This is a genomic window from Aminobacter sp. J44 (assembly GCF_007829415.1).
Taxonomy (GTDB): Bacteria; Pseudomonadota; Alphaproteobacteria; order Rhizobiales; family Rhizobiaceae; genus Aerobium.
Window position 1 is genome coordinate 57,672 of the sequence record NZ_VLJG01000009.1, and the last position, 49,300, is coordinate 106,971.

A 49,300-nucleotide genomic window follows, 5' to 3' on the forward strand; every position below is an offset into this window, starting at 1 on the left:
CGAGAAGCGGATTGCGGACGCGCTTGCCACCGTGCGGCTCAGCGAGGTTGCTGACCGCCGCGTGGCCACCTATTCGCGCGGCATGCGCCAGCGTTTGGGCATCGCCGAACTGATCATGCGCGAATGCAAGGTCGCAATCCTCGACGAGCCGACCTCGGGCCTCGACCCGCAGTCGACCCATGACCTCCTGAACCTCATCCAGGAGTTGTCGCAGGGCGGCATGACGATCCTTCTGTCCTCGCACATGCTGGACGTGGTGCAGTCAATCTGCACGCGGGTCGCGCTGTTCCATCGCGGCCGCATCGGCTTCTTCGGCACGATCGAGGAACTTGCGGCGCGGATCGGCCGCGGCTCCTTCGTCATCGACGTCGAGGCGGATGGGGCCGACCTGCAGAACGTCGGCGCGCAGATCTCCGGGGTATCCTCCGTGCAGCGGCAGCCCGACGGACGCTGGCAGGTCGAGGCGGCACACGACGTGCGCCCGGACCTCGCCCGCCTGATCGTTTCGGCGGGCGGATCGCTGAAGAACCTCGACCTCAGGAGGGCGCGCCTCGACGAGGCCTACGACCAGTATTTCAGGGAGCTTGCACATGCCGCGTGAAGGTTCACCGTTCAAGGGCGTCGGCATCGTCGCCCTCAAGGAGGCGGCCGACCACATGTCGAGCGCCCGCATGCATCTGGTGATGCTGCTGGTGTTGTTGACGGCAATCGCCGCCGCCTGGGGTGCCATCGACCGTATCCGCGACACGACGGCGGAAGACGCCTATCTGTTCCTCAAGCTGTTCACGGTCGCGCGCGAGCCGCTACCGTCGTTCGCTGCCTTCCTCGGCTTCCTGCTGCCGCTGGTGGCGATCAGCCTCGGCTTCGACGCAGTCAATGGCGAGTTCAACCGGCGCACCATGAGCCGGCTGCTCGCACAGCCGGTCTATCGCGATGCGATCCTGTTCGGCAAATTCCTTGGCGGGCTTCTCGTCATCGCGATCGCGCTGCTGACCTTGTGGCTGCTCACGGTCGGGCTTGGCATCCTGACGCTCGGCCTCCCGCCCTCGGGGGCAGACATTGTCCGCAGCGTGTTCTGGCTGATTGCGACGTTGTTCTATGCGGGCGTGTGGCTGGCGCTGGCGATCTCGTTCTCGACGGTCATCCGCACGCCGGCGACCTCGGCCCTCGCAGCGCTCAGCGTCTGGCTGATCCTGACCTTCTTCTGGGGCATGATCGCGCCGCTGCTGGCGAGCCTCCAGCCGGTTGATTCGTTCGATCCAGTCAGCATCGTCAATCAGTACGAGCTGCAGCAGTCGATCGCTCGGTTCTCACCGCAGACACTCTACAGCGAGATCACCGGACTGCTGCTGAACCCGTCGGCGCGCTCGGTTGGCCCGCTCTTCATGCACCAGCTGCAGGGCGCCGTCATTGGCGCGCCGTTGCCGACGATGGAGAGCGTCATGATCGTCTGGCCGCAGATCTCCTGCATGGTCGCCGCCATGCTGGTGCTGTTCACGCTGGCCTATGTCGTGTTCCAGCGCCAGGAGGTGAGGGCATAGCTCGCCTAGCGGGACAGGCGGCCTTCGTCGTCAATGACGGTAAGCCGTGCTGGGGCGCCCGCGCCCCAGCGCCACACCACGAGGTTGAGGTCCTCCGGCGTCGCGCCCTTCGCGAAACTGCGTACCAGCAGCCCGTGATAGCCGGCCTCGACAAGTTCGCGCGCAAACGCCTGCGTGCGCGCCTCTCCCCTAATCCGCATCTGGTCGCGCCAGGTCGTATCGGCGAGACCCACGGCATCCATGCCGAAAACATCAAGTGCGTCGTCGTCGCGGCTGTCGAAGACGTTGCCGATGTCGGCGTCGTAGGAGACGAGCGTTGTCGGTTGCAGGCTGCCGGCCTGGTTGGCCTCGCGCAGCGCGGTCATGATGCTCAGCGAGAGGTAGAGGGCGGGCGTGCCCTTGCGGTTGAAGCGTCCGCCATACAGTTCAGCGCCTCGGCCGGACAGCGGCTCGCGCGCGTAGACGGGATTGATCGCCCGGTAGAGGGTGCCTTGATAACGCAAGGGGCGGCTCAGGCGTGAACGCCGGCGTCGACGGCGTCGATATAGTCGAGCACCTCGTTGGCACGTCCCTCGCGCACCAACTGCATTGCCGTGAGGCCGGAGAAGCCGGGCAGGGGCTCGGAGCGGTACCACGCATAGGCCATCAGGGCCGATCCGAAGCGCGGCTCGACCTTGTTGATGATCTCGGTCACCTCGCGCAGGCGCCGCTGGGTCTTGTCCGAGCGCAGCCGGTCCTTGCGCTGGATGGCGTCCTTGCCGAGGCCCGCGCTGCGGGCGATCTCCTCGCTGGTCGTGCGCAGCACTTCCGCGATCTTGCGCGGCGAAAAGATGCCGTCATCTGCGTATTGTGCCAGGCCCATGGGATCACCTCATGAAAAATGCCGCTGTTTCTGACGAAATATAGCGTCAGAAACAGCGGCATTCAAGGAATGAGCTGAGCGGAGGTCGTGGCACCGCGTCGTCGTCAGATCCGCAGACCCGTCGCGGCGTCAAAAATGTGCGCCATGCCGGGTTGGACGGCGAGCGGCAGCACGTCGCCGTCCCTCACGCGGACGCTTCCTGGCAGGCGCGCGATCAGCGGCTCTGACCTGCCGTTGCTCGCCAGCGGATAGCCATGGGCCAGCGTATCGGCGCCCAGCGTTTCGACCGCCGTCACCTTGAGTTCGAGGTCGGCGGCGGTGGCATCGTTCACCAGCGTCATGTGCTCGGGGCGGATGCCGAGCAGCACGTCTCGGCCGGGAGCGGGCAGTGCGGTTTCCTTCGGGTTCACCGTGCCGCCGGCGGCCAGCGCCAGACCGTTTTCGGTACCTTTGGCGGGCAGAAGGTTCATGGCCGGCGAGCCGATGAAGCCGGCGACGAAAATGCTCGCAGGGCGCTCGTAAACCGCAAGCGGCGTGTCGATCTGCTCGGCGCGGCCCTGGTTCATCACCACCAGCGCATCGGCGAGCGTCATGGCCTCGACCTGGTCGTGGGTCACGTACACGCTGGTGACGCCCAGCGACTTTTGCAGGTTCTTGATCTCGATGCGCATCTGCCCGCGCAGCTTTGCGTCGAGGTTCGACAGCGGCTCGTCGAACAAAAACGCCTTGGGGCTGCGCACGATGGCGCGGCCCATCGCAACACGTTGGCGCTGGCCGCCCGAGAGCTCGCGCGGCTTGCGCTCGAGGAAATCAGCAAGGCCGAGTGTCGCTGCTGCCTCGCGCACGCGCCGGTCTATTTCGGCCTTGTCCATGCCGCGGTTGCGCAGGCCGTAGGCCATGTTGTCGTATACCTTCATGTGCGGATAGAGCGCGTAGTTCTGGAACACCATCGCGATGTCGCGCTCTGCTGGGCCTCGGGCATTCACGACTTCGCCGCCGATCGAGACGGTGCCCTCGGTGATTTCCTCCAACCCCGCGATCATGCGAAGCAGGGTGGACTTGCCGCAGCCTGAGGGGCCGACGAGGACGCACATCGCGCCATCTGGGATCGAGATCGACACGCCTTTCACAGCCTCGACGCGGCCGGCATAGACCTTGCGGACATCCTTCAGTTCAACTGTTGCCATAAGCTGCGTTTCTCACTTCTCGGTTTCGACCAGGCCCTTCACGAACCAGCGCTGCATCAGCACCACCACCAGGATCGGCGGCAGGATCGCGAGCACGCAGGTGACCATGACGAGGTGCCACTGGGTGTCTGCATCGGCAAAGGAGATCATCTTCCTGAGCGCGATGACGATGGTGTTCATGTCGTTGCGGTTGGTGACCAGCAGGGGCCACAGGTACTGCGTCCAGCCGTAGATGAAGAGGATCACGAACAAAGCCGCAATATTGGTCTTCGACAGCGGGAGCAGGATGTCCTTGAAGAACCGCCATGGTCCGGCACCGTCCACACGCGCGGCCTCGACCAGTTCGCCGGGGATGGTGAGAAAGAACTGCCGGAACAGGAGCGTGGCCGTCGCCGACGCCATCAGCGGCAGGGTCAGCCCCGTATAGGTGTCGATCAGGCCGAGATCGACCATCACCTTGTAGGTCGGCAGGATGCGCACTTCCACCGGCAGCATCAGGGTCACGAAGATCACCCAGAAGAAGAACATCCGGAGTGGGAAGCGGAAGAAGACGATCGCGAAGGCGGACAGGATCGAGATGATGATCTTGCCGATTGCGATCGCCAGCGCCACCACCGTCGTGTTGAAGAGCAGGGTGCTGACGTCGACGCCGCCGATGCGGCCAATGCCGCCAAACAGCGCCGTCGTGTAGTTTTCCCAGAACCGTCCGCCCGGCAGCAGCGGCAGCGGGGGGCGCAGGATCGTCTGCAACGAGTGGGTCGAGGCGACGAAGGTGTAGTAGATCGGGAAGGCGACGATCAGCAGGCCGATGATCAGGATCGCATGCGCGGTATAGCGCGAGCCGCGGCTGATGCCGAGCATCCCACCCTGTTCCTTGCGCCCGAGCGCGGCGGCGCGGGTGGCCGGTTGTGCGAGATCAGCCATAGTGCACCTTCCTTTCCACGTAGCGGAACTGGAAAGCGGTCAGCAGGATCACGATGATCATCAGGATGACCGACTGAGCGGCGGAGTCGCCGAAGTTCAGGTTCACGAAGCCATCGTTGTAGACCTTGTAGACCAGCGTTTCGGTCGCCTTGCCGGGGCCGCCACCGGTGACAGCATGGATGATGCCGAAGGTGTCGAAGAAGGCGTAGGTCGTGTTGATGACGAGCAGGAAGAACGTGGTTGGCGCCAGCAGCGGGAAGATGATCGTCCAAAAACGCTTGGTCTCTCCCGCGCCATCGATGGCGGCTGCTTCGATCAGCGTCTTAGGGATGGCCTGCAGCCCGGCGACGAAGAACAGGAAGTTGTAGCTGATCTGCTTCCATGCCGCTGCCGCGATGACCAAAGCCATCGCCTGGGGACCATTCAGCAATGGATCCCATTGAATACCGGCGGAGCGCAGCATGTAGGCAAAGGTGCCCATGGTCGGGTTGAACATGAACAGCCACAACATGCCCGCGATTGCCGGAGCAACCGCATAGGGCCAGATCATCAGCGTGCGGTAGAAGCCGCGGCCTCGAATGATCTTGTCGGCCATGACGGCGAGCAGCAGCGCGATGACCATGGCGATGAAGGCCACGGAGACCGAAAAGATTGCGGTGGTCTGGACGCTGTCGATGTAGCTCGGCTGGCTCAGCACCCGGCGGAAATTCGCAAAGCCGACAAAGGTGCTCTTGAGACCGAACGGGTCTTCTCGCAGCACCGACTGGTAAAGCGCCTGGCTTGCGGGCCAGTAGAAGAACACAATGGTGATAGCGAGCTGCGGCAGGAGCAGCAGGTAGGGCAGCACCTTGTTAGGAAAGACGACGCGTGGGGACAAGGGGTCTCCTCAAGCTGGCGTGGACAGCATCGGACACCCGCGCACGCGGCGCGGGTGTCCATTAATCAGCAAAGCTGGCTTTAGTTGCCGAGGGCCTGCTGAATTGCCGCGTTGCCGCGCTCGACGGCCTTGTCGAGAGCCTGCTGGGCAGTCTGCTCGCCGGCGAGCATCTTCTCGAACTCTTCGTTCTGGATGTCGCGGACTTGCGGCAGGTTGACGAGGCGCACGCCCTTCGAGTTCGGGGTCGGCTCCTTGCCCATCATCTGCTGGATCGGGATCTCACGGCCCGGGTTCTTCTCGTAGAAGCCGGAAGCCTTGGTGGCCTCGTAAGCTGCCAGCGTCACGGGCAGGTAGCCAGATACTTCGTGCAGGCGCTGCTGGATTTCCGTCTGCGACAGGAAGTTGAAGAAGGCTGCGACTGCCTTGTACTCTTCGTCGCTTTTGTTGCCGAACACCCAGAGGCTGGCGCCGCCCGGGATCGTGTTCTGCGGAGCGCCATCGAGATCCGGATAGTATGGCAGCTGGCCGAGGCCGTAGTTCATGCCCGACTTGATCACGTCGCCGAGACCGCCCGAGGACTCGGTCATGATCGCGCATTCGCCCGACAGGAACAGCTGCTTGGCCTCGGACGTGCGGCCGCCATAGCGGAACGTGTCATCCTTGGCGAGGTCGGCAATGTTCTGGAAGTGACGGACGAACGGCTCGGTATTGACGGTGAGCTCGACGTCGGTTGCGCCAAGGCCGTTTTCATGCGTCGCGTACTGGAGGTTGTTCCAGGCAGCGAAGTTCTCGAGACCGATCCAGGTCAGCCAGGTCGAGGTCAGGCCACACTGAGCCGCGCCGCTCGACTTGATCTTCTTGGCTGCCTCGAAGACTTCCGGCCAGGTCTTTGGCGGGTTTTCCGCGTCGAGGCCGGCCTTCTGGAAGATGTCCTTGTTGTAGTACAGAATCGGCGAGGAGGAGTTGTACGGGAACGACAGCATCGTTCCGTCGGGCTTCGAGTAGTAGGCAACGATGCCGGGCAGGTACTGGCTCTTGTCGAACTGCGAACCGCCCATCGAGATGACGTCGGCGACCGGCTTCACGGCGCCCTCGGCGGCCATCATCACGCCGGTACCGACGTCGAACACCTGGATGATGTGCGGAGCCTGGCCGGCGCGGAATGCGGCGATGCCTGCGTTGAGGGTCTCGGGATAGGTGCCCTTGAAGACGGGCGTCACCTTGTATTCGCTCTGGCTCTCGTTGAATTCCTTCGAAAGCGTCTCGACGACCTCATTGTTGGCACCGGTCATCGCATGCCACCACGAAATCTCGGTGACTGCGAAAGCAGTCGACGTCGAGAGAATGGTGAAAGTTGCGGCGATGCCCGCCGCGAAGCCCTGAATTTTCATATTTGTCTCGCTCCCAATTAGTTGGCGAAGGCCGGGCCGCAGCTATGCTTTGGCGATGCTTCGGCGCCGGTTCCGCAGACGGTAGTATTGTCTCTATGTGACAGTTTCACAACCGTTTTGATTTTCTTTGTGCTGTTTCACTTTTAGGGCAGTGCGAAGCAAAAGCGAAACCAAGCGAAACAAAGACTTGCGCGCCCCCGAGGCGCCGCTCAGGCTGTGTAAGCGCAGCCTGCGTCAGGGCCAAAGGTGGGAAAAGCCTATGAGCGAAAGCTTGTAATGTTGCCGCTTGCAGGGGACGCGAATCCCCTTCCGTCAGCTTTCGGCGACAGCCTTGCCGTCGACCACCTTGATCTGCCGCTTGCACGCTGCAGCGATCTTTTCGTCGTGGGTGGAGATGAGAAAGGTCGTCTTCTCAGTCTCGTTGATCTCGCGGATCAGCTCCATGACTTGCCCTGCAGACTCGCGGTCGAGGTTGCCGGTCGGCTCGTCGGCGAGCACCAGCTCCGGCTGGTTCATCAGCGCCCGCGCTATTGCCACGCGCTGCTTTTGTCCGCCCGAGAGTTGCGTCGCGCGAAAGTGGATGCGGTTGCCCAGCCCCACTCGGCGCAACAGATCCTCGCCGCGCTCGCGTGCCTCGCGCGTCTCCCGTCCCTTATTGACGGCAGTAGGGAAGACCACGTTCTCGAGCGCCGTGAAATCGGGCAGCAGATGATGAAACTGGAAGACGAAGCCGATGTGGCGGTTGCGGAATTCGGTCAGCGCCGCATCGCTCGCGCTCGTCATGTCCTCCCCGAGCATCGTGTGGCTTCCGGATGTTGGGCGCATCAGTGTGCCGAGGATGGTGAGCAGCGTGCTTTTGCCGGAACCCGAAGGCCCAAGCAATGCCGCGAGATCGCCTTCAACAAGCGTCAGGTCGAGCCCACGCAAAACGCGTGTTGCCGTCTCGCCTTCGCCGAAGGTTTTAACCAGATCGCGGACCTCGACCAGCGCCGTCATTGGCCGATTACCTCGACCGGATCCACCCTGGCGGCGGCTCGCGCGGGCAGGATCGATGCGACCATGGCGCCGAGGACGGTCAGGAGAACGGCCACAAGGTAGTCGCCCTGGCGCACGTCGATCGGCAAGGAGCCGGATGTCGCCTGTTCCGGGACCGGAAACGGCGACATGACGAGGTAACCCAGCCCTGCGCCGAGCACGCCGCCGATCAGGCCGACGAGGATGCCCTGGATCACAAAAACGACGACAACGAAGACGCGGCTTGCACCAAACGCGCGCATGATGCCGATCTCCGGGCGGCGGCGATAGGTGGACAGCAGCAGCGCGCTCGCCACTCCAATGACGATAGTGACCAGCGAGAAGGCCTTGATCAGGTCGCCGGAGTTTTTCTGGGCGCGAAGGCCATCAAGGAGCTGCGCGTTGTTTTCGGTCCAGGGCGTTGCCTTGAGTCCCGTCATTGCGGCAATGCGCTGGGCGTAGCTTTCGGCTGCATTGAGGTCGTCGAGCTTGATCTCGATGCGGCTGACGCCCTGGTCAAGGTCGAACAATGAGCGCGCCGCCGCGAGGCTGACGAAGGCAGTGCGCGAGTCGAGGGTCTCGACGCCAACGGAGAAGATGCCGGCGATGATCAGCGCGCGCTCGACATTGCGATCTGATTGCAGGTTGATGACCTGGCCGACGCGCAGGCCAAGGTCAGAAGCGAGCGTTGCACCGATGATGATGCTCGAATTGGTCGTCCGGGCCGAGCCGGCAATGAGATGGCCGTCGATGTCGGAGATGGCCGAAACCTTGTCGGCCTCGACGCCCTTGACGTAGACCGGCGCGCGCGACTGACCCCGCAGAATGAAGCCGTTCCCGACGATCTGCTGCGAGGTCGCACGGATGCCGTCCATCGCCTCGAGCATAGGCAGGAAAGCATCGGCCGTGCGCAGCACTTCGCGCTGTCCGACTGCCTTTTGGTAGACGGTTGCTGCTGTATCGGGCCTTGCCGAAATCAGGGTCGCATCGCGGCTTGGCGCCTCGATGGTGACATGTGAGATGTCGCCGACGGTTCGGTCAACGAGGAACATGCCGAGGCCGCCGATCAGGGCGCTGATGAACACGAAGACGAACACGCCGATGGCAACGCCCAGCACCAGAAGTCCCGTCTGCAGCTTGCTGGAGCCGAGATAGCGCAGGGCGAATTTCAGCGCATAGAGCATGTCTAGCCCGCCGCGACCTTCGCGCCAGGCTTCACCGAGCCGGGGTCGAGGATCACTACATCTCCTTCGGTAAGACCTTCGGTGACAATGACACGCTCGGCCGGCCAGTCGGCAAATTTGACCTCGCGCTTCGACGCGACGCCATCGCTGATGACAAGAACGTGGCTCTGGGTACCTTCGGTGATGATCGCTTTGCGCGGCAGCGACAGGGCGCTGTCGAATTCCCTGACAATCACGTTGGCGTTAACCGTAAGGCCGATTGGCAGCGATCCGTCGCTGTCGAGTGAGATCTTGACCTTGCGTCCGCCTGTCGACGGATCGACCTTGGGCGCCGCGAAGGTGATGGTGCCCTCCTGAGCGACGCTCGCGCCCACTGGTTGCAGCAGCGCCTTCAGCCCCTCGCGGATGTGGGAGGAATAAAGTTCGTCGATGTCGGCCTCCACCACCAGTTCGCTGGTGTCGGCGATGACGAACAGCTCACTCTGCGTGTCGACGAGCTGGCCGAGGTCCACGCCTCGGGTGAGGATCACACCGGAGATCGGCGCGCGGATCAGGTATTGCGAAGCCTGTTCCCTGATCTGCTCGAGCACCGCCGCGAGGCGCTGCGTCTCCTTGACGGCGCTAGCCAGCGAAAGCTCGGCATCTTCCAGCGCAGAGCGGGGGCTGTTTACTCCGAGCGCCTTGGCGCGTGCGACTGTCACTTCGGCCTGGCGCTCCTTGCTGCGCTGGCCTTCGAGGGCGGCGGTAGCCTCATCGACCTGCGCCTTGACGAGGGCGGTGTCCAGCGTAACGAGCAGGTCACCCGCCTTCACCCTGTCGCCTTCATCGGCATGCAGCTCTATTGCCTTGGCTGAAACCGCCGCGCGGACCGTCACGCTATGCCGGGCCGCAACGCGGCCGTTGACCGCCAGCACCTGCGAAACGGGTCCGGCGCTAACTGTTTCGGTTGCAACGGCGATGGGCTTTTCCTCCCACGGTCGGGCATAGCCCGCCCAGGCTGCGGCAACTGCAAGGACAGCAACAACAAGAACCCAACGCTTTCTCAAATCGTGCCGCCTCGAACCCGCCAGCTGATGCTCATTGAAAATCCCGCCCCGATGGCGCGATCAACCCGCCAGCCGTCGTTCAGGTTCCCGGCAATATAATGACGCGGAAGGGCCCGACAATCCGCCGGGATTGCATTTCATCCATGCGGGAACCGTGCTCTCAGAGGGGGCCAAGGATGAATTGCGGGGGCGTTAGGAGCCGCGTGCCATGTCCAGTGCGAAAGCATTGAGCTTTTCTGCTCGGGCGCTTGAATCGGATTCGGTGTAGCAGCGAAGTTCGGGTGCATTTCCCGACGGACGAAAGTGAATGATGTCGCCGCTGGCGAAGGTCATGCGGACGCCATCAGTTTGATCGACGCTGAGGAGGTCTCCGCAGTGGCTGTACAACCGCTTGAAGAGCGGGCTCCTCTGCGGATCTGCCGCGTTAATAGCTAATTGCTTCACAATTTCCAGACTGTTCTCATTGGAAAAATCCCGCAGCCGGTCGCTGTATGTAAAGCGTTGGGGAAGCTCAGCGCACAGTTCTGATACTGTTCGTCCTCTTAATGTGGTCAGGACACTAAGAAGCGGCAGCATTGCATCGCGGGTCAACAGCGCCGTAAGGACCCGGCCATTTCGCTCGATCGTGCTGCCGAGGACGAAACCGCCGTTGGCCTCGTAGCCGCAGACGATGCCGCTGCGCCTCTCCCGCTCTGCAAGCATGGCGGAGATGAGGTAGGGGGAGCCGATCCGGGTTCGTATGATGCGTGAGAAACGGCTGCTGCGCTCAAGCGCGGTGCTGCTGCTGATGGGGGTCACAACGCACTCTGCGCCGAGTTCCCGCGCGCATAATAGGCCAATAGTGTCTCCGCGCAGCCACTCCCCGGTCTGATCCGCGAGCATCGGCCGGTCGGAGTCACCGTCGGTCGAGACAATCGCGTCCAGCCTGTGTTCCTTCACCCATGCTTTTGCCTGTAGGCGAAGGTCCGGAGGTATTGCCTCAGTATCGACAGGCACGAAGCTTTCGCTGCGTCCCAACGGAACGACCACGGCGCCCAGTTCACGAAGTGTCCGTATGAGCATATCCCGCCCGACGGCCGAATGCTGCCAAACGCCGATCTTCAGGCCTTGGAGCGTGGAAGAACCGAAGAAATCGAGATATCGGCTGACATACAGATCTGCGATAAGGTCTGCCTCGGGATGTCGAGCAACCGCCTCCAGCGTTTCGCCAGCGGTGAAGCGGAAACGCTCCACGGGCACCGGCTGGCGCAGGATCGCTGCTTCGTCATCCTTGAGGATTTCGCGGCTGGAACGGTGGAACTTGATGCCGTTTCGCTCCGCCGGGATGTGACTGCCCGTCACCATGATAGCGGGAATGCCTCGTGCGAAAGCGTAGTAAGCAAGGGCGGGCGTAGGGATCAAGCCGCAGAAGACAGGCTGACCGCCAGCGTCCCGAATTGCTCTCGCACAGGCCTGCAGCAGCCTCGGCGTGCTCTCCCTCAGGTCGCCAGCGACAGCTACAGGGCCGGAATGAAACTCGCCCTCTTGCCGGAGAAACTCAAGGAAGCCTGTCACAGCACCCCAAACGATGCTGTTCGTCAGGCTCGTCGCCAGCCCACGCAGCCCGCTGGTCCCAAATGCGGCCCCACTTCCTGCGATAAGTTCATCGACGGTCAGCAATGTCCCCTCCACAGCGCGACGGTAGGATTGTGAGCGGGGCCAGTCAATCATATGACAGAGGCCTCATCGGGAGGAACGGGATCAGGCAATGCCTGGTCTGTTTTCGCATGGATTGCTGCGAGTACGGGGCTCTGCGAAGGCCGCGGACTTCTGCGTCGGTGAGTAAGCAGAAGAATGGGCTGTGAAGTTGCAGCCTCCTACTTCCCTCAGTCTGTTCGCTACCTCCAAAGAACAGGTTTAGCTCGCCTGGGCTAGGCGCCTAAGTTCAGCGATCAGGTGATCGCGATGCCCAACCCTCAGACTCTTGCAATGACAGCCAGCGCGCAGGCAGATGCGATGACCATCCCCGCCCCGCCGTTGTCGAAGCGGCCGCGTCGTGCAGGACCATTCGGAAGGAGCCATGGGCGCACCATGGGCGAGGCAAGGACCGACAGGAAGCCCTTCCCGCTTCCATTGTTCCTGCTGCTGTTTTCCCTGCAGATCCCCTGGATCATACCGCTAGGGCCGGTGCGCCTGACCCCATATCGCATCGTACTTCTGCTGCTGGTACCCTTGTTGCTCTACCGTTGGTGGTCCGGCGGCGCCGGGCGGAAGCGGATGACGGATATTGCGCTGCTTCTCCTTTGCATCTGGGCCGGCGTGGCGATGGTGGCCGTGCACGGCGTAGATTTCTCGGTCGAACCGGTCGGCATTTTTTTCATCGAAACGATGGGCGGCTTCCTTGTCGCGCGTTGCTATATCCGCGATGAGGACACCTTCTACCGGACGGTCCGGATGCTCTTCATCATCACCGTCATTCTGCTGCCTTTTGCGCTCATCGAGTCGGTCACGGGACGCAACCTGATCATGCAGGCCTTTCGGATGGTTCTGCCGACCTATGGTGATGCAGGCATGCCGCTGCGCTGGGGGCTGAACCGCGCGCAAGTCAATCTTCTTCATCCGATTCATTTTGGCCTGACCATCGGCTGCACCCTCACGCTGACGTGGCTGGTCCTCGGGTATGGGAAGCCACTTTTCAACCGCCTCATGAAGGCAGGGCTTGTCTTCTTCACGTCATTCCTCTCGCTGTCGTCAGGTCCGCTGACGTCCGTCGTCGCACAGATCGGCTTGATGGTATGGAACCGGGTTTTCGCGCGAGTCCCGATGAAGTGGGGACTGATGGCTGCGGGTGGCGTGACGCTCTTCATTCTCACGGAGCTGTTCGCGAACAGGTCGCTAGCCGTCATTCTGATTTCGCTGTTCGCGTTTGATGAGCACTCCGCGTACATCAGGACGCTCACATGGCAGTACGGGACCGAGTCGATCCTCAACCATCCCTTATGGGGAACGGGGTTGGGCATGTGGGAGAAGCCGGACTGGCTTACCGAAAGCATCGACATGTACTGGATCATCAATGCCGTTCGGCACGGCATTCTGGGAGGTGTTCTCACCTTCGCGGCGTTCATTCCTGCTCTGTATCAGATCGGTCGAAAACCGCTTTCCGATGAGAAGCTGAAGGCCTATCGAGCCGCCTATATGTACACCATGGCCAGCTTTTTCATCGCGGGATGGGCCGTCCACTATTGGGAATCGACGTATATCCTGTTCGTTTTTCTCCTAGGCAGCGGATTCTGGATCCTGGATTGCGAGGAACCACCTGCGGTGGACAAGCGGAGGGCGCGCAACAGGCCTCGACGCCCTTCAAGAAGTACCACGAACAGCTAGATGCCGCTCCAGCGCGAACAGCGCGTCGTGGATGAGGATCGCCATCACGGCGACGACCAGAGCCCCCTGGAGGACGAAGGCGAGGTTGTTGGACTGAAGCCCGGCGATAATGACTTCGCCGAGGGTCGGCGCGGCGACCGTCGAGCCGATCGTCGCGGTTGACAGGCTGATGACGGCGGCAACGCGAACGCCGGCTAGGATCAATGGCAGACAGAGTGGGAGCTCGACCGAAAAGAGGCGCTGCCAGCCCGTCATACCGACGCCCCTGGCCGCTTCCTGCACGTCGCGGGGGAGATTGGTGAGACCCGTTAGCGTGTTTTCGAAGATTGGCAGCATCGCATAGAGGAAAAGGGCGAGGAAGGTCGGCACCACGCCAAAGCCGGTCGCGGGTACGGCCAGCGCCAGCACCGCCACGGGCGGAAAGGTCTGGCCGATGTTGACGACGCTGCGGGCGAAGGGCAGCAGCTCGGTGCCGAACCTGCGGGTGACAAGAATGGCCAAAGCGATAGCCAGAACGCCGGCAGCAACCGTCGCGACAAAAACGAGCGCCAAATGCTGCGCCGCCAGCATGAGCAGGCTGGCGCGGTCGTAGATCGCGGGAGCGGTGCCCTGCGCCAGGCCGGAAAAGAGCGGAGCGAACGAACGGGGCGTCACCAGAAATGCGGCCAGAAGCCAAAAGGCGAGGGCGCGGAGCAGCGTCGGCAGCCACTTCATCCCGGTCCCGCCCCGTTCCGTGTCAGTGCCTCGAGGGTGATGCGCCCGAGCAGGTCGCCGTTCCCGTCAGCGACGGGAAGGCTGGAAGCCCCATGCCACAGCATCTCGGCAAGGGCGTCACGCAGCGACAAATCGCTGCAAACGGCCGGGCCCTCCGCAGGGCCGGCTTCCATGATGTCGGCGACGCGGCTGAAGGAGAGCAGCCGGAACGGCCGCTCGGCCTTGCCGACAAGGGATTCGACGAAAGCGCTCGCAGGATACCGCAGAACTTCCGCGGGATCGGCGTACTGGATCAGCTTGCCCGCATCCATGACTGCGATGCGGTTGCCCAGCGCAAGTGCCTCCTCCATGTCGTGCGTCACCATGACAATCGTGGTGCCGAGCCGCTTCTGGATCGCCAGAAGGTCTTCCCGCGCCTTATTGCGGATGATCGGGTCGAGGGCGCCGAAGGGCTCGTCCATCAGGAGAATGTTGGGTTGCGCGGCAAGAGCGCGGCCGACACCCACGCGCTGCTGCTGGCCGCCTGACAGCTCGTGCGGATAGCGCGGGCCGTAGACTTCGGGCTCAAGCTGAAACAGCAACAGCAGTTCATCGACGCGTGCCTTGATGCGTCGACGGTCCCAGCCGAGCAGACGGGGCACCGTGGCGATATTTTCCGCGACCGTGCGGTGAGGAAACAGGCCATGCTGTTGGATCACGTAGCCCATCGAGCGGCGCAGCTCCGGCCCCGGTACGTTTCTGTTGTCGACGCCATCGATGCGGATCGTGCCGCGATCGAGCTCGACCAGCCGGTTGATCATACGAAGGAGCGTCGTCTTGCCCGAGCCCGACATGCCGACGATGGTCACGAACTCGTGGGCGTTGATCGTCATGGTGATGTCGTCGACGGCGGTAAGGCCGTTGAAGCTTTTGCCGACGCCCTCGATCTCGATCATCGCGCGCTGCCCCCTGATGGTGGCGGTGAGGCAAGCTCGATCAGCACGTCGAGAATGACGGCCGCGGAGAAGGCCAACAACACCGTCGGCAGTGCGCCGAGCAGGACGAGATCAGCCGCCATCTGGCCGAGGCCCTGGAAGACGAAAACGCCGAAGCCGCCGCCGCCAATCAGCGCGGCGATGGTGACGAGGCCGATGTTCTGGACGAGGACAATGCGCACCCCGGTCAGGATCGTTGGCAACGCGAGCGGGAACTCGATCTTCATCAGCCGCTGCAGCGATGTCATGCCCGTGCCGCGAGCGGCCTCGCGGACGTCTGGTGCTACACCCGCGAGACCGGCGATCGTGTTCGCGACCACCGGAAGCAGCGAATAGAGGTAGAGCGCAAGGAAGGCAGGGGCGGCGCCGATGCCGCGAATGCCGAGGGCGCTGGCGCCAGGAACGTTCGCTGCCACCCAGCCGAGCGGGGCAATCAGCAGAGCAAACATTGCCATCGAGGGGATGGTCTGGATCGTGTTGAGGACGTTGAGCACAGCGCCGCGCAATGACGGCGCGCGATGGCAAAAGATGCCAATCGGCACCCCGGTAAGGATTGCCGCGGCCACTGAGCCGACTGCCAGCAGAAGATGGCTTCGCCCTTCGTTCCAGAAGCTCGCAGCGCGGTTGGCGTACTCCTTCATCAGGGAGAGATCATCCCAAAGACCGATCGTCAGCCCCCCGCCGAGCAAAAGGTAGAAGCCTGCGAGAAGCAGCAATCGGATGAGCGGACCGGCCGCGAGACGGGAGAGAGCGTCCGTCACCAGAAGGCCGAACGCAAAGACAAGCAGCCAAAAGCCGGAGGCGGGTGAAACTCGCGCGAGGCGGTCGCCTTCGGGCGTAAGGTGGGTGCCGCTGAGGCCGATCAGCACGAACAGGAACGCCAAAATGCCGGCGCCTATTGCCAGACGGGGGAGCGGGTGGCTTCTGACGAGGCTGAGGGCCGCGACTACGGCGATGACGAGCGTGGCCACGATCGCAAGCGAATGGGGCACGGCGTTCCAGAGCGCTACCGCGTCGCCAGGTACGATGCGGTTGGCGCGAAACGTCGCGAACGGCAGGAAGACCAGCGCAACGAGCGCCAGCCCTGCAACGAGAAGACCGGGTTTGTCGATGTGCAGGGCTGGTTGCTTGGTGGCACTTGCGGCAGTGGTCGCCACCGCGGCGCCTATTTCAGGAGGTCGTTCGTCTTGAGGAAGTCTTCCGCGACTGCGTTCGCGGCTTCACCGCCCACCTGCACGCGGCCGTTGAGTTCCTGCAGGGTTTCGAGGTCGAGCCTTTCGAACACAGGCTTCAGTAGTTCCTCGATCTGCGGGTACTCCTTCAGAACATCCTCGCGCACAATCGGAGCTGGCTGGTAGACCGGCTGCACGTTCTTGTCGTCCTCGAGCACCACGAGCCCGGACGAGGCGATGCCGCCATCCGTGCCATAGACCATGGCCGCATTCGCGCCGCTGGTCTGGTTCGCCGCGGCGGCAATGGTAGCTGCCGTGTCGCCGCCGGATAGGGTGATCAGCTGGCCGGACTTCAGTTCAAAACCATAGGTGCTCTGGAAGGCGGGCAGCGCGGCAGCCGAGTTCACGAATTCGGAAGAGGCCGCGAGCACGACCTTGCCGCCGTCGCTGACAAATTTTCCGAAGTCTGACAGCGTCTTGAGGTGGTTTTCCTGGGCGAGTTCCTGCCTGACCGCGATGCCCCAGGTGTTGTTGGCGGGCGAGGCTGTCAACCAGACGATCTGGTTTGCCTCGTAGTCCAGCTTGCGCGCTTCCTCGTAGGCTTTCTGAGCGTCCTTCCAGATCGGCTCGTCTGCCTTATCGAAGAAGTAGGCGGCATTGCCAGTATATTCAGGGTAGATGTGGATCTCTCCGGCGATGATCGCGTTCCTCACGACCGGAGTTGCGCCGAGCTGGATCCGGTCGGTTGTAGAAATGCCACCATGCTCGAGGACCAACCGGATGATGTTGCCGAGGACGCCGCCCTCCGTGTCGATCTTGGAACTGACGACCACCTGCGCCTGCGCCGGCGTCAACGAAACGAACAGCGCAAGCGCCGCCCCTGCAAAGGATTTCACTGCCAGCATGGACCCTCTCCCAACGGACACATTTTGGAGCGCAACGCACGAGCGAGCATCTGGTTGCATTCCGCATGGAGATTGGTGCTAAGAACCGCCCACGACAAAGATTCGGACCCCCACCGTGAACCCTCCCGTACATCGCCAGTCCAACAACCGCGCCGGCATGCTCTACATGACGGCGGCCTGCCTGATCTTCGCGATCCAGGACGGCATCTCTCGCCATCTGGCGGAAGACATCAGCGTCTACATGATCGTCATGGTGCGCTTCTGGGTCTATGCGGCACTGGCGCTGATCTGGGCGGCGCGCAGGCCGGGAGGCTTCCGTACCGCGGTGGCGAGCGCGTATCCGGTGATGCAGATCCTGCGCGCAGTGTTCATGATTGCCGAGATCGTCGTGATCATGTTCTCGTTCGTGAAGCTGGGGCTGATCGCCACCCACGCTGTGTTCGTGAGCTACCCGCTGATCATCGCCGCGCTTTCGGTGCCCATCCTCGGCGAGAAAGTCGGCTGGCGCCGCTGGCTGGCGATCTTCGTCGGCTTCATCGGCGTCCTGGTGATCATCAATCCGAATGAGGCGGTACTTAGCCTGTGGACCCTCGTGCCGCTCGCAGCCGCCACCCTGTTCGCCATCTACAGCGTGTTGACGCGCTATGTGGCCGCGGGTGACAGCGCTGCGGTAAGCTTCTTCTGGACCGGCGTGTTCGGCGCCGTGATCATCACACCAATCGCTGCACTACACTGGGAGCCCATTGCGGTGCGTGAGGCAGGGTGGCTGGCGCTTCTCTGCGTGCTGGCGATGGTCGGTCACTGGATGCTGATCAAGGCCTACGACGCAGCGGACGCTTCGAGCGTTCAGCCATTCGCCTACCTCCAGTTCCCGTTCGTTTCGATTGTCGGCCTTGTGGTGTTCGGAGAGGCGCTCGCCACCAACGTTATCATCGGAGCGCTGATAGTGGTCGGCGCAGGTCTGTTCACCTTCTGGCGCGAGCGCGTGCGGCGGCGCGCTGCGCTGGCGCAACAGGCACAGGAGCATAACGCCGGCTAAACTAGCCAGCGTCCTTTTCTTCCGTTTGAATATCGGGCTCGAGAACGCCGTAATCCCCCGACTTGGCTCCTGGCTTGGCCGGGAGTTTGCCCTCCGCGGCAAGACCGCGGCGCAGAAGTTCGCGCACCGCCGCTGCTCTGCTCGGCATGCGTCGTTCAAAACGCCAGTCTTCAAGCGCCGCCAGTTCTTCGGCAGTCAGCATGATCTGAAGGCGTTCCTGGCGTTAAATTTCAGCCAACGAATCCCCCTGAACGGGATGAGTAAGTGATGCTAATTGCACAAAGTTAGGAACCGCCGGAACCAGCGTCAAGTATAGCTTGGTCTAAAGGCCTGCAATGGACGCAAGAGGGCCAGATAAAGCAGTTGGTGCATATTGCTAACTTATTGAAAATAAATAACAAATATCAGATATTACCCTTGCATTTCCGGTCAGTCCCAGTCATGCTTCGGTCATGCACAGAAAGGAGCCGTCAATGATGAAAAGGCTCGACATGCCTGAACTCAACGCCGATCTTGCGGAACTGGTTCGGCAAGCGATGGCGACCAATCGGGTCGTGAACGTCCCCGTCGTTGCGGAACAGCTCAGGCGCAAGCATGAGCATCTAAATATCGCGCTTGAAGATCTCGAAGAGCTCGTCCTGCAGTCGGCCAGCCAGCTGCCATACCCGATCGAGTTCGACACCAACGGCGACGACGCAAAGCTATAGATAGCCGGATCTGTAAAGCTGAATGCAATTGGATGGCGCTCAATCGAGCGCCATCGTTCGTCTTGAGGGCGCGATCAGTGATTGTCGCGCGGCAAGCCCTTGGTCTGGGCAATCTGCTGGTAGTCGACGGCCGGCTTGAGCACGCCTCCGTTGCCGAGCTGGTCGACCATCGAGCGCTGGATCTCCTGCCACGGCGTCTGGTGAGCGGGGTACTTGTAGCCGCCATTGGCGGTGAGGTCGGCACGCCGACGTTCCAGCTCTTCCTCAGGCACCAGCATGTTTGCTTCGCCCTTGCGCAGGTCGATGCGGACGCGGTCGCCCGTGCGCAGGATGGCAAGCCCACCGCCCGCGGCCGCTTCCGGCGACGCGTTGAGGATCGAGGGCGAGCCTGACGTGCCCGACTGGCGCCCGTCGCCGATGCAGGCGAGCGAGTGGATGCCCTTCTTGATGAGGTAGCTCGGCGGACGCATGTTCACGACCTCCGCCGCACCCGGATAGCCGATCGGCCCGGTGCCGCGCATGAAGAGCAGGCAGTGCTCGTCGATTTCGAGTGACGGATCGTCGATGCGGGCGTGGTAGTCCTCTGGCCCGTCGAAAACCACCGCACGGCCTTCGAAGGCATCGGGGTCGTCCGGGTTCGACAGGTAACGCTCGCGGAACTCCTTGCTGATCACGCTCGTCTTCATGATGGCGTTGTCGAACAGGTTGCCTCTCAAGACGAGGAAGCCTGCCTGCTCAACCAGTGGGTTGTCGAAGCTGCGGATGACATTCGGGTTTTCGCTCACGGCATTGCGGCAGTTCTCGCCAATGGTCTTGCCGTTCACCGTCAACGCATCCTCGTGGATGAGGTTGTGGCGGATCAGTTCACCGATCACCGCCGGCACGCCGCCGGCGCGGTAGTAGTCCTCGGCAAGATATTCGCCGGCCGGCTGCAGGTTGACGAGGAGCGGCACGTCGTGGCCGATCGTTTGCCAGTCCTGCAGCGGCAGGTCGACGCCCATGTGGCGCGCAATCGCGCCAATATGGATCGGTGCGTTGGTGGAGCCGCCGATTGCCGAGTTGACGACGATTGCGTTCTCGAAAGCCTTGCGGGTCAAGATGTCGGACGGCTTCAGGTCCTCATGCACCATCTGGACCATGCGCTTGCCCGTGCGCCAGGCCATCTCAGCACGGTCGCGGTGCGGGGCGGGGATCGCGGCCGAGCCTGGGAGCTGCATGCCAAGCGCTTCGGCCAGCGAGTTCATGGTCGAGGCGGTGCCCATCGTGTTGCAGTAGCCGACGGAGGGAGCCGAACTCGCGACGAGGTCGATGAACTCCTCGTAGCCGATTTCGCCAGCCGCCATCAGCTGCCGCGCCTTCCAGATGATAGTGCCGGAGCCGGTGCGCTCGCCGCGGTGCCAGCCGTTGAGCATCGGCCCCACCGAGAAGGCGATCGCCGGAATGTTCACGGTTGCGGCGGCCATCAGCAGGGCGGGGGTGGTCTTGTCGCAGCCAATGGTGAGCACCACGCCATCGAGCGGGTAGCCGTACAGAACCTCCACAAGCCCAAGATAGGCGAGGTTGCGGTCGAGGCTCGCCGTCGGGCGCTTGCCAGTCTCCTGGATCGGATGAACCGGAAACTCGAAGGCGATGCCGCCGGCCTCGCGAATGCCCTCGCGGATGCGCTGGGCCAAGACTACGTGATGGCGATTGCAGGGCGAAAGGTCCGATCCAGTCTGCGCAATGCCGATGATCGGCTTGCCCGACTGAAGTTCTTCACGCGAGATGCCGTAGTTCATGTAGCGCTCGAGGTAGAGCGCTGTCATGTCGGGATTGCCCGGCGTATCGAACCAGGCGCGAGAGCGCAGCTTCTTCATGGAATGTCTCCGGAAATGGTATCGGCAACAACGCTATTGGAGCGCTGCTGCTTGCGTTCACGAATGTAAATGACGAGACCCGAGAGGGTGATGATGGCAGCGCCAATCAGCATCACCGGTCGCGGCAGGTCATCGAAGAATAGCCAGCCGAGGATGATGCCCCACGGCAGCATGGTGTACTGGAACGGCGCGATGATCGCAGCGTCCGCCAGCTTCACGGCACGGTTCACGCAGATATGTGCGAACATAGCGACCACACCGAGCGCGCCGAGCAGGATGAAGTCAGGCGCCGTCGGCGTGACCCAGCCGAATGGTGAAAGTACGAGCCCCGCCGCGAGCGAGCCAAGCAGCTGGAAGGTCACCAACGTCTTGTCGGGCGTGCCGCGCAAGGTGCGGCCAGTGACGACCATCAGCGCGAAGGCGAGGGTGCCGACTATCGCAGCGCCGATCGCAAGCGGTTCAACCGTGCCGGACGGCGTCAGCGCGATGACAACGCCAATGAAGCCGATGGCAATGGCGGTCCAGCGGATCGGGCCGACGCGCTCGCCGAGCAGGAAGGGGGACATTGCTGCGACGTAGATCGGAGCCGCCAGCCAATAGGTGACGACGTCCGCGAGTGGCAGATACGACACCGAATAGTAGAAGCAGAACACCTCGACGGTCGAACAAACAACACGGGCAAGCTGCTGCCAGGGCCGTTCGACGCAGACGAGAGAAGAAAGCCCTGCGCGCCAGACGAAGGGTGCCAGGATGGCGAGCGCAAATGCGGAGCGGATCAACAGCACCTGGCCGACGGTGTAGGTAGAGACCAGCCATTTGCCCATCGCGTCGTTGAGCGAAAACAGGAACATGGCAAGCAGCATGACCAGCATGCCGCGTGCCGCGGGAGACAGGCCTGCTTGCGAGCGCGCAGCAGCCGCGGCGGTCATGGGCGAAACTTTCTTGCCGAATTGTCGCCCAAGCTGCTTGCGGGGACAGTTTTAGATCCGGAACCAGGGCTCAAGGGCGACATGACTCGACTTCTCAAAGTGATGGCGAGGCATTCTGCCTCACCATCAGAACTTCATATTACTGCTTGCGCAGTTCCGCGAGGGCAGCCTGCATTCGTTCCACGACTTCCTTGCCGATGCTCTCGGCATGCTTGGCGTAGACCGACTGTGCCTTCTCAACCATGCGCTGGTATTCTTCCGGCGCGACCTCGTTCACCTTGAGGCCCGCCTGCTTCACGTTCTCCAGCGACTTATCGGAGAGGGCGCGGCTGGCGCGGCGCTGCTCGTCGCGGCCGACAATAGCGCATTCCTGGAGAGCAGCCTTCTCGTCATCGGCGAGAGTGTCCCAGATCGGCTTTGAGAAAAGGACGAGGAACGGCGTGTAGGCGTGGCGGGTGACCGAAAGGTACTCCTGCACTTCGTAGAATTTCGAGGTGTCGATGGTGACGAACGGGTTCTCCTGTGCGTCGATCGTCTTGGTCTCGAGTGCCGAGTAGACCTCGCCGAAGCTCATCGGCATCGCATTCGCGCCCATGTTGGCGAAAGTGTCGAGGAAGATGTTGTTCTGCATGACGCGCACGCGCATGCCTTCGAGATCTTCCCACTTCTCAACCGGGCGCTTCGAATTGGTCAGGTTGCGGAAGCCGTTTTCCCAATAGGCGAGGTTAATGACGCCGAACTCCGGCAGCATGTCGGAGATGTACTTGCCGAATTCGCCGTCGAGGATGGCGTCGGCCTCCTGCTCGTTGGCGAACAGGAAGGGCAGGTCAAAGACGCCGAGCGCCGGGATGATGCCGACGAGCGGTGAGGACGAGGTCACCACCATTTCCTGCGTGCCAGAGCGCAGCGCCTGCGTGGCCTGTAGGTCACCACCGAGAGCTCCGCCCCAGAAGTCGGCAATCTTCATCTTGCCGCCGGATTTTTCATTCAGGCAGGCGCGCATCGCTTCGACGCCGTTGCCAACTGGGTGGTCCTGGTTGACGCCGTTCGAGAGGCGAAGCGTCCGGTCGGCAAATTCCGCGCGAGCGGGCAGGGTGCTCGAAATGGCGATCGCGGCTGCGACCGTGCCCATCAGTATCGATTTCAATTTCATTGCAGTCTCCTCCACTGGTTGTTTTCGTTATCGAAAGGCGATCCTATCGCAGCCATGCGAGCGGGACGGTCACAAGCTGAGGGAAGAACACGAGCAGGAACATCACGATCGAGTGCGCGAGCAGGAACGGCAGCACGCCGATGATGACGCGCCCCATGGGCACGCGGGCGACGCCGCTGACCACGTTGAGGACGACGCCGACAGGCGGGGTGATCAGGCCGATGCAGTTGTTCATGATGAACAGCACGCCGAAATAGACCGGATCAATGCCCGCCTGGCGGATGATCGGCATCAGCACCGGCGTCATGATAAGAATGGTCGGGGTCAGGTCGAGCGCGGTGCCGACGATGAACACCACGACCATGATCGCGATGAGCAGCAGCGTTGGGTGGCCCATCAGCGGCTTCAGGATGCCGCTGATCTCTCCCGGGATGTTCGCGCTGGTAATGAGCCAGGCCGAGACAAGCGCGGATGCAACCAGGAACAGCACGACGGCTGTCGTTTTTGCAGCGCGCAGCAGCACGCCGTAGAGCTGGCTGAACTTAAGTTCGCGGTAGACGAAAAGGCCGATGAAAAGGGCATAGACGGCGGCGACGACACCAGCTTCGGTAGGCGTGAAGATGCCGAAGCGAATGCCGCCCAGAATGATTACCGGCATGAGCAGCGCCCAGCCCGCGCGGGTGGTTGCACGGCGGCGTTCGGCCCAGCTCTGCTTGGGAAGAACCGCGACATTGTCGCGCCGAACGACGATCTGCCACGCGATCAGCAGGCCGATGCCCATCATCAGGCCCGGTACAATGCCTGCGAGGAATAGTTGGGTAATCGAGACGTTGGCTGCGACGCCGAAGACGATGAACGCAACCGACGGCGGAATGACCGGGGCGATAATACCGCCAGCCGAGATAAGGCCGGCCGAGCGCGAAACGTCATAGCCGGCGGTCCGCATCATCGGGATGAGGATGGCGGCAAGCGCCGCCGNATGATGAGCGCGGCGATGACCGCGACGACGCCCAGGCCGCCCCGGCGGTGGCCGACCATGGCAATCGCGAAGTCAATGATGCGTTTGGATAGTCCGCCCGCATTCATCAACTCACCGGCGAGAATGAAGAAGGGGATGGCGAGCAGGATGAAGCTGTTCGCGCCCTCGATCATGTTCTGCGCCACGATCTGCGTGTTGAAGATGCCCATATAGGTCATCAGTGCGACGCCACAGAACATCAGCGCGAAGGCGATCGGAGCGCCAATGGCCATGGCGCCGAGGAGCGCGACGAGGAATACGATGATTGTCATTCGCCGCGTCCCGTCAGAGCTTCGATGTCGTCATAGTCGCCGACGAAAGCAGCGATCTCTGCTTCCGTGACCCTGCCGGTCAGGATGCGGATTAGGCGCGCAAGGGCGATCAGGCCAATGCCGACTGAGGTGAAGAAGGCGACGCCGAACACGGCGATCATCGGCATGCCACTCACCGGCGCATGCATCGACGCATTGATCGGCATCTGCAGCCAGGTGCCCCAGAACAGGATGGCACAGCAGAAGATGATGAGGATGTTGGTCAGCGCCATGCAGATGACGCGACCCTGCCGCCCGAACATGCGAACCATCGTCTCGACGCCGAGATGGCCGTTCTCGTGGAAGGTGACGACGGCACCGATGAAGGTCAGCCAAATGAAGAAGAACCGCGCCATCTCCTCGGAGATGGCGATGCCGGAGTTGAAGCCGTAGCGCAGCACGACGTTGACGAAGACCATCAGCGCCATGCCTGCGAGCAGCGCCACCATGACGAGCTCGATGATGCGCGTGGCAGCACCCGTCGCCCTATGCACGGACAAGCTCCGCCGGTTTCAGGAGCGGTTTCCTGCAAATCACGGTCATTTTCCTCCCTAGGGGCGTCCGTTGAAGTAAACGGCCGATCCTCTCCCCGAGCCGGCTGAGTAATCGAAGTCCCGGCTAGACAAACGGTTAAATGACAGCGTATGTCATTGTCAACATCCGCGGGAGATCAGAGGAGCGGATCGGGGTAGGTATTGAAGAAAAATAAGAACACTTACAAGGCGATAACATTGAAAGATGTTGCGGAGGCTGCTGATGTGAGCGTTATCACCGCATCACGAGCTTTGCGCACGCCCCACATTGTTTCGGAGAAGGTGCGCAAACGTGTGGCCGATGCGGTGGAACGGCTCGGCTATGCCCCTAACCAGGCTGCGAGGGCGCTTGCCTCGGCAACGACGCCGATCATCGGTGTCATCATCCCTTCGGTCACCAATCAGGTCTTCTCCGACGTGCTACGCGGCATCTACGACGCGATCGAGGGCTCACCCTATCAGGTCCAGCTTGGCAATACGCGCTACACCTCGCGCAAGGAGGAGGAGTTGCTGAAGGTGTTTGGCTCGCAGCGCCCTGCAGGGCTGATCGTCTCCGGCGTCGACCAGACACCGGCTGCCCGCGCGCTCCTGGCGGGCATTGGCTGCCCCGTGGTCCAGATCATGGACTACAACGACGACCCGATCGACATGATGATCGGCTTCGACCATCGCGAAGGGGGGCGAGCTGCCGCGCGCCACCTTATCGAGCAGGGCTATCGCCGCATTGGTTTCATCGGCGCGCGGATGGACCCGCGCGCGCGACGGCGTCTTGAGGGCTACGAGCAGGTGATGCACGACGCGGGGCTCTATGACGAGCGGCTGATCCTGACGACGCCAATGCCGTCCTCGGTGACGCTCGGCAGCCAGATCTTTGCCGACTTCCTCGCCATGGTGCCCGACGCCGACGCGGTGTTCTGCAACAATGACGATATGGCGCTCGGCGCGCTGTTCGAGTGCCAGCGGCGGCGCATCCGCGTGCCCGACCAGTTCGGCATCATGGGTTACAATGACCTCGAATATTCCGCCACGAGCGTGCCCTCGATCTCCTCGATCCGCACCCACCGCTACGACGTAGGTCGTCGCGCGATCGAGATGGTGATCGCCGCCGCACGCGGCGAGCGGCCGAGCCCGGCTGCTGTCGACATCGGTTACGAATTGAAGGTGCGGCAAAGCACCGACAGGGGAGGTGCTCGGACATGAACATCCTGATCATCGGCGCGGCGGGCATGCTCGGCCGCAAGCTGACACACTCGCTCGTTGCCGACGGCGAGCTCGGCGGCAAGGCGATCTCGCGCATGAAGCTGGCAGATGTGGTTGCGCCGGAAAAGCCAGGCGGAAGCAGCATCGGCTTCGACATCGCGGCCGTAGACATTTCTGATCCGGCGGTGGCGGCGCGGCTTATCGCCGACCGGCCTGACATCATCTTTCACCTTGCCGCGATCGTTTCCGGCGAAGCCGAACTCGACTTCGACAAGGGATATGCCATCAACCTCGATGGCACGCGATATCTTCTCGAGGCGATCCGCCAGGCAAGTGCAAAAGAGCCTTACTGTCCGCGGTTGGTCTTCACCTCGTCGATTGCGGTGTTCGGTGCACCGTTCCCGGACAAGATCAGCGACGAGTTTTTCACGACGCCACGCACCAGCTACGGCACGCAGAAAGCGATCGGCGAGCTGCTGCTCGCTGACTATTCGCGCCGTGGCTTCGTCGATGGCGTCGGCATCCGCATGCCGACCGTCTGCATTCGCCCCGGCAAGCCGAATAAGGCGGCATCCGGCTTCTTCTCCTCGATCCTGCGCGAGCCGCTGGTCGGCCAGGAGGCGGTGCTGCCGGTCGATGAGAACGTGCGCCACTGGCACGTCAGCCCCCGCAGCGCGGTCAGATTCCTGAAGCAGGCGGCGGCGATGGATACGGCGGTGCTTGGCAGTCGCCGCAATCTCAACATGCCGGGCCTTTCCGCCACGGTCGGCGAACAAATCGAGGCGCTGCGGCGCGCTGCCGGAGAGAAGGCCGTGAAGCTGATCCGGCGTGAGCCGGACCCGCTGATCATCGAAATGGTTGACGGCTGGGCGAAGGATTTTGACGCTAGCCGAGCAAAGACGCTCGGTTTTGCCGCCGAGAGCTCGTTCGATGAGATCATTCGCGTGCATATCGAGGACGAGCTCAGCGGGCGAATCGGCGTCTGACGGCGCAGGCAAGTGGGAGGAAGAGTGATGGATGCTTTCAACGAGGGTGTTTTTCTCGGCCGTGCAAAGGTGCCGGACACCCCCCATCCCTGTGTCGTCACCATCCGCGACGGGCAGCTTGTCGACATCACTTCGCGGGCGGCGCCCACCGTGCGCGACATCTGCGAGATGGAAGAACCTGTGGCCTATGTGCGTTATGCCGAAGGCCGGGCGGTAGGCCGTGTGGATGATGCGCTCGCCAACAGCCTCGAGCAGCGCGACGCGGGGAAGCCGCTGCTCCTGTCGCCCATCGATTTGCAGGCGGTAAAAGCATCAGGCGTGACCTTCGTCGTCAGCCTCCTGGAGCGCGTCATCGAGGAACAGGCGAAGGGCGACCCCGCCCGAGCCGACGATTTGCGCGGCGACATTCTCGAACTGATCGGCGAGGACCTTTCGGCACTCGTTCCCGGTTCCGAAATGGCGGTGGCGGTCAAGCAGCGCCTGATCGAGCGCGGCGTCTGGAGCCAATATCTTGAAGTCGGCATTGGACCGGACCCGGAGATCTTCACCAAGTGCCAGCCAATGGCGAGCGTCGGTTACGGCGCAGATGTCGGGCTGCACCCGGTCTCCAGCTGGAACAATCCGGAGCCGGAGGTGGCGGTTGTCGTGTCATCAGGAGGGCGCATCGTCGGCGCGACACTCGGCAACGACGTCAATCTGCGTGATGTCGAGGGCCGCTCGGCACTGCTTCTGGGCAAGGCGAAGGACAACAACGCCTCGGCAGCACTCGGGCCGTTCATCCGCCTATTCGACGACAGCTTCTCGCTGAACACGGTAAAAACAATGGAGATCGGGCTCGAGGTGCGCGGCGAGGACGGCTTCGTCCTGGAAGGCTCTTCATCGATGAGCCGGATTTCGCGCACACCTGAGTCGCTCGTTGCGGCCGCGATCGGCGACCACCACCAGTATCCGGACGGCCTGGTGCTCTATCTCGGCACCATGTTCGCGCCGATCCAGGATCGTGACGGGGCGGGAAAGGGATTTACCCATCACCTCAACGACATCGTCACCATCTCCACGCCCTCTCTGGGCGCGCTCGTGAACCGGGTGCGGCTAAGCAACGAGTGCTCGCGCTGGACCTACGGCGCTAGCCACCTGATGCGCGACCTCGCTTCCGCTGGTCTGCTTTGAGCTACCGCCGCGCCTTTATCGCTGCGAACCAGAAACCGGCGCAAAGGCAGAGCGATCCGAGGAACATGGCGGCTAGTACCGCGTCATAGCTGCCGGTCGCTTCCCAAAGGAAGGCGGCGCCGAGCGGTACCAGCGCCGTAGTCATGTTCATCGGCCCAACTAGCGAGCCGTTGATCGCGCCGTAGTGGGTGTTGGAGATCATCTCCGGCACAGAGGTGCCGCGCACGATTGTCGCTATCCCGTTCGCGGCGCCGTAGACGGCAGCTACCGCGCTCAACATCAGCACTTCGGGCGGTGCAAACGCGAAGCACAGGATGGCGAGCGGAAAGACGATCACGGTGAACGAGCCGACGATGCGAATTGGTGCGCGCCCAGCAAAAGCCACGACGACAACGCGCCCGGCAACTTGCGCCGGGCCGATGACGCTGAGCACCGCGACCGCACCGGCTGAACTCAGTCCGCGTTCGATCAGCAGCGGGAAGAAGTGGTAGGTCAGCGTCGAAATCGCGATGGCGTAGGAAATCCAGGCAACCATTAGTCCCCAGTAGGAGGGAAGGCGCATCGCTGCCCGCACGGCACCGCGCCCTGTGTTGCTCGCGGTCGCTCCCGACTGCAGCAGGTGCACCGTCTCGTCGCGCTTCGGATTGATGACGAGGAAGTAGAGCCCGCCGCAGATGAAAAAGTTGACAGCTGCCATCAGCAGCAAGGCACTGCGCCAGCCATAGATGTCGATCGTGAACTGGATAAGCGGGATGAAGACGGTGCTGGCAAACCCGCCCCACAGCGTGAGGGTGGTGATGCCGCTTCGAGCCCTGGCCGGGCCGAACCGCCGGGCGATTACCGCGAACGCGGGATCATAGAGAGTCGCGGCCTGCATGAGTCCCAGCACTGCCAGTACAAGGTAGAACGGTACGACGGTGTCGACCTGCGACCAGATGACATAGAGGAGCGCCGCCACCACGGATGCTCCCGACATCAGGTAGCGACCGAGGCCCTGGTCGATTGCCGTGCCGACAGGATAAGCGGCGAGTCCGCCAAGTAGCATGCCGATGGTCGCCGCGCCGTAGAGTGTCGGGTTTGGCGCATACTTAGTCGTGCGCCGTGAGGACCCCGTGTTGAGGGCGATCAACGGAAATCCGTAGAACAACGTGCCCCAGGAGCAGATCTGCGCGAGGCCCATCGCACTGGTGAACCAGAGGGAATGTTCCTTTGAATCCAAGGACTTCATTCCGTTCGTCCATGTGGACGCCTGGGTGTGGGGAAGCCCGGAAATGCGCTGCAGGCAGACTCCCGGTAGATATTGATCGACATCGGCTGCGCAGGGCCCCAATCTGTTCGCGTCAGTGCCGATAGAACAGGAGGCATGCGGCATTCGCAACAGCGAACATCGCCTGAAATCACCAACAGTTCCGAGTGGCATAATCCGCATTATGGAACCGAATAAACGGGCGAAACGAACAGGTTATCCACTCCTGACTTTAGGTCACCTGTCCATTCGTTGACGCGAAATCAGGCGCCGGATAGTTTGCCGGCGAAACGAGACAGGCCGGCCAAAAGCCGGCCCGAACCCTATTGGGAGGTTAAAATGAAGTTTCCCTTGACCCAGATCATCGCCGCTTCGTTCGCTACCCTGATGGCCGCAAGCTCGGCAAACGCGCTTGTCATCTACACCAGCGTTGACGAGGAGAACGCGACCAAGATCCTTGATGCGTTCAAAGCCGATACCGGCGTTAACGTCGAGATGGTCTTCCTGTCGTCCGGCCCTGCGCTGTCTCGCATCGAGGCCGAGGCGAGCCGCCCGCAGGCCGACGTCTGGTTTGGTGCGCCGAGCGAGAACCACATTCTCGCCAAGGAGCGCGGCCTGACCCAGCCTTACGTTTCGGCCAATTCGGGCGACCTCGCCGAGAACTTCAAGGACGCCGAGGGATACTGGCATGCGATCTACACCAACCCGCTGGCGGTTGGCGTGCGCACCGACATCCTCGAGAGCCGCGGCGCGCCGATTCCGTCCTCGTGGGAAGACCTCACCAATGAGGCTTATCGCGGCCTGATCCAGATGCCGTCGCCCCAGTCGTCGGGCACTGCCTACGCGGTCATCCTGACGCTCAACGAGCTGTGGGGCGAGGACAAGGCCTTTGAATACATGAAGGCGCTGAACCCGAACGTCCAGACCTACACCCAGAGCGGCACCGCTCCGTCGGGCGCTCTGGGCGTTGGCGAGACGCCGATCGCGCTGCAGTTCTCGCCGGGCTTCCTGAAGCTCCTTGATGAGGGTTTCCCGGTCAAGGTCGTGTTCCCGAGCGAGGGCGTTGGCTACGAAGTCGCTGCCATGTCGATCCTCAAGGACGCGCCGAATGTCGACGACGCCAAGAAGCTGGTCGACTGGATGACTTCGGCTGCGGGCCAGGCGAAGCTTTCCGAAAACAAGACCTACTTCCTGCCGATCCGCAGCGATGTCTCGGCCGGTGAAGGCATCCCGACACTCAGCGACATCAAGCTGGTGCCGTACGAGGCCAAGTTCGCTTCCGAGAACCGTCAGCGGCTGGTTGACCGCTGGGTCGAAGAAGTTCTGGGTCAGTAACTAGAGCGAGTTGACACCGTGCTGACGAACGCAAGATCGCAGCTCCGCATCCTGGCGCGAGATCCCATTCTTCTCGCGCTGGTCGGGGTCATCTTTGTCTCGATTCTCGTGTTCGTCGTCTATCCGCTGGCGATGGTCTTCATCGCCAGCTTCCAGGAGCGCGGGGTCTGGACTCTTGACCACTACGGATTGCTGGCGGAGCGCAAGCTTTACCGCAACGCGCTCGCCAACAGTCTTTCTGTAGGCGCGCTCGTCGGCCTGTTCGGCGTTGTCATCGGCTATGTTGCAGCCTTCGTGCTGACGCGTCTCGACGTGCCGTTCAAGAAGCTGCTGCACCTCATCACGATCCTGCCGATCATCTCGCCGCCCTTCGTGTCGGCGGTGTCGATCCTGTTTCTGTTCGGCTTCAACGGCCTGATCACAAAGCAGCTGATGGGCTTGCAGGACTTCAGCATCTACGGCTTTCACGGCGTGGTGCTGTCGCAGGTCTTCACCTTCGCGCCGATCGCCTATCTCTCGCTGCGGGGCGTGCTTGCTTCTATCTCTCCCACCCTTGAGGACGCAGCGCTGAATATTGGCGCGAGCCGCTGGCAGACCTTCTGGAAGGTCACCTTCCCGCTGACTCTGCCGGGTATTGCCAGCGCGTTCCTCATCGTCTTCATCGAGTCGCTCGCAGACTTCGGCAATCCGCTGGTGCTGGCGGGCGCTGCCTTCCCGATGCTGGCGCCGCAGGCCTATCTGGAGATCACCGGCTCGTTCAACTTGCCGCGGGGCGCGATGCTTGCCGTTATCCTGATCATCCCGTCGATCACGGCATTCGCTATCCAGCGCTACTGGCTCTCCAAGCGGCAGTACGTGACCGTCACCGGTAAGCCGACCGCTTCGACGTCGAAAATCGTCAGCGACCCGGTCAAGTGGCTGCTTTATGCCTTCGTGCTGCTGTTCGCGCTGATCGTCGTGGCATTCTACACGGTCATTGTTGTCGGCGCGATTACCAAGGTCTGGGGGTTCGACTACACGCTGACGCTGGCGCACTTCGCCTATGTCTTCAACGTCGGCTTCAAGACCGTCACCGACACGCTGATCATCGCGCTGATCACTACTCCGATCAGCGGTCTCTTCGGCATGCTGGTCGCCTTCCTCGTCGTGCGCCGCAACTTCCCGGGCAAGAGCGCGATGGAGTTTGGCTCGATCCTGTCCTACGCAGTGCCGGGCACCGTGGTCGGCATCGGCTACATCCTTGCGTTCAACAGCTATCCGCTGATCCTGACCGGCACGCTGACGGTCCTGGTGCTCTGCTTCCTGTTCCGCTACGTGCCGGTGGGCATCCAGTCGGGCATCGCAGTGCTGCGCCAGATCGATCCGTCGATCGAGGAAGCTGCGCAGAACCTCGGCGCGAGCTCGCTGACGACGTTCCGCAAGGTGACGCTGCCGCTGATCGCGCCGGCATTTTTCTCCGGTCTCGTCTACGCCTTTGTACGTGCCATGACCGCGATCAGCGCCGCGATCTTCCTCGTTTCCGCGAACTGGAACCTGATGACGGTGCAGATCCTCAATCAGGTTGGCTCCGGTCGTCTCGGCGTCGCCGCGGCCTACTCGATCCTGGTGATTCTGATCGTGCTGGTCGCAATCGGCGTCATCAACGCCTTCGTCAATCGCATGACGAGACATACGAACATGGTGAGGTTCTGATGGCTGAGGCTGTCGTCATCCGCGAGCTGAACAAGCAGTTCGCAAGCCCTGATGCACCGGAAAGGACCGTCCAGGCGGTTCGAAGCGTCAACCTGACGGTTGAACCCGGCCAGCTCGTCACGCTGCTCGGCCCCTCAGGCTGCGGCAAGACCACGCTCCTGCGTATGATCGCCGGCTTCGAGGAACCGACCTCGGGCGACATCATGTTCGGCGAGCGTCGCATGAACAATGTCGCGCCGAACCGCCGTGATGCGGCGATGGTTTTCCAGTCCTACGCGATCTTCCCGCACCTGTCGGTCTACGAGAACGTCGTCTTCGGCCTGCGGCTGAAGGGTCTTTCTGCATCCGAGATCAAGGCCAAGGCCGACCGCATCCTCGAGATCACCGGCCTGACCGCGATGCAGAAGCGCTCGCCGAACCAGCTCTCGGGCGGCCAGCAGCAGCGCGTCGCGCTTGCCCGCGCGATCGTCATGGAGCCGCGCGTGCTCCTGTTCGATGAACCGCTGTCGAACCTCGATGCGAAGCTGCGCGAGACGATGCGCGTCGAAATCCGCGAACTGCAGCAGCGCCTCGGCATCACCTCGCTCTACGTGACGCACGACCAGATCGAGGCGATGAGCATTTCCGACCAGATCGTCGTGATGAATGGAGGTGTGGTCGAGCAAATCGGCTCGCCGTGCGAGGTCTACGCGCGCCCGGCCAGCCGCTTCGTTGCCGACTTCATTGGAAAGGCGAACTTCGTCAAGGGCAAGGTCGTACCCGGCGGCGTCGAGATCTCCGGCAAGCACTTCACCCTGGCGAACCCGACCACCAAGCCGGACGGCACGAACGTCGAACTGGTGCTGCGTCCGGAAGCAATTTCGCTTTCGGACGAGAGCGGCATCTTCGCTGCTACGGTGAAGCGCGCCATGTTCCTCGGCAACGTGGCCGAGTATCTGCTTGATGTCGAAGGTCTCGGCGAGTGGCTGGTCGACGTTTCCAACCCCGGCGAACGCGGCCTGTTCCAGCAGGGTTCGCGGGTCTTCGCCTCGCCGTCGCAGGCTTCGCTGCACGTTCTGCCATAAGGCTTCGGCCGAACATTTTTCCTTCTCCGGCGTTCGGATGACGAAGCTGGAGAAGGAGATGTGTCATGCCAGCCAAATCAAAGGCGCAGCAGAAAGCCGCCGGCGCGGCACTCTCTGCCAAGCGCGGCGACGCGAAGAAGAGCGACCTCAAGGGCGCGTCCCGCGACATGTACGAGTCGATGAGCGAGAAGCAGCTCGACGAGTTGGCCTCCACCAAGCGCAAGGGCAAGCCCGAGCACGTCGACAAGGACAAGTAAATTCCCGAATGGAATGAGAAAGGGCGGCCGGAGTGCCGCCCTTTGTATTGATGCCTATTTCTTCTTGTTGAAGGCTGCGGCGAGAGCGGCTCCCAGCGCTCCCTGCCCTGCCCCGCCCTCACGAGAACGATCGTTGCGGCCACTACCCCTGGCGTGCTGCGGCATATTTTGTCGTCCGCCGCTTGCGGGACGTTCATTGGAGCGCCCGCCGCCGGCACCAGCATCCTTGCGCATCGACAGCCCGATGCGATTGCGCTTGATGTCGACCTCTGTGACGGTGACCTTCACCACGTCGCCTGCCTTCACCACCTCATGCGGATCCTTGATGAAGCGATCGGCCAGCTGCGACACGTGCACCAGGCCGTCCTGGTGGACGCCGATGTCAACGAAGGCGCCGAAGGCGGCGACGTTGGTCACCGTCCCTTCAAGCACCATGCCGGGCTTGAGGTCCTTGATGTCATCGATGCCTTCCGCGAAGGTTGCGGTCTTGAAGGCCGGGCGCGGGTCGCGGCCGGGCTTTTCCAACTCGGCAATTATGTCCTTGACCGTCGGAAGGCCGAAGCGTTCGTCAACGAAGACCCGCGGATCGAGCGCCTTGAGGGCGGCAGCGTCACCCATCAACGCGCGCACGTCACGGCCGCAGGCCTGGACGATCTTTCGGGCAACGCCATAGGCTTCCGGGTGCACCGCTGAAGCATCGAGCGGCTCGTCACCGTCGCGGATGCGCAGGAAGCCCGCGCTCTGCTCAAAGGTGCGCTGGCCAAGCCGCGCAACGTTCAGCAGTTCCTTTCGGCTCCTGAACGGGCCGTTGGCATTTCGATGCGCCACAATGGCTTCGGCGAGAGAGGAGCCGAGGCCCGACACGCGCGCGAGCAGCGAAGCGGAAGCCGTGTTGAGGTCGACGCCGACCGCGTTCACCGCGTCCTCGACCACCGCGTCCAGCGCGCGTGCGAGGCGATACTGGTCGACGTCGTGCTGGTACTGGCCGACGCCGATTGACTTCGGCTCGATCTTCACGAGCTCGGCGAGCGGGTCCTGCAGGCGGCGGGCAATCGAGACCGCGCCGCGCAGCGACACGTCGAGGTCGGGAAATTCGGCCGCAGCGGTTTCGGATGCGGAATAGACGGAGGCGCCCGCTTCCGAAACGATCACCTTGATCGGCTTCGGCGGCGGCATGTCGGAGATCATCTCGGCGACCAGTTTTTCGGTCTCGCGGCTACCGGTGCCATTGCCGATAGCGATCAGCTCGACATTGTGCTTGCGGATCAGCGAGGCGAGTTCGGCCTGCGTGCCACGCACGTCGTTCTTCGGCGGGAACGGGTATACCGTCGTCGTTGCGAGCACCTTGCCCGTCCCGTCGACAACCGCCACCTTCACGCCGGTACGGATGCCGGGGTCGAGGCCCATGGTCGGACGCGAGCCGGCGGGCGCGGCCAGCAGCAGGTCCTTGAGGTTGCGGGCAAAGACGTTGATCGCCTCTTCGTCAGCACGCTCGCGCATGTCGCGCATGAGGTCGAGCGAGAGTGACAACGACAGCTTCACGCGCCAGGTCCAGCCAGCGACGTCGAGCAACCAAGCATCGCCCGGCAGCGTCGAGCCGATGTCGTAGGCGTTGGCGATCATCCGCACCACCGGCTTTATCGGCGACGGATCGTCGGCATCGACCTCTATGTCGAGCGCCAGCACGTCCTCGTTGCGTCCGCGCAACATGGCGAGCGCGCGGTGGCTCGGTACCGTCGCCCAGCGTTCGACGTGGTCGAAATAGTCTGAGAACTTGGCACCGGCTTCTTGCTTACCCTCGATCACGCGGGAGCGCAGGAAGGCGTGCTCCTTCATGTAGTTGCGCAGCTTGCCGATCAGTTCAGCATTTTCCGAGACCCGCTCGGCGATAATGTCGCGCGCACCTTCCAGCGCCGACTTCACGTCCGGCACTTCGTCGGTGATGTAGCCGGCTGCCAGCTCGCCCGGCAGTGAAGCACGATTGGCAAGGATTGCCTCGGCCAGTGGCAGCAGGCCGCGCTCGATCGCGATCTGCGCCTTGGTGCGGCGCTTCGGCTTGTAGGGAAGGTAAAGGTCCTCAAGGTCCGCCTTGGTAGCAGCCGCCGCGATGCCGGCTTCCAGCGCCGGGGTCAGCTTGCCCTGCTCGCGGATCGAGTTGAGGATCGTCTCGCGCCGCGCTTCCAGTTCGCGCAGGTAGATCAGCCGTTCAGAGAGAAGACGAAGCTGCGTGTCATCCAGCCCGCCGGTGACTTCCTTGCGGTAGCGGGCGATGAACGGGACGGTCGCTCCCTCGTCCAGCAGCCCGATCGCTGCCTCGGCCTGTTGCGGTCGTGCTCCGATCTCGTCGGCGATACGGGCGGCAAGCTTTTTGATGTCTGTAGCCATAACTCACACGGAATCAGAAGAACGGGGCACCGTACCCACGCACGGAGGTGATTTCTAACCTTTGTGAGGTGCGACATCCGGCGCAGGGCTTCTGCTGTCTATAGCGCCTGCTAACGCCTTGAAAACGCCGAAAAAATCCCCACATTGAAGTTATGTGCATGAAAACGTTCATCAGAATGACGAGGCTTGCCGGCGAAGCGCGGACTTCGGCCCGGAGCGTCGTTCTTCATCCTGAACGCCGCACCTGACCAGGACGCTCCGGGCACAGCCTCAAGAACATAGCGGCTTTTGCGATGCTAACGGCATCGCCAAGCTGGAGCGTGCCAATGTACCATTTCTGGAACCGCCCGATCTGTCCTTCCTGCCGTCGAACCCTTCCGCGAGCCGCCTGGCGCTGCCCGTGGTGCAAGGTGCCCGCCCCGATCCATCCACGTGACGGCATGGGAGGGCTGCGTTGACCGCGATCATCGAACAGGTTGAAACCCACCCGCGTCCTGCAGTTCTCGAAGCGTCCGCCCGGCAATACGGTGTTCTGCCGTGGCGGCTCTCCGGTAATGGCGAGTTGCAGATCTTGCTCATCACGTCCTTGAAGCGGCGGCGCTGGGTCGTGCCAAAGGGCTGGCCCGCCAGCGGACAGGCGCCGTTCATGGCCGCTGCCATTGAGGCCTTCGAGGAGGCCGGCGTCATTGGTGACATCGGCCCCAACATCGTTGCCGAATACAGCTGCATGAGCGATCGGGAGGTCGGCCCCCCCCTCCCCTGCCGGGTTACCCTCTTCGGCTTCCGGGTGCGGGGGACGCTGACGCATTGGCAGGATGCGGGTAGGCGGAAGCGGCGCTGGTTTAACGTCAGTGAAGCTGCGAAGCTGATCGACGAACCTGAGCTTGCCGAGTTCCTTGCGCGCCTCGCCGAGGAACCGGAAATCCTCACCAGACAGCCACGGCGGCGTATACTACCCGCTTCGTGAGGCGCGTTATCGCCAACGCAAGTTTAACGGGAGAAACTGAAGCGGCGGCCAATGAAATTATTGATCGCCGCTCCATTGGTGCTATAAGGCCCGCCTGCTTATGATGCAGCTTCATCTACTGGTTGGAGAGGACGCCATGATGTGCGACGCCCTCTTCCAATTGGGGATGGGCCCAGTCGTACTGGAAGCCACCCAAACGGAAGAACCTTCGAGCATGCCGCTCATGAGAGCGTGCGATGCCAGTCTCCGTGATACCTTCGCCGGTATGACGCCCCAGTTGCGCCTGCCATTCAGGCCGAATTTTCCGTACCCACGCCGAGGTAACAGCGCGAAAGCGCTTGTTACTTCGGCATAGACGATGCCTGCCAACCTCGGCGAGGCTGGCAGCTGAGCATTAACTTCCCACGCGGCTGGCACACCGCTGCGTGATCCATCTCCCGTAATTCCGGCAAATGCCGGCAAGAATTAGCAGGTCTGCCCATGTCCGCTTCGAGCGAGCCGCGTACGCCTTACTACCTGATCGACAAGTCCAAGCTTCTGGCGAACATGCAGAAGATCGACCGCGTGCGCGAGCAGTCGGGCGCGAAGGCGCTGCTGGCGTTGAAGTGCTTTGCCACCTGGTCGGTGTTCGACCTGATGCGCGAGCACATGGACGGCACGACCTCGTCGTCGCTCAACGAGGTGCGCCTTGGCCGCCAGCGCTTCGGCGGCGAGACGCACGCCTATTCGGTGGCGTGGGCTGACCATGAGATCGATGAGGCCGTGTCCTACTCGGACAAGATCATCTTCAACTCGATCCAGCAGCTGGAGCGCTTTGCGGGTAATGCTGCGGGCATCGTGCGCGGCCTTCGCCTCAACCCCGGCGTATCGTCCTCGTCCTTTGACCTTGCCGATCCGGCGCGTTCGTTCTCGCGCCTGGGCGAGTGGGACCAGGAGAAGGTGCTGCCGGTTATGGACAAGATCACCGGCTTCATGATCCACAACAACTGCGAGAATAGCGACTTCGGCCTGTTCTCCCGCATGCTTGACCAGATCGAGGAGCGGTTCGGCGAGCTCCTGAAGCGCGCCGAGTGGGTCAGCCTTGGCGGCGGCATCCACTTCACCGGCGAAGGCTACCCAATCGACGACTTCTGCGCGCGCCTCAAGGCCTTCTCGCAGAAGTTCGGCGTGCAGGTCTATCTCGAGCCGGGTGAGGCTTCGATCACCAAGTCGACGACTCTTGAGGTGACCGTGCTCGACACGCTGTTCAACGGCAAGCACCTCGCCGTGGTCGACTCATCGATCGAGGCGCATATGCTCGACCTGTTGATCTACCGCGAGAACGCGAAGATCGCGCCGAACCAGGGCGACCACGAGATCATGATCTGCGGCAAGTCGTGCCTGGCTGGCGACATCTTCGGCACGTTCCGCTTCCCAGAGCCCCTGAAGGTCGGCGACCGCATTTCGGTGCAGGACGCCGCCGGCTACACGATGGTCAAGAAGAACTGGTTCAACGGCGTGGCCATGCCCGCTATCGCAATCCGCGAGCTGGACGGATCGATCCGCACCGTTCGCGAGTTTGGCTACGACGACTACGAGTCGAGCCTCTCCTGAGTTAACCTCCCCTGTTGCATGGAGTTCACGCACGGAATGAAAAAGAACGTCCTCATCATCGGTGCCGGAGGCGTGGCGCAGGTCGTCGCGCACAAGTGTGCCCAGAACAACGATGTGCTTGGCGACATCCATATCGCTTCGCGCACGCTGGCCAAGTGCGAGGCCATCGTGGCTTCCGTTCGGGAGAAGAATGCTCTCAAGACCGACGGCAAGCTGGAAGCCCACGCGCTGAACGCGCTGGATGTGGACGCCACGAAGGCGCTGATCGAGAAGACCGGTGCCCAGATCGTCATTAACGTGGGCTCCGCCTTCCTGAACATGTCGGTCATGTCGGCCTGCATCGCCACCGGTGCGGCCTACATCGACACGGCTATCCACGAGGATCCGCTGAAGATCTGCGAGACACCGCCGTGGTACGCGAACTACGAGTGGAAGCGTCGCGAGGAGTGCGAGAAGGCCGGTGTGACGGCTATTCTTGGCGCAGGTTTCGACCCGGGCGTCGTCAACGCCTATGCCAAGCTCGCCCTTGATGAGTACTTCGACAAGGTCGACTCCATCGACATCGTCGACATCAACGCCGGCAGCCACGGCCGCTGGTTCGCGACCAACTTCGACCCGGAGATCAACTTCCGCGAATTCACCGGCCAGGTCTGGTCGTGGCAGAACGGTCAGTGGGTCTCGAACAAGATGTTCGAGATCGGCAAGGAGTGGGACCTGCCCGTCGTCGGCAAGCAGAAGGCCTACATGACCGGCCACGACGAGGTCCACTCGCTGTCGCAGAATCTGGGCGTCCCGAACGTCCGCTTCTGGATGGGCTTCTCGGACCACTACATCAACGTCTTCACGGTGCTGAAGAACCTCGGCCTGCTTTCCGAGCAGCCGATCAAGACCGCCGAGGGCCTCGAGGTGGTTCCGCTGAAGGTGGTGAAGGCCGTGCTGCCGGATCCAAGCTCGCTCGCGCCCGACTACACCGGCAAGACTTGCATTGGTGACCTCGTCAAGGGCACCAAGGATGGCAAGGAGCGAGAGGTCTTCATCTACAACGTCGCGGACCACAAGGAAGCCTACGAGGAAGTCGGCAGCCAGGGCATCTCCTACACCGCCGGCGTTCCGGCCGTCGCCGCGGCGATGTTGATCGCCACCGGCGAGTGGGACGTGAAGAAGATGGCGAATGTCGAGGACCTGCCGCCGCAGCCGTTCCTCGGCCTCCTAAACAAGATCGGCCTGCCGACCCGGATCAAGGATGAGAACGGCGACCGCGATCTCACCTTCTGATGAAATCAGCACGGCCTGGAGCACTCGCCCGGGCCGTTCTTTTTCAAGCCGCTGTGGATGACTGCGGTTGCGGGGGAACGAAGTCGAAGCAGCGGCATTTGCAGGACAAATGCCAGACCCTTCGCACAACTCTCCGCCACCCATCCTGTCGCCTAGAGGGACCGCCTTCTTCCTCGACCTCGACGGGACTCTTGCCGAAATAGTCTCCGATCCGCTCGAAGCGCGGGTGGCACAGGAGACGCTCGACGTTCTTGCGCGCCTGCAGGACGCGACACGCGGCGCCGTTGCCGTCGTGTCGGGGCGCAGCCTCGTCCAGCTTGAAACGATGCTCCATCCGTTGCGACTGCCGATGGCCGGGGTGCATGGAGCAGAACTGCGCAACGGCGAGGGCGTGGTCCGACGTGCGGAGGTCGACTCCGATCTCCTCGCAGACATCGTCTCTGCTGTCGTTGAGTTTACATCGCTACAGCGCGGCCTGCTGGCAGAGGCAAAGTCCGGCTCGGTTGCCCTGCATTATCGCAAGCGTCCGGAGCTCGAAACGATCTGCCGAGACTTTGCACGCGAGCTTGCCAAGCGCGACCGGCGCATCCGCCTGCTGCCGGGCAAGATGGTGATCGAGCTGACACTGGCGCAGCTCACCAAGGGCGATGCGATCGCCGAGTTCATGGCGCAGCCCCCTTTTGCCGGGCGCCTGCCCTTTTTCGCCGGTGACGACGTGACCGATGAGGCAGGGTTCGGGATCGTCAACGGGATGCTTGGCGTCACGGTCAAGGTTGGGGCGGGAGCGACTTCAGCGAACTACCGCCTCGCCTCCGTGCGCGACGTGACCCGCTACCTCGCACAAGTGCTGGACGACCGGGCCGCGGGACAGGGAACAGAGTGAACGTTGAGATTGTTGGCGCTGATGAAGAAGGGTCCGGTCTCGCTTCGATGATCGCAGGCCCGCGGGGATAGCTGAACTAATGAGCAGGCTTGTCATCGTATCCAATCGCGTTGCTGACCTTCGGGCAGGTGCCCATTCCGGCGGGCTCGCGGTCGGGCTTGCCGATGCGCTGAAGGAGCGCGGAGGCATCTGGTTCGGCTGGGATGGCGAGGAAGACGGAACGACCGGGGCAGAGCCGCAGGTAGAGACCATCGGCAAGGTTGAACGCATTGCTGCTTCGCTGTCTGCCGAGGACCTCGCCAACTACTACCTCGGCTACGCCAACAGTGTCCTATGGCCGATGTTTCACTACCGGCTCGACCTCGTCGACTACCAGACGGAATTTTCGGAGAGCTACTGGCGCGTTAACGAGACCTTCGCGCGGCAGCTCATGCGGTTCCTGAACCCCGACGACCTCATTTGGGTGCACGACTACCATCTCATCCCGCTCGCCGGATTTTTGCGTCAGCTCGGCTGCCGGCAGAAGATCGGTTTCTTCCTGCACATCCCCTTCCCGCCGAGCGACCTGCTTTCGGCCGCGCCGGAACACACGCGGCTGGTGGATGCGTTGCTCAACTACGACCTGATCGGCTTCCAGACACAGACCGACGTCAACAATCTCAGGCACTACCTGGTCGAAAGTGCCACCGCGGAGCAGCTGGATGAAAACACGTTCAGCTTCGGCGACCGGATCCTGCGTATCGACCGGTTCCCGATAGGGATCGACGCGGCGGGTTTTGCCGACATGGCGATTGAAGCCGATGATGAAGTTGTGATGGATCAGATGCGGCGCAGGATCCTGGGCCGCCGGCAGATCATCGGCCTCGACCGGCTCGACTATTCCAAGGGCCTGCCGGAACGGTTCAAAGCATTCGGGCGGCTGCTCGAACAGCATCCGGAGCTTTCGAAGAAGGTCAGCTTTCTGCAGGTCGCCTCCCCTACTCGCGAGGCGGTTGATGCCTATGCGGACATCCGCATCGAACTCGAAACTCTCACCGGTTCGATCAACGGCCGCTTCGCCGACTTCAACTGGACGCCGCTGCGCTACATCAATCGCGCTATCCCGCGTGAGGTTCTGGCGCCGCTCTATCGCGGCAGCCAGGTGGGTTTTGTCACGCCGCTACGTGACGGCATGAACCTGGTCGCCAAGGAATATGTCGCCGCGCAGAAGCCGAGCGACCCGGGCGTTCTGGTCTTGTCACAGTTCGCTGGCGCGGCGGAAGAGCTAACCGAGGCCCTTATCGTCAACCCGTACGACATCGACGAGATGGCGCGCCAGCTGCATCGTGCCCTCGAAATGCCGTTGGACGAGCGGCGCGAGCGCCACGCAGCGCTGCGCCAAAAAGTGTTCCAGCAGGACGCGCGCGCCTGGCTGAATTCGTTCCTGAACGTGCTCGAAGGGGCTGGTGCTGCTCCGGCCAAAGACCTCGCCGATCAGGTCCTTCCGGGCGAGCGCACCGCGCAAAGCAGCTAGAGTACGTCTTCCCAGCGCCGCGACAGGTGCATCGCCGCGTAGATCAGGCCGACCATCGAATAGGTCTGCGGGAAGTTGCCCCACAACTCGCCTGTGTCCACGTGCAGGCCCTCCGATAAGAGGCCAAGGTGGTTGCGGCGCGAGAGGACGTCTTCGAAGATCTGCCGCGCGTCGGCGTGGCGCCCGGCGCGTGCAAGAGCGTCGATCAGCCAGAATGTACAGGCGGTGAACGCCGTTTCCGGCTCGCCAAAATCGTCGGGCGTGCGGTAGCGATAAAGGTGGTTGCCGAAGCGCAGGTGCTGCTCGCACGCATGCAGGGTTGCGAGGAAGCGCGGATCGTGCGCCGGCAGGAAGCCAAGCTCCGCAATCATCAGCAGGCTTGCATCGAGGTCCTTGCCGCCGAAACTCGAGACGAAGCTTTGCAATTCTTCGTTCCATGCCTGCTCTAGGATGCCGGTATGAATGCGATCGGCGTGACCGCGCCAGTATGCTGTGCGTTTGGTGAGGCCGAGCCGGGCTCCGATCTTGGCGAGCCGGTCGCACGCTGCCCAGCACATGATTGCCGAATGGGTGTGGATCGCGCCGCGCGTGCGGAATTCCCACAGTCCGGCGTCCGTCTGGTTCCATCGGTTGGCTGCCTGCTCGCCAAGCCGCTCCAGCCGCTCGTAGAGGGCTAGCCCGCCCATGGTCGGCAGCCGCTCGTCAAAGAAACACTGGGTGATCGCCAGGATGACGGAACCGTAGCCGTCGTTCTGAACTTGCGTGTAGGCGGCATTGCCCCGGCGGACCGGGCCATACCCGCGATAACCTGGCAGCCCGTCAACAATCACCTCATCGACCCGCCGCTCCAGGCCGAGGCCAAACAGCGGTTGCAGGTAGCCGTCCGGTGAACTCGCGGCGATATTGGAGACATAGGCGAGATAGTCTTCCATCGTCTTGGTCGCGCCGAGCAGGTTCAGCGCCTTGACGGTAAAGTAGGAGTCACGCAGCCAGCAGAAGCGGTAGTCCCAGGTCCGGCCGCTCGCGCCGTATTCGGGAATCGAGGTCGTCAGTGCGGCGACGATGCCGCCGGTCTCCTCGTTCGAGCAGAGCTTCAGAGTTATCGCCGAGCGGATGACAACGTCCTGGTAGTCGATAGGCACAGAGAGGTAGCGGACCCATTCGAACCAGTAGTCCTGCGTCTCTTCCAGGAACCGGCGTGCGAGCTGGACAGGGCCCTCTGAAAGCCGCTCGTCGGGGCCGAGCAAGAACGCGTATGGGCGATCAACCAGAAAAGGGCGGCTGCGCTCAATGAACTCCACAGGCGCGTTCGTGGTCAGGCGAAGTACCTGATCGCCCAGCAGGTAGCGGATGTGGCTGGTGCCCCTCGTTGTGTCGGGCACCGCAGCGCCATAGTCGTGGAGCGGTCGCACGCGCATCGTCATGCGTGGTGAGCCCTCGATCGGCTCGACCAGCCGGACGATCATCTGCGGCCGGAAGATGCGACCGGCCGATTTGAAGCGCGGCGCGAAGTCGGTGATCCGCAGGCGGCTGCCATCGTCGTCCGTCAGGATGGTTTCGATAATGGCGGTGTTGCGCAGGTATCTCTGCTCGCTGTGGGCTAGCCGCTCCAGCGAGATCGTCCATGCGCCCTCCCCCTGATCCCCATTGCGCAGCAGGCTGCAGAAAACCGGATCACCGTCCATGCGTGGCGCGCACATCCAGACGATGCTGGCGTTGCGGTCTACCAGCGCAGCGGCCGCCGCGTTGCCGATCACGCCGAGATCGAGGGTGGAGGTTGCGGGACCTGCGGTCATGCCTTTTCCTTTCAGCTGGGGGCTCTGCAAAATCTGCGTGGAGAGGCTGGCGAAAGCCAGCCGAAATCTTGAGCTCGTTAGTTATTCGTGCTGCCCCAGCGGAAACGGCTTCGAAATGAAGCGGGAGCCGGCAAGACCGAACCGCCATGGCTGTTCGACGGCGCGCGAGATGCCGATGCGCGGACCGCAAGCGACAGGATGCGGTCGGGCAGGCAAGCGCAGCTGAAATGGAGCGCCCTGCAGTGACCGCCCGTTCAGCGAAATGTCGACGGCGAGCGCCTGGCATAACCGCCCCGGGCCCGCAGCCAGCAGGCGCAATTTCTCCATGCCGCGGCGCACCTGCATGTGCTCGATACCGGAAGTCGGCTCCAGCGCGCGCAGGAGCACGGCACTGCCCGGTTCACACACCACATTGAGACACCAGTGGATGCCGTAGGAGCGATAGACGTAAGCGGTCCCGGGATCGCCGAACATCGCGGCGTTGCGCGCAGTCTTGCCGCTAAAACTATGTGACGCCGGATCATCCGGCGTATAGGCTTCCGTCTCGACGATGATGCCCCCTACTCCGTCTACGAGAAGTTGGAAGCCGATCAGCTCCCGTGCCACCGACACGGCGTAGCGAGCGAAGAAGTCGGCGGGAGGAGCAAGCGAGGGAAGTTCTGTCATGGAAGGCAAAGCGCTGAATCCGCTCCTCAACCTGTTTGCTGTGGGATCGTTCCGCGCCCTCCCTTTCGCTAGTCCTGCTTCGCAGGCAGGGTTGCACCGAGGATGCAGCAGGCGACCATCACCGCAGCGGCGAGACCGTACACGCCCGTAAATGCATGGGCAAATTCGGCTGGACCCAGATCGGCTGCGGCAGCGCTGCCCTCCGAAGGCAGACGCTGGTTGAGTATCGAGCCATAGAGTGAGGTTGCGACCGCAGCACCCGCGATCCGGAACAGGCTCACCGCACCGGTCGTTGAGCCGAGGTCCTTCTTTGGGGCATGTAATTGTGCCAGCAGCGTCGGCACCTGCTGTCCAAGACCGCTGGTGAGGCCGAGGCCGGCGAAAAGAACTCCCAAAACCCAAAGCGGCTGGCCAGCCGGCAGGAAGGCAAGCAGCAGGAACATCACCGCGCATCCGGCAAGGCCAAGGCACATCACCTTGCGGTACTGGCCGGTGCGCGAGATCCAGCGGCCGCTGACCAGCGACCCAGCTGAAATGCCCAGCATCAGCACGATGAAGAAGGAGCCGGCCGCCGAGGGTGCCAGGCCGGTGGTCTTCTGCAGGTAGAGTGCGTGGAAGTTGGCAAGGCCAAGCGCAATCGAGCCGGCACCCACCGAAATAGCGAGCAGTTTCCAGATCACTCTATGCCTGAGGATCGACAGCGCGATGATTGGCTCTGGCGCGCGCCGCTCGGCCCAGACGAACACGAAAGAAAGGATGATCAGACCTACGAGCAGGGCAATGGCTGGCTGTGCGGTGAAGCTTCCGAACAGCTGCGGGCTGTCGGACCAGATGACGAGGCAGGTGACGAGTGCGGCGATCACCGTGCCGCCAAGATAGTCGATCTTCGGCTTGCGGCCCGTCGGCTGGTCTGGCAGCACCTTGATCAGCAGCACGAGCGCAACCCCGCCGAGCGGCAAGTTCGCGAGGAAGATCGAACGCCACCCCCAATACTCCGTCATCACGCCGCCCAGGACCGGGCCGACGGCAGCGGACAAGAGCAGGACCAAGCTCGAGAAGCTCTGGTACCTGGCTCGCTCGCGTGGCTCAAAGAGGTCACCGGTGACGGCGAAGACCGAGACAATGATGCCACCTGCCCCGAGTCCCTGGAAAAGGCGCGCGGCGATCAAGCTGTTCATCGACGGAGCAACGCCGCAGGCAAGCGAGCCGAGCAGGAAAATCACCACTGCCGCGAGGAGCACCGTCTTGCGGCCAAACAGGTCGCCCAGCTTGCCGGAAATCGGCATCACCGCGCTGTGGGTGATCAGGTACGACGCCGCAACCCAGCTGTACTGCTCCATGCCGCCGAACTCCTGCACGATAGTTGGCAAGGCCGTTGCGACGATCTGGCTGTCGAGCATCGCAAGAAATGCGCAGCACATGAGGACGGCGAAGATGGTCCGCTTGGCCGAGGCGGAAAGTTCTTGGGGCATGGTCTTAGAGGATCGTGCTTGAAGTCTGAAAAGGTCTGAAAGGCGGAAATGGTACGGCAGTAGCAGATGGCCGGTCAGGCGGACGTTATCGACAGCCCTGTTGCCTGAGCTGTGAGCCTCGTCTATATGCATGACATGTCATCTATCGTCAAATCCTTCGACCGCCACTTCGGTGCGACGGGCCGTGACCGCCTCGGGCGTCTCTTCGGAGGAGTGCTGCGGAGGTGGCGGCGCCATGTTGACGAGGTGTTCCGGGAGGAGGGGTTTACCGAAGGGACCCGGGCGCCGTTGATCCTGCTCTACGATCTTGATGAGCCCGTGCGGCAGAAACATCTCGCCGATGAACTCGGCCTCGATCCGACCGCGCTTGTCAGGGTCATCGGCGTCCTGTCGCGCCGCGGCCTGGTCGAGTGCATCGCCGATCCGGCGGACAGGCGCGGCAAGCTGATTTCGCTCACGCAGGCCGGCAGGGAGTGTGCCGAGCGGCTGATTGGGCAGATCGTCGAGATCGAAAGGCGTCTGTTTTCAGACGTGACCGATGACGAGCTTGCCGTGGTTCGGACAGTGTTTGCAAAGGTGATGGCGCGGCTTGCCAGCGGCTGAAACACCTGCATGCCGGTTCGGCCGGCTCTTACCGTTTTCAGTTTCCTCCTTTTCCTTCCTGGTACCATGTCCCAACCTGCTTCGCGTGCCGACGCACCTGTCCGCGTTTCGCTCGCCCTGCTCGTGCTGATCGCCTTCAGCGGCACGCTCGCCATGCACATCTTCGTGCCGGCCCTGCCGCGCGCCGCCGAGGCGCTGGCGACGGACGGCCCGACCATCCAGCTCACCGTCACCATCTACATTCTCGGCCTTGCGATCGGCCAGCTGATCTACGGCTCGCTTGCCGACGCCTTCGGGCGCCGCCGCGCGGTGCTAATCGGCCTCTCCGTCTTTCTCGCGGGCTCCGTCGGCTGCTTTCTTGCCCCGAGTGTCGAACTGCTGCTGGTCGCACGTCTCGTTCAGGCACTCGGCGGAGCGGCCGGGCTTTCGCTCACCCGGGTTATCGTTGCCGATACCAATAAGGGCGCGGCAGCAACGCGCAACATCGCTGTCCTGAACATGATCCTGCTGATCGGCCCGGGTGTCGCGCCGGTCGTTGGTGCCCAGATTGCCGAACTGCTCGGCTGGCGCACGACCTTCATCTTCCTGTCGCTGATGGGGCTTACCGCGATTGCTCTTTCGGCCGTCCGGCTGCCCGAGACAGGCAATCCGACTGGCAGCTTCAGCCTCGGCAAGATGGCGGCCGACTTTGTCGGGCTCGTCCGCAACCGCAATTACCTGCAGTCGGCGGTTGGCGGCGCGCTGGGCTCGACGGCCTGCTACGCCTACTTCGTCTCTGCGCCCTTCATCCTGCACAGCGAGATGGGGCTCAGCATTCAGGCTGTCGGCTACAGCGTCGGGGGCACGCTCGGCGCGGCTGCGCTGGGGACGATGCTCACGCGCTCGATCGTCGGGAAGGTCAGCAACAAAATGATTTCTCTGACCTTCTCCATGATCGGCGTTGCCGCCGGCCTTATTTTCCTCGCCGGTGCGATCGGGGATTTCCTCAATCCGGTGCTGGTAATCACCTTGAGCTGCATCGTGCTGTTTTCCGCCGGCGCGCTTGGGCCGGTTTCGGTCGGCATGACCCTGAGCGACGCGGGGCCAATGGTCGCCGCCGCCTCAGGTGTTTATGGCTGCTTCCAGATGACGGTCGGCGTGATCTGCAGCTTCCTCGCCGGAACGTTCATCGACCACGAACTCGGCTGCGGCGTGATCCTCACCGCGGCCTATGTGATCTGTTGGTTGCTGTTCTTCCTGCGCTACAGGCGGGGCTGAAAGCGGTCGGACCACATCGATGGTTGGGTCTTCCTTGAGGAGACTCAGTAGCTAGCAAGAGGAGTGCCCCGAGCTTCATGGTACCCTCCCCTGCTCTCCCCTCCCCTACCCTACCGGCGGGTAATATTATGGAAGGCTAATGGAGAGGGTTTGATTTGTTACTCGCCACTGCTGGTTTGTTGGCAGCGTTCCGGCCTGGATCCTCGGGTCGGGCCCGAGGATGACGAGGTTGGGACTTAATCGTTAGGTCAAAAAGGCCGGGCGGCTGAACGCTTCTGGCAGGCACCTGCGCCACTGCAGAGTTCTTTCTCGTCAATCCAATCGTCATCCTCGGGCKCGACCCGAGGATCCAGGCCGGAATGCTTGAGCCGCACCGCGGTGACGGTCTGGTGACGGCATAACCTTGCTGCACGGCCTCGCCAAAAGAACAGCGCCGCGGGTGATGCGCGGCGCTGTGATGCTTGATGGTTAGCGAGGCTTCGCCTCAGGCCCTTTTGTTCTGCCGGTTCTCGATCAGATCGGTGACGACGGCGGGGTCGGCAAGCGTCGAGGTGTCGCCGAGCGACTCGAAGTCGTCCTCGGCGATCTTGCGCAGAATGCGGCGCATGATCTTGCCCGAACGCGTCTTCGGCAGGCCCGGTGAGAACTGGATCAGATCCGGCGAGGCGATCGGGCCGATTTCCTTGCGCACATGCGCAATCAGCTCCTTGCGTAATTCGTCCGAACCTTCCTCGCCCGCCATCAGCGTCACGTAGCAGTAGATGCCCTGACCCTTGATCGGGTGCGGATAGCCGACGACGGCTGCTTCCGAGACCTTTTCATGGGAGACGAGCGCGGATTCGACTTCCGCCGTGCCCATGCGGTGGCCCGAGACGTTGATGACGTCATCGACGCGGCCGGTGATCCAGTAATAGCCGTCCTCGTCGCGGCGGCAGCCGTCGCCGGTAAAGTACTTGCCCTTGTAGGTGGAAAAATAGGTCTGGATGAAGCGCTCATGGTCGCCATAGACGGTGCGCATCTGTCCCGGCCACGAGGCGATGATGCACAGATTGCCGTCGGCAGCCCCTTCGAGGACGTTGCCGTCATTGTCGACGAGCTGCGGCTGGACGCCGAAGAACGGCCGTGTCGCTGAACCTGGCTTCAGGTCCGTTGCGCCCGGCAGCGGGGTGATCAGGATGCCGCCGGTTTCGGTCTGCCACCAGGTGTCGACGATCGGCACCTTCTTCTCGCCGACGACATT

General features: G+C 62.5%; 44 protein-coding genes and 1 pseudogene (1 of these 45 running past the window's edge). 19 read left to right on the forward strand and 26 right to left on the reverse strand.

Annotated elements, in window-relative coordinates:
- A protein-coding gene (locus L610_RS05000) for an ABC transporter ATP-binding protein (RefSeq protein WP_144703002.1) crosses the window boundary here: on the forward strand, positions 1-601 show its 3' portion. It extends 338 nt beyond the left edge of the window; only the last 601 of its 939 coding nucleotides appear in the window; its start codon lies beyond the left edge, outside the window; it ends in the stop codon at positions 599-601.
- Entirely contained in the window at positions 591-1,541 is a 951-nt protein-coding gene (locus tag L610_RS05005; protein WP_144703005.1) for an ABC transporter permease, read from the forward strand. The genes L610_RS05000 and L610_RS05005 overlap by 11 nt, the downstream gene beginning before the upstream one ends.
- Positions 1,542-1,546: 5 nt before the next feature.
- On the opposite strand, the gene L610_RS05010 is transcribed toward L610_RS05005, so the two are convergent.
- The 10 genes from L610_RS05010 to L610_RS05055 all read right to left on the reverse strand — a co-directional run bounded on the left by L610_RS05010 (position 1,547) and on the right by L610_RS05055 (position 11,685).
- Positions 1,547-2,044: an RES family NAD+ phosphorylase gene (locus tag L610_RS05010; RefSeq protein ID WP_024848290.1), complete on the reverse strand. Its 498-nt coding sequence runs from the start codon at positions 2,042-2,044 to the stop codon at positions 1,547-1,549.
- A gap of 8 nt (positions 2,045-2,052) precedes the next feature.
- On the reverse strand, positions 2,053-2,403 hold the full coding sequence (locus tag L610_RS05015) for an MbcA/ParS/Xre antitoxin family protein (protein ID WP_144703008.1): 351 nt from the start codon (positions 2,401-2,403) through the stop codon (positions 2,053-2,055).
- A 104-nt stretch (positions 2,404-2,507) separates the two neighbouring features.
- A complete protein-coding gene (gene ugpC / locus L610_RS05020; protein ID WP_144703011.1) occupies positions 2,508-3,590 on the reverse strand; it encodes a sn-glycerol-3-phosphate ABC transporter ATP-binding protein UgpC in 1,083 nt (360 codons plus the stop codon).
- A gap of 12 nt (positions 3,591-3,602) precedes the next feature.
- Complete coding sequence (gene ugpE / locus L610_RS05025; protein ID WP_144703081.1) at positions 3,603-4,451, reverse strand: sn-glycerol-3-phosphate ABC transporter permease UgpE; 849 nt, start codon at positions 4,449-4,451, stop codon at positions 3,603-3,605.
- A 55-nt stretch (positions 4,452-4,506) separates the two neighbouring features.
- Positions 4,507-5,391 carry a sn-glycerol-3-phosphate ABC transporter permease UgpA gene (gene ugpA / locus L610_RS05030; protein WP_144703014.1) on the reverse strand — a complete coding sequence of 295 codons (885 nt, stop codon included), beginning with the start codon at positions 5,389-5,391 and terminating at the stop codon, positions 4,507-4,509.
- Between the two features lie 80 nt (positions 5,392-5,471).
- A complete protein-coding gene (gene ugpB / locus L610_RS05035) occupies positions 5,472-6,782 on the reverse strand; it encodes a sn-glycerol-3-phosphate ABC transporter substrate-binding protein UgpB (protein WP_144703018.1) in 1,311 nt (436 codons plus the stop codon).
- A 312-nt stretch (positions 6,783-7,094) separates the two neighbouring features.
- Positions 7,095-7,778 (reverse strand): ABC transporter ATP-binding protein, encoded by a 684-nt coding sequence (locus L610_RS05040; RefSeq protein ID WP_144703021.1) that lies wholly within the window; start codon positions 7,776-7,778, stop codon positions 7,095-7,097.
- Positions 7,775-8,980 (reverse strand): FtsX-like permease family protein, encoded by a 1,206-nt coding sequence (locus L610_RS05045; protein ID WP_144703024.1) that lies wholly within the window; start codon positions 8,978-8,980, stop codon positions 7,775-7,777. Before L610_RS05045 ends, L610_RS05040 begins: the two co-directional genes overlap by 4 nt.
- A 2-nt stretch (positions 8,981-8,982) precedes the next feature.
- Positions 8,983-10,026, reverse strand: coding sequence for an efflux RND transporter periplasmic adaptor subunit (locus tag L610_RS05050; RefSeq protein ID WP_024848298.1), 1,044 nt, complete (start codon positions 10,024-10,026; stop codon positions 8,983-8,985).
- A gap of 192 nt (positions 10,027-10,218) precedes the next feature.
- Positions 10,219-11,685, reverse strand: a complete 1,467-nt coding sequence (locus L610_RS05055) for a phosphomannomutase (RefSeq protein ID WP_198019542.1) — start codon at positions 11,683-11,685, stop codon at positions 10,219-10,221.
- A gap of 285 nt (positions 11,686-11,970) precedes the next feature.
- Here L610_RS05055 and L610_RS05060 point away from each other — a divergent pair, with 285 nt between their 5' ends.
- The gene (locus tag L610_RS05060) at positions 11,971-13,389 is read left to right on the forward strand and encodes an O-antigen ligase (RefSeq protein WP_144703027.1); all 1,419 of its coding nucleotides are present in this window, start codon (positions 11,971-11,973) and stop codon (positions 13,387-13,389) included.
- Here the strand turns inward: L610_RS05060 and L610_RS05065 are convergent.
- The 4 genes from L610_RS05065 to L610_RS05080 are packed head-to-tail and all read right to left on the reverse strand — an operon-like array spanning position 13,366 to position 17,154.
- Complete coding sequence (locus L610_RS05065; RefSeq protein ID WP_024848301.1) at positions 13,366-14,103, reverse strand: ABC transporter permease; 738 nt, start codon at positions 14,101-14,103, stop codon at positions 13,366-13,368. The two genes, L610_RS05060 and L610_RS05065, sit on opposite strands and share 24 nt — an antisense overlap.
- Positions 14,100-15,038, reverse strand: coding sequence for an ABC transporter ATP-binding protein (locus tag L610_RS05070; protein ID WP_024848302.1), 939 nt, complete (start codon positions 15,036-15,038; stop codon positions 14,100-14,102). The genes L610_RS05065 and L610_RS05070 overlap by 4 nt, the downstream gene beginning before the upstream one ends.
- Positions 15,035-16,234, reverse strand: coding sequence for an ABC transporter permease (locus L610_RS05075; protein WP_024848303.1), 1,200 nt, complete (start codon positions 16,232-16,234; stop codon positions 15,035-15,037). The genes L610_RS05070 and L610_RS05075 overlap by 4 nt, the downstream gene beginning before the upstream one ends.
- An 8-nt stretch (positions 16,235-16,242) precedes the next feature.
- Positions 16,243-17,154 carry an ABC transporter substrate-binding protein gene (locus tag L610_RS05080; protein WP_024848304.1) on the reverse strand — a complete coding sequence of 304 codons (912 nt, stop codon included), beginning with the start codon at positions 17,152-17,154 and terminating at the stop codon, positions 16,243-16,245.
- Positions 17,155-17,269: 115 nt separating this feature from the next.
- On the opposite strand from L610_RS05080, the gene L610_RS05085 reads away from it, so the two are divergent.
- Entirely contained in the window at positions 17,270-18,193 is a 924-nt protein-coding gene (locus tag L610_RS05085; protein WP_246658921.1) for a DMT family transporter, read from the forward strand.
- 1 nt (position 18,194) lies between these two features.
- Here the strand turns inward: L610_RS05085 and L610_RS05090 are convergent, their stop codons facing one another.
- On the reverse strand, positions 18,195-18,395 hold the full coding sequence (locus L610_RS05090) for a hypothetical protein (RefSeq protein ID WP_246658922.1): 201 nt from the start codon (positions 18,393-18,395) through the stop codon (positions 18,195-18,197).
- Positions 18,396-18,666: 271 nt separating this feature from the next.
- On the opposite strand from L610_RS05090, the gene L610_RS05095 reads away from it, so the two are divergent.
- The gene (locus L610_RS05095) at positions 18,667-18,900 is read left to right on the forward strand and encodes a hypothetical protein (protein WP_024848307.1); all 234 of its coding nucleotides are present in this window, start codon (positions 18,667-18,669) and stop codon (positions 18,898-18,900) included.
- Positions 18,901-18,974: 74 nt separating this feature from the next.
- On the opposite strand, the gene L610_RS05100 is transcribed toward L610_RS05095, so the two are convergent.
- The 5 genes and pseudogenes from L610_RS05100 to L610_RS05120 form a co-directional block, all read right to left on the reverse strand.
- Entirely contained in the window at positions 18,975-20,756 is a 1,782-nt protein-coding gene (locus tag L610_RS05100) for an IlvD/Edd family dehydratase (protein WP_024848308.1), read from the reverse strand.
- A complete protein-coding gene (locus L610_RS05105; protein WP_024848309.1) occupies positions 20,753-21,685 on the reverse strand; it encodes a DMT family transporter in 933 nt (310 codons plus the stop codon). The genes L610_RS05100 and L610_RS05105 overlap by 4 nt, the downstream gene beginning before the upstream one ends.
- A 139-nt stretch (positions 21,686-21,824) precedes the next feature.
- On the reverse strand, positions 21,825-22,832 hold the full coding sequence (locus L610_RS05110; protein WP_144703084.1) for a TRAP transporter substrate-binding protein: 1,008 nt from the start codon (positions 22,830-22,832) through the stop codon (positions 21,825-21,827).
- Between the two features lie 49 nt (positions 22,833-22,881).
- Positions 22,882-24,128, reverse strand: a pseudogene (locus L610_RS05115) (TRAP transporter large permease).
- On the reverse strand, positions 24,125-24,661 hold the full coding sequence (locus L610_RS05120) for a TRAP transporter small permease (RefSeq protein WP_034330007.1): 537 nt from the start codon (positions 24,659-24,661) through the stop codon (positions 24,125-24,127). The pseudogene L610_RS05115 and the gene L610_RS05120 overlap by 4 nt, the downstream one beginning before the upstream one ends.
- A 201-nt stretch (positions 24,662-24,862) precedes the next feature.
- Here L610_RS05120 and L610_RS05125 point away from each other — a divergent pair, with 201 nt between their 5' ends.
- Genes L610_RS05125 through L610_RS05135 form a run of 3 tightly spaced genes read left to right on the forward strand, consistent with a single transcriptional unit; the run spans position 24,863 to position 28,056 of the window.
- Positions 24,863-25,900 (forward strand): LacI family DNA-binding transcriptional regulator, encoded by a 1,038-nt coding sequence (locus L610_RS05125; protein ID WP_024848313.1) that lies wholly within the window; start codon positions 24,863-24,865, stop codon positions 25,898-25,900.
- Positions 25,897-26,886: a D-erythronate dehydrogenase gene (gene denD / locus L610_RS05130; protein WP_024848314.1), complete on the forward strand. Its 990-nt coding sequence runs from the start codon at positions 25,897-25,899 to the stop codon at positions 26,884-26,886. Before L610_RS05125 ends, denD begins: the two co-directional genes overlap by 4 nt.
- 27 nt (positions 26,887-26,913) lie before the next feature.
- Positions 26,914-28,056, forward strand: a complete 1,143-nt coding sequence (locus L610_RS05135; RefSeq protein ID WP_024848315.1) for a fumarylacetoacetate hydrolase family protein — start codon at positions 26,914-26,916, stop codon at positions 28,054-28,056.
- Between the two features lies 1 nt (position 28,057).
- Here L610_RS05135 and L610_RS05140 read toward each other — a convergent pair whose 3' ends face one another.
- Positions 28,058-29,284 (reverse strand): MFS transporter, encoded by a 1,227-nt coding sequence (locus L610_RS05140; protein WP_144703030.1) that lies wholly within the window; start codon positions 29,282-29,284, stop codon positions 28,058-28,060.
- Between the two features lie 357 nt (positions 29,285-29,641).
- Between L610_RS05140 and L610_RS05145 the strand changes: the two genes are divergently transcribed.
- The 4 genes from L610_RS05145 (at position 29,642) to L610_RS05160 (ending at position 33,650) form a co-directional block, all read left to right on the forward strand.
- Entirely contained in the window at positions 29,642-30,637 is a 996-nt protein-coding gene (locus L610_RS05145) for an ABC transporter substrate-binding protein (protein WP_024848316.1), read from the forward strand.
- Positions 30,638-30,655: 18 nt separating this feature from the next.
- The gene (locus L610_RS05150) at positions 30,656-32,329 is read left to right on the forward strand and encodes an iron ABC transporter permease (RefSeq protein WP_144703033.1); all 1,674 of its coding nucleotides are present in this window, start codon (positions 30,656-30,658) and stop codon (positions 32,327-32,329) included.
- A complete protein-coding gene (locus tag L610_RS05155) occupies positions 32,329-33,393 on the forward strand; it encodes an ABC transporter ATP-binding protein (RefSeq protein ID WP_144703036.1) in 1,065 nt (354 codons plus the stop codon). Before L610_RS05150 ends, L610_RS05155 begins: the two co-directional genes overlap by 1 nt.
- Positions 33,394-33,458: 65 nt before the next feature.
- Positions 33,459-33,650 (forward strand): DUF3008 family protein, encoded by a 192-nt coding sequence (locus tag L610_RS05160; RefSeq protein WP_144703039.1) that lies wholly within the window; start codon positions 33,459-33,461, stop codon positions 33,648-33,650.
- A 54-nt stretch (positions 33,651-33,704) separates the two neighbouring features.
- Here L610_RS05160 and L610_RS05165 read toward each other — a convergent pair whose 3' ends face one another.
- Complete coding sequence (locus tag L610_RS05165; RefSeq protein ID WP_024848320.1) at positions 33,705-36,035, reverse strand: Tex family protein; 2,331 nt, start codon at positions 36,033-36,035, stop codon at positions 33,705-33,707.
- 454 nt (positions 36,036-36,489) lie between these two features.
- Here L610_RS05165 and L610_RS05170 point away from each other — a divergent pair, with 454 nt between their 5' ends.
- The 5 genes from L610_RS05170 to L610_RS05190 all read left to right on the forward strand — a co-directional run bounded on the left by L610_RS05170 (position 36,490) and on the right by L610_RS05190 (position 42,266).
- Positions 36,490-37,002, forward strand: coding sequence for an NUDIX hydrolase (locus L610_RS05170; protein ID WP_246658923.1), 513 nt, complete (start codon positions 36,490-36,492; stop codon positions 37,000-37,002).
- 480 nt (positions 37,003-37,482) lie between these two features.
- Positions 37,483-38,595: a carboxynorspermidine decarboxylase gene (locus L610_RS05175; protein ID WP_144703042.1), complete on the forward strand. Its 1,113-nt coding sequence runs from the start codon at positions 37,483-37,485 to the stop codon at positions 38,593-38,595.
- A gap of 36 nt (positions 38,596-38,631) precedes the next feature.
- Positions 38,632-39,870, forward strand: coding sequence for a saccharopine dehydrogenase family protein (locus tag L610_RS05180; protein ID WP_024848324.1), 1,239 nt, complete (start codon positions 38,632-38,634; stop codon positions 39,868-39,870).
- A gap of 109 nt (positions 39,871-39,979) precedes the next feature.
- Positions 39,980-40,753 carry a trehalose-phosphatase gene (gene otsB, locus L610_RS05185; RefSeq protein WP_144703045.1) on the forward strand — a complete coding sequence of 258 codons (774 nt, stop codon included), beginning with the start codon at positions 39,980-39,982 and terminating at the stop codon, positions 40,751-40,753.
- A gap of 79 nt (positions 40,754-40,832) precedes the next feature.
- On the forward strand, positions 40,833-42,266 hold the full coding sequence (locus L610_RS05190; RefSeq protein WP_144703048.1) for a trehalose-6-phosphate synthase: 1,434 nt from the start codon (positions 40,833-40,835) through the stop codon (positions 42,264-42,266).
- Here L610_RS05190 and L610_RS05195 read toward each other — a convergent pair.
- The 3 genes from L610_RS05195 to L610_RS05205 form a co-directional block, all read right to left on the reverse strand.
- Positions 42,263-44,062, reverse strand: a complete 1,800-nt coding sequence (locus tag L610_RS05195) for a glycoside hydrolase family 15 protein (RefSeq protein WP_144703051.1) — start codon at positions 44,060-44,062, stop codon at positions 42,263-42,265. The two genes, L610_RS05190 and L610_RS05195, sit on opposite strands and share 4 nt — an antisense overlap.
- A gap of 81 nt (positions 44,063-44,143) precedes the next feature.
- Entirely contained in the window at positions 44,144-44,728 is a 585-nt protein-coding gene (locus L610_RS05200; RefSeq protein ID WP_144703055.1) for a DNA-3-methyladenine glycosylase, read from the reverse strand.
- Between the two features lie 68 nt (positions 44,729-44,796).
- Positions 44,797-46,200 carry an MFS transporter gene (locus L610_RS05205; RefSeq protein ID WP_186441343.1) on the reverse strand — a complete coding sequence of 468 codons (1,404 nt, stop codon included), beginning with the start codon at positions 46,198-46,200 and terminating at the stop codon, positions 44,797-44,799.
- A gap of 135 nt (positions 46,201-46,335) precedes the next feature.
- Between L610_RS05205 and L610_RS05210 the strand changes: the two genes are divergently transcribed.
- Positions 46,336-46,803, forward strand: coding sequence for a MarR family winged helix-turn-helix transcriptional regulator (locus L610_RS05210; protein WP_186441344.1), 468 nt, complete (start codon positions 46,336-46,338; stop codon positions 46,801-46,803).
- A gap of 66 nt (positions 46,804-46,869) precedes the next feature.
- Entirely contained in the window at positions 46,870-48,060 is a 1,191-nt protein-coding gene (locus L610_RS05215) for a Bcr/CflA family efflux MFS transporter (protein WP_186441346.1), read from the forward strand.
- Positions 48,061-48,544: 484 nt separating this feature from the next.
- On the opposite strand, the gene L610_RS05220 is transcribed toward L610_RS05215, so the two are convergent.
- Positions 48,545-49,300, reverse strand: a 756-nt coding sequence (locus L610_RS05220; RefSeq protein ID WP_144703068.1) for an AMP-binding protein, incomplete at its 5' end; no start/stop codon positions are given.

Excerpts from the sequence above, each read along its gene's own strand:
- L610_RS05005 (WP_144703005.1), top strand. The coding sequence starts at position 591 with ATGCCGCGTGAAGGTTCACCGTTCAAGGGCGTCGGCATCGTCGCCCTC.
- L610_RS05015 (WP_144703008.1), bottom strand. The coding sequence starts at position 2,403 with ATGGGCCTGGCACAATACGCAGATGACGGCATCTTTTCGCCGCGCAAG.
- ugpC (WP_144703011.1), bottom strand. The coding sequence starts at position 3,590 with ATGGCAACAGTTGAACTGAAGGATGTCCGCAAGGTCTATGCCGGCCGC.
- ugpE (WP_144703081.1), bottom strand. The coding sequence starts at position 4,451 with ATGCTCGGCATCAGCCGCGGCTCGCGCTATACCGCGCATGCGATCCTG.
- ugpB (WP_144703018.1), bottom strand. The coding sequence starts at position 6,782 with ATGAAAATTCAGGGCTTCGCGGCGGGCATCGCCGCAACTTTCACCATT.
- L610_RS05040 (WP_144703021.1), bottom strand. The coding sequence starts at position 7,778 with ATGACGGCGCTGGTCGAGGTCCGCGATCTGGTTAAAACCTTCGGCGAA.
- L610_RS05045 (WP_144703024.1), bottom strand. The coding sequence starts at position 8,980 with ATGCTCTATGCGCTGAAATTCGCCCTGCGCTATCTCGGCTCCAGCAAG.
- L610_RS05060 (WP_144703027.1), top strand. The coding sequence starts at position 11,971 with ATGCCCAACCCTCAGACTCTTGCAATGACAGCCAGCGCGCAGGCAGAT.
- L610_RS05065 (WP_024848301.1), bottom strand. The coding sequence starts at position 14,103 with ATGAAGTGGCTGCCGACGCTGCTCCGCGCCCTCGCCTTTTGGCTTCTG.
- L610_RS05070 (WP_024848302.1), bottom strand. The coding sequence starts at position 15,038 with ATGATCGAGATCGAGGGCGTCGGCAAAAGCTTCAACGGCCTTACCGCC.
- L610_RS05080 (WP_024848304.1), bottom strand. The coding sequence starts at position 17,154 with ATGCTGGCAGTGAAATCCTTTGCAGGGGCGGCGCTTGCGCTGTTCGTT.
- L610_RS05090 (WP_246658922.1), bottom strand. The coding sequence starts at position 18,395 with ATGCTGACTGCCGAAGAACTGGCGGCGCTTGAAGACTGGCGTTTTGAA.
- L610_RS05095 (WP_024848307.1), top strand. The coding sequence starts at position 18,667 with ATGATGAAAAGGCTCGACATGCCTGAACTCAACGCCGATCTTGCGGAA.
- L610_RS05100 (WP_024848308.1), bottom strand. The coding sequence starts at position 20,756 with ATGAAGAAGCTGCGCTCTCGCGCCTGGTTCGATACGCCGGGCAATCCC.
- L610_RS05105 (WP_024848309.1), bottom strand. The coding sequence starts at position 21,685 with ATGACCGCCGCGGCTGCTGCGCGCTCGCAAGCAGGCCTGTCTCCCGCG.
- denD (WP_024848314.1), top strand. The coding sequence starts at position 25,897 with ATGAACATCCTGATCATCGGCGCGGCGGGCATGCTCGGCCGCAAGCTG.
- L610_RS05135 (WP_024848315.1), top strand. The coding sequence starts at position 26,914 with ATGGATGCTTTCAACGAGGGTGTTTTTCTCGGCCGTGCAAAGGTGCCG.
- L610_RS05140 (WP_144703030.1), bottom strand. The coding sequence starts at position 29,284 with ATGAAGTCCTTGGATTCAAAGGAACATTCCCTCTGGTTCACCAGTGCG.
- L610_RS05145 (WP_024848316.1), top strand. The coding sequence starts at position 29,642 with ATGAAGTTTCCCTTGACCCAGATCATCGCCGCTTCGTTCGCTACCCTG.
- L610_RS05155 (WP_144703036.1), top strand. The coding sequence starts at position 32,329 with ATGGCTGAGGCTGTCGTCATCCGCGAGCTGAACAAGCAGTTCGCAAGC.
- L610_RS05160 (WP_144703039.1), top strand. The coding sequence starts at position 33,459 with ATGCCAGCCAAATCAAAGGCGCAGCAGAAAGCCGCCGGCGCGGCACTC.
- L610_RS05165 (WP_024848320.1), bottom strand. The coding sequence starts at position 36,035 with ATGGCTACAGACATCAAAAAGCTTGCCGCCCGTATCGCCGACGAGATC.
- L610_RS05175 (WP_144703042.1), top strand. The coding sequence starts at position 37,483 with ATGTCCGCTTCGAGCGAGCCGCGTACGCCTTACTACCTGATCGACAAG.
- L610_RS05180 (WP_024848324.1), top strand. The coding sequence starts at position 38,632 with ATGAAAAAGAACGTCCTCATCATCGGTGCCGGAGGCGTGGCGCAGGTC.
- otsB (WP_144703045.1), top strand. The coding sequence starts at position 39,980 with ATGCCAGACCCTTCGCACAACTCTCCGCCACCCATCCTGTCGCCTAGA.
- L610_RS05190 (WP_144703048.1), top strand. The coding sequence starts at position 40,833 with ATGAGCAGGCTTGTCATCGTATCCAATCGCGTTGCTGACCTTCGGGCA.
- L610_RS05195 (WP_144703051.1), bottom strand. The coding sequence starts at position 44,062 with ATGACCGCAGGTCCCGCAACCTCCACCCTCGATCTCGGCGTGATCGGC.
- L610_RS05200 (WP_144703055.1), bottom strand. The coding sequence starts at position 44,728 with ATGACAGAACTTCCCTCGCTTGCTCCTCCCGCCGACTTCTTCGCTCGC.
- L610_RS05205 (WP_186441343.1), bottom strand. The coding sequence starts at position 46,200 with ATGCCCCAAGAACTTTCCGCCTCGGCCAAGCGGACCATCTTCGCCGTC.
- L610_RS05210 (WP_186441344.1), top strand. The coding sequence starts at position 46,336 with ATGTCATCTATCGTCAAATCCTTCGACCGCCACTTCGGTGCGACGGGC.
- L610_RS05215 (WP_186441346.1), top strand. The coding sequence starts at position 46,870 with ATGTCCCAACCTGCTTCGCGTGCCGACGCACCTGTCCGCGTTTCGCTC.